Below are 56,505 nucleotides of genomic sequence, written 5' to 3'. Positions count from 1 at the left end.
ACGTTCCATGGCTTGTGCCACCGCTTTTTGCGCCTGCACCACCGCGACGCAGGCCTGCCCTCCTCCTTCCAAATCCTCGACAGCGGCGACCAGCTTTCCCTGATCAAACGCCTGCTCAAAAGCCTCAATATCGCAGAAGAAATCATCGCGCCGCGTTCGCTGCAAGGATTTATCAACGCGCAAAAAGAATCCGGTTTACGCGCTTCCGTCTTGAGCGCGCCCGATCCGCACACCCGCCGCATGATTGAGTGCTACGCCGAATACGACAAAATCTGCCAACGCGAAGGCGTGGTCGATTTTGCCGAACTCATGCTCCGCAGCTACGAAATGCTGCAAAACAACGAAATCCTGCGCCAACACTACCAAAACCGCTTCAACCATATTCTGGTCGACGAATTCCAAGACACCAACAAGCTGCAATACGCCTGGCTGAAACTGATTGCCGGCAACCACGCCGCCGTCTTTGCCGTCGGCGACGACGACCAAAGCATTTACCGATTCCGCGGCGCAAACGTCGGCAACATGACCGCGCTGATGGAAGAATTCCACATCGACGCGCCCGTCAAACTCGAACAAAACTACCGCTCCGTCGGCAACATCCTCGCCGCCGCCAACGCCGTTATCAAAAACAACGACGAACGCCTCGGCAAAAACCTGCGCACCGACGCCGAAGCAGGCGACAAAATCCGCTACTACTCCGCCTTTACCGACCTCGAAGAAGCCCAATTCATCGTGGATGAAACCAAAGCCCTCGAACGTGACGGCTGGGATTTGGACGAAATCGCCGTCCTCTACCGCAGCAACGCCCAATCGCGCGTTATCGAACAAAGCCTGTTCCGCAGCGGCATCCCCTACAAAATCTACGGCGGGCTGCGCTTTTACGAACGCCAAGAAATCAAACACGCCCTTGCCTATCTACGCCTCGCCGTCAATCCCGACGACGACAACGCCCTCTTGCGCGTGATTAACTTCCCACCGCGCGGCATCGGCGCACGCACCATCGAAAACCTTCAGACGGCCTCAAACGAACAAGGCATCACCCTCTGGCAGGCAGCCTGCAATGCCGGCGCAAAAGCCACCAAAATCGCCGCCTTCGTCCGCCTCATTGAAGCCCTGCGCAACCAAGTCGGACAAATGCCCCTGTCCGAAATCATCGTCGGCATCCTCAAAGACAGCGGCCTGACCGAACACTACAAAACCCAAAAAGGCGACAACCAAGACCGCCTCGACAACTTAGACGAACTTGTCAACGCCGCCATCGAGTTCAAACCCGAAGACAGCAACTTTGAAACCCTGCCAGAAAACATTTCAGACGACCCCGCCTTCCCCATCCTCGCTTTCTTGAGCAACGCCGCCCTCGAATCCGGCGAAAACCAAGCAGGCGCAGGCGAAAAAGCCGTCCAACTGATGACCGTCCACGCCTCCAAAGGCTTGGAATTCAACGCCGTCTTCCTCACCGGCATGGAAGAAGGCCGCTTCCCCAGTGAAATGAGCCTTGCCGAACGCGGCGGCCTCGAAGAAGAACGCCGCCTCATGTACGTCGCCATCACCCGCGCCCGCAAACGCCTCTACATCACCATGGCGCAACAACGCATGCTGCACGGACAAACCCAATTCGGCATCGTCTCCCGCTTCGTCGAAGAAATCCCGCCCGAAGTATTGCACTACCTATCCGTCAAAAAGACCGCCTACGACAGCTACGGCAGCCCGCGCCAAACCGCCACATTCAAAGACAAAATCATCGACGACTTCAAACAGCCGCAAACCTACGCAGGCTTCCGCATCGGCCAAAACGTCCGCCACGCCAAATTCGGCACCGGCGTCATCATCGATGCCGTGGACAAAGGCGAATCCGCCCGACTGACCATCAACTTCGGCAAACAAGGCGTGAAAGAGCTGGATACCAAGTTTGCGAAATTGGAAGAGATGTGAAAAGGAAGATGGCATAGGCCGTCTGAATCCGGTAACAGCAAATTTTGCCCAAACCTCCGCCGTCATTCTCGCGCAGGCGGGAATGACGGACGATAAAAGTCGGGTATAGATACCTAACCCCTGTTTATAGCTGAAATCAATAAGGAAGAACATTATGTCCCAAGTTTTTAAAGATTTTGATTTGTCCTCCGTATGGAAAACTAATAGTTGGGCAGATAAAAACTACAAAGAAGCCCCATTTACACCTGAAATTTTGGCTGCCGTAGAAAGTGAGCTAGGCTATAAATTGCCGCAAAGTTTTATTGAATTGATGGCAGTACAAAACGGCGGGATATTTGTTAAAAACTGCTTTCCGACCACGCAGAAAAATTCGTGGGCGAAAGATCATGTGCAAATTTGCGAGATGTCGGGAATCGGTTTTGAAAAAGAAGGGAGTTTGTGCGGCGCGATGGGGCAAAAACTTTGGCTGGAAGAATGGGAGTATCCGCCTATCGGCGTGTATTTGGCCACCGACCCGTCAGGAGGTCATGCCCTGTTTGCCTTGGACTATCGAGAGTGTGGAAAAGACGGCGAGCCGAAAGTGGTGCTTGTCGAACAAGAATGGGATTTTGAAATAATCGAACTTGCCCCCGATTTTGAAACCTTTATCCGCAGCTTGCGGCATGAAGATGAGTTTTTAGATAACTAATAAAAAGTAGGCCGTCTGAAAATTTTTCAGACGGCCTTTTAACATCTACCTACTAAGCCGAAAAAGCCTTATATGTCATTGAAACGATAATCAGCAAAACCGTTACGACCAAAACCTTACGAATAACTTCTCCGTTTGAATTAATAGCATGGAGGCTACCAAAATGGTTGCCCAACAAATTTGCCAAAATCATCGGGATTCCGATTAGGAACGCCATTTTCCCTGCTATCAAGAAGGCAACAAATGCCCCGATGTTAGAAGCAAAATTGAAAATCTTGGAAGTAGCCGAAGCCTGCAACAACGACAATTTGTTAATGACAAACAAAGCAATGATGAAAATACTACCTGTACCCGGGCCAAAAAAACCGTCATAAAAACCAACAATCAGACAAGTTAAAAATACGGCGATAACGGATTTTTTTATCTCGCCACGCTCGTCTTCTTTTTTCAGCAAAACACCTTTAAACAAAGTTGCCAGCAAGCCTATGGGCAAAAACGCAAGAATAATGTAATTGATGGTTTCCACCGGAAGAATCAAAATGACTTTTGCACCGACAAATGCCCCAATTAAAGCCGCAACAATGCCAACCGGCACAATATGCCATACGATCGAACTGCTCTTCATAAAATTTTTAATCGCAGCCACCGTACCGATGGTACTCACCAATTTTTCCTGTGCCAATGCGACCTGAGGCGGTAAACCTACCATCAAAAATGCGGGAATCAAAATCAGCCCTGCTCCGCCCGCAATAGCATCGACATAGCCCGCAATCAAAGACGCGGCAACCAGCAGGAAAAGGCCGATATAAAAATAATCGGCAATAATACTGCCGGGAATAAATAATTGTTCCATGGATTGTTTCCTCTTGATTAAATTTTTTGTTATTAAAAGTTATTAACTGCTCAATACATCGCCCTTCTTCGTCAAAACATATTGATAAACTTCTTCTACCGTAGCCTCGTCATAGCTTTTGCCAAAGCGTTTTTTGTAGCCCAGTTCGTATAGTTTCACATGATGCCCTTCCGGGATTTCGACGCCCACATTTTCCAAACACGATTTGGCGCAATGCAGATGACAGCCGTCAATAACCAACATCGGCCGTCCGGACTGCGCTTTGCGTACCAACGGCGCGACTTTGCCGCCCACGCCGGAAATGCACGACATTTCAAATTCTCCGGCATGGTCGAGCGCTACAGCAGTGTTGTTGGCCAGCTGCGCCACATCGGAACATCCGGAACAAGAATAAATTAAGGGAAGCTCATTGCGGTTAGGCATTTTCTATTTCCTTCGGTAGCGGTTTTTATCTTTATGTGTCCGCCCATGGTCAGTCTGTCGGGCGCATCATGCGCGGTATGTGGATATTCGGGTTACACCCGTTTTCTTTTTTCAGACGGCCTACGGCGTATCCATTTATATATTAAAAGGCATCATAACTCAATACGATTAGACATTCTAGAACAAAGCAGATGCGACCTTCTAAAAAAATAAAGGCCGTCTGAAAACAGATAACGCTGCTTTTTCAGACGGCCTTTTTATTTGAAGTTAATGATTAGGCTTTGTGTTCGCCATCATTCTCTTCTTTGGGCGGAACGGGGGCAAACCAGCCGACCAGAAGCAGCAGCAGGCCGACGATGATGAAGGAGACGATGCGCGCGATACCGCCGCTGTTGGAAAGCTCGATCAGGAAGAGTTTGACGACCACGATGCCCATTAGCGTCGCGCCTGTCATCCAGTAGGAACGCTGTTTGCGGCGGTTGCCGAGTACCATCAAGATGATGGCGGTTACTGCCCAAACGACGGAGAGGCTGGCTTGCAGGCCGAAGGATTGCAGCATGATGTCGAGACGCCAAGTGATGCCGTCGTAGAAATGCCATACGCGCATCACGCCCGCGCTGATCAGCATAAATGCCAAGGCGGCGACTGCGGTTGCCGTGGTACGGCGAAGGTCGGGCGGCAAGGCTTCAGGCAGAGATTTCAGGGCAAACCAAAGCATGCCGGCGCTGGCAAGTTCCACCGGATTGAGCACGGGAATATACGGCAACGGCGAAGGTTGGAACGGCGTGGAGAAGTTGGTCCACAGCATCCAACAGGCAGCGGCAAGGGCGCACAACGGCAAGGCGAAGTGCTGATAAATGGCTTGATGCCGTCTGAAAAATTCGCGGTGGCGCTGCGTATGGAAAACAATCCACATCGCCAAAGGCACAACCAGCCATGAGAGCTGCGACCAAACGCCGGAGAGAAGACCGCCGACATACAGCGCGGTCCAAAGCGTCCAAAGTACGCCGAGTATCGTGATATTGAGTTTGTGCAACCAAATCAGATCATGGCGCGGATAGTTGTTCAAAATAATGAAGTTCAACACGGTGGCGGCGACAAGTGGCAAGGCTGCGGCGGCTGTCCATGCGTGTTCGGTATGGTAGAAGACGAAATGCAGGGCAAACACGGGCAGGAATGCCAAGTTTGCCTGCAACAGCTCTTCCCATTTCAAACGTTTTGCAAACAGCAGCAGGCCGGCAAATATCGGCCACATCCACAACTCGATAAACAGGGTTTCCTCGCCTGTCCATTGCATATAGAGGGCGTAGCTGCCTGTCGCCAACGCAGTAAGCAGGATGATCCAGCCTGAAACCTGCGCAAAGTAAACCTCGTTTCCTTCCGGTTTTTCGCTTGCAACCGGTACGCGCGGATATTGCAACGCGTAGGCAGCCGCAAACAGCAAAGGCGTAGCGGCAATAAGGTACAGATGGCTCAGGAAGCCTTTGGATTCATAAATGATGCTGCTTTGCTGCAACAGGGCGAACAATACATTGCCCAAAGTAAATGTGATAAATACATTCGGCTCATGTTTGCGCCGGCAGAATGCCCACGCCGCTGCCAAAGCAGAGAGAGCGACAATGCTGCCTTGGTCGGCCAAGAAAAGCAAAGGCAAAATAGAGATGTACAGCAAGGCGACAGACAACACGGCCGTCTGAACGGATTTTTCCCATTGCGCCGAACCTTCGCGACGCGAAAAATACCACAGCAAGTAAATTACCGCTCCGACAAGCAACACCACAACCGTTGTAAACCACTGCCCTTCCAAAACGGTATCCGTGCCGAAGCCCTGATAATTGCCCAGCTGAATCAGTGCTGCCAAGAGATAAACCATCAGCGCACCCAAACGGATATGCGGACGCTGTTGGCGCAGACCGAAGAAATAAACCAGTGCGGATTCGGCACTCCACAGGATAACCGTATTGCTCGATTCAAAATAAAGCGGAACGGCAATCGTGAGGAACAATACCGCCAACGCAAAAAACGCCTGACGCAAAATATACAGCCCCTGCTGACGTTTCAGCAGCAGCGCGGCCAGTCCGTAAACAGCGGCAAAACCCAATGCGGAAAGCGCATCCGCGAATGGCCAATGCTCCACCATGCGGTATTGCAGGCCGAACGCCGCCGCCATCGTGCCAAACAATAAAGTATGGTCGAGGACATGCACGCGCAGGCCGTGTGTGTAAATACTGTTGCCAATCTCCTCTAAAGTCGCATTGTCGGCAATCGGCGTAACGCTGTCTTCGCTGTTTTCCGTCAGCTTACGGCGTGCGAACAGATACGCGATAAAGGTATAGAGCAGTCAGTGGTAAATCAGAAAAGGCTCGGTAGTGGAGAAATGTTGCGGCGTATAACTTCGCATGCCCCACAGCGCGGCAATGGCAAAAGTAGCAACAAAACCCGTCAGGTTCAGCGGGCGCCATGCCTTAAACCACGCAATTGCGGCCACACCGGCATTGAGCAGGGCAAGATAAGAGAATAGCACCAAATAATTGCCGCTGCCGTCTGAAGTCAGCAAAGGCGCGGCCATACCGCCGATTAAAGCAACCTGCGCCATAATCTGCGCGTTCTGCCTTACCGCCAGCCACGCCATCAGCACGACCATCGCCACCATCAACCCGAACACGACCGACACAGGCAACAGCGGATGCAGTTTTAATGCCGCCAACGCCGTCAAATACATCACCGCCACGCCGAAACCCTGCAACACCAAGCCATATTCACGCTTACGGCTTTGCAGCTTCCAGCCGCCGACCACCGCCGCCAAACCCGCGCCTGCCACAGTCAGATAACGCAGTTCGACAGGCACATGAACCCGCTCGGAGGCATAGCGCAAGAGGAACGCTAAGCCGAGGAACAGCACCACAATACCGGTTTTCAACAGCGGATTACCGCGCAAGAACCAAGCAACAATCGGATTGTCGGAAAACTTGTACCCTCCATCCTCCGCTTGATTTTTATGGATAACGAATTGACGCGATGGCGCTTCTTCGCTTTCAGACGGCATCGAAGCAACAACAACCTCTTCTTTAGGCAGCCCTGCTTGTTCAGCAACAACCGGAGCAACCGCCTCGACAACTTCTTCCACAACAGGCTCAGGCGAAGCAGCAGCCTTGGCAGAAACAGGATCAATAGGTATAGAAAAAGAAGGGGCAAACGCCTCTTCAATTTTCTGCTTAACAGGCGCAGCTTCCGCCTCAGGCTCAACCCGAACATGAAGCGGCTTAGAGGCCGTCTGAACATCGGCAACAGCCCGAGCCTCAAGCCCCTGCCCTACCTTCGCCTCATCACGGACAGTCTCATGCTCCAACACCGACAAACGCTGTTTCAGCAGCTCGATTTCCTGCTCCAGCTTTTGCATCCTGTCGCCTGCCGTAGCAGATTCAGCCAAACGCTCTTCTTGGCGTTGTTTGGCGATTGACCAAGCAACCAGCCAAAACAATGACCCAATAATCACGCCCGTGGCCATCTCATCAAGAAAATAGCCGATAATAATAGGAATAAGCAGGCCGAAAAACTGCATGAAACACCTGTTTGATAACAATAAGAATATGCCGATTGTAACACCAACAACATTGTTGATGAAAAAAAGAGACAAAAGGCCGAGAATAAAAGCATACGGCGAATAGAATATAGAGAATCGGCATAAAAAAGGCCGTCTGAAAATGTTTAAGGATTTTCAGACGGCCTCAGACATTAAGCATTACCATATTCGTGTTGATATACATACGTAGTTCCAGTTTAATAGTTTTAACTTTAAGGTAGCTGATATAAACGGGATTAAGAGGAAAAATCAGTAGGATTTATTGAAAACAATAAGACATTTATTAAAATTTATAAAGTAAATTATACACAGGTTATCAACAGGCTTCCTGAAAATTTTTTCCTAATTCCTAGGAAAAAAAATATTTCTGTTTTATAATTTGAAAAAATCAAGGAGTTTTTATCATGAAAAGTCAAGATATTCTGCTACTATTGAAAATATTTAGTCTCTCCTACTACGAAAAAATTGACCTTACAAACAAAAAAATGGTGAAATCGGAATTTCTTACTGAACAGCAGAAGAAGCAGTATTATTTAAATATTATTTATAAAAATAAGGAATCAAAATATAACAACTATTACTTGAATAAGTATTATGGTGAAATTGAAAATTTATATTCAAAAATAGATTTCAATAGTCTTTTCGATGAGAATAAATATTCACTTTTATCATTGGAAAAAAGTACAGGTATTAGCAAATCTCAAATTAGTCTTTCATTAAAAAGATGTATTGATTTAAAATTGCTACTGATTCGAGATAGAATACCCTATGTAAATACACAAGATCTCCTGAATGTTGTAATCCCTGCATTAAGATTTTTTTTCCCTATAAAAAAAATAGGTAATGTTAGAGGAATACCTATTTCATATTCATCACCTTTTTTGTATGAGAACATTATATCAGGCAAAAAACTTCCGATGGTGTGGGGAGATGCTAATGGTACAGTAGTAGGGGATGCTATTGAACCACTATATAAGACAGTCCCATATGCTGCGGTAAAAGACCCCCTGCTATATGAATTATTAGTGCTGGTAGATTCAATTAGGCTCAATGCACCTAGGGAAAAACAAGTAGCATTTGAGCAATTAAAAGATATTTTTATGGGAAAATGATGAATACGGCAAGTGAATTACATTTTGATATGCTGAAAAAAGTAGTATCGAAGTTAACACCTTCATTAAGAGAAAAAATTGTTTTTGTAGGAGGCTGTACAACTTGTTTATTTGTAGATGATGTAAGTCAAGAAGAAATTCGCAGTACAGAAGACGTAGACTTGATTATTTCTGTATTAACACATGGTGAATACAGACACTTCCAAGAAGAATTAAAAAGTTGCGGATTTAAAGAGCTTGGCTTAGAAGATGAGGAAGGACCAATATGCAGAATGAAATTAGAGAATATCTTAATAGATCTAATGCCAACAAACGCTATTTTAGGTTTTGAAAATAAATGGTATCCGATAGCTTTTGAAACGGCTGAAAATTATCCATTAGATGAATTTATAATTAAATTGATTCACCCAATTTATTTTTTAGCAACTAAATTTGAAGCATACAACAATCGAGGTAATAGAGACATTCTTGGAAGTAAAGATCTTGAGGATATCTTGATTGTGTTAGATGGGCGAAACCAAATTTACGAAGAACTTTTTAATTTTAAATCTATAGATAATAATGTTATAGAATTTATTCAAGAGCAACTTAAGATATTAAATAACGAAAATTTCTTTTTATATAAATTATATGACTATCCAAATGTTGAAGATAAGATTTGCAGAATATTGGAATTATAATGAAAGTAATTTGGAGAAGTTATCAAGGGAAAGATAGAAAATGTAATAGCGATTATGGCGTTTTTTGTAATTATTCTAATTGCTATGTATTTATAATTGGGGATGCAAAGGAGGAAATTGAATCTCAAAATTTTATTAAATATATTTTAGAGGTTATTGCGAAAGAATTATATTCAGAAAATCGAAATATTTTAAGCATATTGCAACATGCAAAGGAATCATATGTCAGAGAGGTAGGCATGCCAAACAAATTGCCAAATCAAATAGCATCTCTACACATATTGATTGTTAATAAGGAAAATTTCCAAACACAAAGTTTTAATCTTGGTGATTGTAGATTTGGCCATAAAATAAATAACGAATGGAAATGGTTAACGGAACCACATGTTATATCTGGATTGGAACACTATGTTACCCAATCATTTCGTACAAAGAAGTCAATTGGAGAAATTTGTAAACAAGAATTTATTTTAGACCAAAAGGAAAGTTATTGTTTGGGAAGCGATGGATATTGGAAAGAAAATATGAATCAGTCTGATGATCATAGTCAATTATTAATATTAGAACTAGATGTTGAAACACTAGAGACTAGTGATACAACAATAAATTTTAGTATATTTTGAATTATATCTTGAATGAAATGCCGTCTGAAATTTTCAGGCGGCATTTCATTCATATAAGCATCAATGCGCTTCTTCCCAATTCATACCCACGCCCACTTCTGCTACCAGCGGCACGTTCAACATCCCTTCGTCCACTTTCGCCATAATCTGCGGCAGTTTTTCTTTGACTAAATCCAGTTCGGCTTCGGGTACTTCCAATACCAATTCGTCATGCACCTGCATAATCAGTTTGCTTTGCAGGCAGTCCCATGGGGAGGCTTCGCACTCTGAATTCAACCAATGGAACACGTCTATCATGGCGCGTTTGATGAGGTCGGAGGCGGTGCCTTGCATGGGGGCGTTGATGGCGGCGCGTTCGGCTCCGGCGCGGGCGTTGGCGTTTTTGTTGCGGATGTCGGGCAGGTAGAGGCGGCGGCCGAACAGGGTTTCGACGAAGCCTTGCGCGGCGGCTTGTTCTTTGGTGCGTTGCATGTATTCGGCGACGCCGGGATAGCGGGCGAAGTAGCGGTCGATAAAGTTTTTGGCGGAGATGTTGTCGATACCCAATGATTTGGCAAGGCCGTATTGACCCATGCCGTAAATCAGGCCGAAGTTGATGGTTTTGGCGTAGCGACGTTGTTCGGGCGAGACGTTTTCGGGGGCGATGCCGAATACTTCGGCGGCGGTGCGGCGGTGTACGTCTTCGCCGTTTTGGAACGCGGCGATGAGGGTTTTGTCTCCGGAGAGGTGCGCCATGATGCGCAGCTCGATTTGGGAATAGTCGGCGGAAACGATGGCGCTGCCTTGCGGTGCGGTAAAGGCGCGGCGCACGCGGCGGCCTTCGGCGGTACGGATGGGGATGTTTTGCAGGTTGGGGTTGTTGCTGGCGAGACGGCCGGTAATGGCGACGGCTTGGGCGTAGGTGGTATGTACGCGGCCGTCTTTGGGCGAAATCATTTCGGGCAGTTTGTCGGTGTAGGTGGATTTGAGTTTCGCCAGGCTGCGGTTTTGCAGGATGATTTTGGGCAGGGGGTAGTCGGGCGCGAGCTGTTCGAGCACGGCTTCGTTGGTGGAAATGCCGCCTTTGGCGGTTTTTTTCAGGCCTTTGGTGGGGATGCCCATTTTGTCGAACAGGATTTCTTGCAGCTGTTTGGGCGAGTTGAGGTTGAACGGCTGGCCTGCGGCGGCGTAGGCTTCTTGTTCGAGCTTCATCAGCTCGGCGCCGAGTTCTGCGCTTTGGCGGGCGAGTTCGGCGCGGTCGATTTGCACGCCGTTGCGTTCCATTTCAAACAATACCTGCGCGACGGGCAGCTCCATTTTTTCATACATTTCAAGCTGTTTGTCGTCCATTTGCGCGCGCAGGTGTGCTTCGAGGCGCAGGGCGAAATCGGCGTCTTGGGCGGCGTATTCGGTCGCCTGCCCGATGGCGACATCGGCAAAACTGATTTGCTTCGCGCCTTTGCCGCACAGCGATTCGTAGGTAATGGTTTCCAAGCCGAGCCAGCGTTCGGACAATTCGTCCAAGCCGTGTCCGAGATGGCTCTCGATGATGTAGGAAGCAAGCATGGCGTCGCCGGCAATGCCGTTCAGGGCGATGCCGTAGTTGGCGAAAACGTGTTGGTCGTATTTGAGGTTTTGCCCGATTTTTTTCAGGGCAGGGTTTTCCAAATGCGGTTTCAGACGACCTAATACGTCTTGTAAATCAAGCTGTTCGGGCGTGGCGGTCAGGCTGTGGCCTACGGGGATGTAAACCGCTTCGCCTGCTTGAAACGCAATACTGATGCCGACCAGCGAGGCGTTCATCGCGTCTAGGGAGGTGGTTTCCGTATCGATGCCGATTGTGTCCGCTTGCGACAGTTTGTCTAACAAAGCGGCAAACTGCGCTTCGGTGGTAACGGCTTGATAATCCAGCTTTTCAGGCGCGGGGGCATGTTCTCTGATTTTTTCAGACGACGTTTCCATGTCCAACGCAGCCTGTTCGCCTATCGTATCGCTGCCGAACAAATCGCCGTCCGCCGCTTCGTGCATACGGCTTTCTGCTTCCTTCAGCCAAGTGCGGAAGCCCCAGCGTTTGAAATCGACCGCAAGCTGCGACCATTTCGGCGAAGTGCGGCGCAGGCTTTCGAGGCCGTCTGAAAGCTCCGGGTGCAAGTCCACATCGGTTTTAATCGTCACCAAATCATACGAAAGCGGCAGTTGGGGCAGCGCGGCTTGCAGGTTTTCGCCGACCTTGCCCTTGATTTCCGCAGCGTGTTCCATCACGCCAGCCAGCGAGCCGTAGGCTTCCAGCCACTTCACCGCCGTTTTTGGTCCACACTTCTCCACGCCCGGCACGTTGTCCACCTTGTCGCCCATCAGTGCGAGATAATCGCGGATTTGGTCGGGGCGCACACCGAATTTTTCCTTCACGCCTTCAATGTCCAGCGTTTCGCCGCTCATCGTGTTCACCAGCGTCACGCGCTCGTTCACCAACTGCGCCATATCCTTATCGCCGGTGGATACCACCACATTCCAACCTGCTTCGCCTGCCATCGCCGCCAGCGTGCCGATAACGTCGTCCGCTTCGACTTGCGGAATCACCAGTACCGGACAGCCCATCAACCGCACCAAATCCGGCAAGGCTTCCGCCTGCGGGCGCAAATCGTCCGGCATCGGCGGGCGCGTCGCCTTATAGTCGGGGAACATCTCGTGGCGAAAATTTTTGCCCTTAGCGTCAAACACCACCGCGCAATAGTCGTGCACATAATCTGCCCGCAACCGGCGCAGCATGTTCAACACGCCATACATCGCCCCCGTCGGCGCGCCGTCGGGCGCAGACAAATTCTGCCCCATGGCATGATAGGCGCGGTAAAGATAAGAAGAGCCGTCAACGAGAAGGAGTGTGGGTTTATTGGACATGGAGAACCTGCTGTGTGTATGAAAATAATGTACGGATTATAAAGGAAAAGGCCGTCTGAAAACCGAAAATAAGGTTTCAGACGGCCTTAAATATACGGTTTTAAGCATTGCGCCCCAGAATCCCATATTGGATATTTTTATTCAAATGAATACAAACCAAAACAAACGAATATGAAAGCAACGAACCGTATCTCAATCAGTATGCGCATTGCTCAAGAAGATGCTGATTTTATTGCTGAACGCAAAATGGAAGGTGCGAATACGCCATCTGAAAAAATCTGTGAATTGCTCAAGCCGACGTGCTTGGCGCATCCCGGATAAAGTTTAAAAATTTCCTCAAACATCGTCCTTTTCTCATTGTGTATGTTTTTTGGGCTTGGATGTTTATGAAAATCTGATTGCATTTCTTCATTATATAAAATAAGTCAAGTTTTCAGACGACCTTCTTTGTCAGAAAGGTCGTCTGAAAAGAAAAACGCCGCGAGGAGCTTATCCTTGCGGCGTGTGGCGGAACAAATCAATAGTCGATATGTTCGCTGATAATCTTCAGGTCAGGCCATGAAAAGATGATGTCGTATTCGTGTCCGTTTTTGAAGCCTTCAGCTTTCAGTACGGGACGGCCAATATGATCGTCGGCTTCAATTTCATGCACGATGTAACCGCGTTGTTCAAGTATCCGCATCACTTGTGCACGTTTTTGCTCGAAAGACGGATCGCTGTAAATTTTGTATTCGATGTAATCATCATCGTAATACTTGCCGTCGCGGTAACGGTAGTCGTCATAACGGTCATCATGACGATCATAACGCTGCTCGTAGCGGTCGGTGCGATCAGTACGATAGTTGTCATCATAGTTGTAAGAATTAGGGGCGGCACAAGCGGTCAGTGCGATACTGCCTAAGAGTAATGCTGATAAAAGTTTTTTCATATCGTATCCTTTCGGGACGTAGGGGTAAGTCAAATAAGGAATATTCGGAAGCTGATTATAAATCAACGCGTTCTTCGATAATGTTCAAATCGGGATAAGACATCACGATTTTGTATTCCAAGCTGCCTTTGTAGGCCTCAAATTCCAAAACAGGTCTTGCCCAATGTAGGTCCGTGTCAGAATCGTGGACTTCATAGCCTCTGTTATGCAGGATAGACAAAGCGCGGTCGTGGTATTGCGCGAACGCCGGATCTGTCTCCATACGGTATTGGGCGTAGTCTTCGTAAAGATCGAAACCTTCTGTTGCAAGAAAAATGGCGCAAACAACGGCGACTGGAAATAGTAATTTCTTCAAAAGCAGGTTGGACGGTTTTGTATATTGCGACTCAGAATGTTTCATTCCGTTCCCTTTGTGTCTGTTGTCGGTATAGACATTTAAACACGCAGGACTTAGGGAAAAATTAGGAGCGTTTTCAGACGGCCTTTCTTTACGGTACGCACAGATCATCTGAAAATAGGGGGATTTAATGATTTGTGCCATCTTGCTCGGCTTGATAACCGCAGTATTGCTTTACTTTGTAATATTTAAGGATTGGGACGAATTTATCGAATGAGTCGAATTCTATTGCACACCGGACATTTTCAATGCGTTGTGGGAGTAGTATTGGGAATCTGCCCAATGGAAAAAATCGAGACATCAAGATTTTGCAAGTCAATGGTCTGGGTGGCTTTGCCGGTGGTGCAAACGGTGCGGAAGATGTTTCAGCCGGCCAAGCCACACAAGCCAGCCTTGCAGACCAAATGGTCAACAGTGCCCTGCGTTACCGCAGCCAAGCTCCGTTGGTTGACGGTCTCTTGAAAGAGTTGGGACTAAATGGTGGCGACATCAACGGTCTGACCCAAGGACTGGATAAAACCATCGACCAATCATAAACGAATGCCGTAATAATGATTTAAAGGCCGTCTGAAACTTTTCAGACAGCCTTTTTTATATGCGAGCTCAGAAAAACGCTAATATTTTCAATACTGATAAATTCAATTCTATTGCAATTGCAATAAATTAGGAATCATCCAATCTATTTTTTTGAGGATAATAAAGATTGGGTGGGCTATTTTAAATGTGAATCACAAGGCTAACTACTTCAATGATGATCCACCAATAATTTAATCATAAAAACCTGTTCTACCGTTTCGATTTCAAACTTGCCATCTACTCATCTATCGACATTTCAATATCAAACCGCTTATCTTCAGGCAAATAAAAAAGCACAACATTTCGTTGTGCTTTTTCTTGATGAACCCACATTACTTGTTTTTTTGCGAACGAAGGTAGTCCAAAGTTTTCAGCTGGGCAATGGCTGCTGCCAATGCTTTGTGCGCTTCGGCCAGAGATTTATCATCTTTGGCTGCAGAAACACCTGCCTCGGCTGCTTTTTTAGCTGCTTCAGCACGCGCCTGATCCATTTCTGTACTGCGAACGGCAACGTCTGCCAATACGGTAATCTTATCAGGCTGTACTTCTAAAACGCCACCGGAAACGGCAACCAGCACTTCTTCAGCTTCACCCGGAACAGTCAAACGCAATGCGCCGGGGCGTACCAAACTCATAATCGGCTCGTGTCGTGGATAAATACCAAGCTCACCTTGAACGGTCGGAACCACCACAAAGCTGGCCTCGCCCGAATAGATGTTTTGCTCGCTACTAACCACTTCAACTTGCATGGTGCTCATGCCGGCCTCCTTAGTTTAAGGTTTTCGCTTTCTCAGCCGCTTCTTCGATGCCGCCTACCATATAGAACGCTTGTTCAGGCAGATGGTCGTATTCGCCGTTCAAGATGGCTTTAAAGCCGGCGATGGTGTCACGCAATGAAACGTATTTGCCTGGAGAACCGGTAAATACTTCGGCAACGTGGAACGGTTGAGACAGGAAGCGTTGAATTTTACGGGCACGCATCACAGTCAGTTTGTCTTCGTCAGACAATTCGTCCATACCCAGAATGGCGATAATGTCGCGCAATTCTTTGTATTTTTGCAGAGTAGACTGTACACCGCGCGCTACGTCGTAGTGCTCTTGACCCAATACCATCGGATCCAATTGGCGTGAAGTGGAGTCAAGCGGGTCAACTGCCGGGTAAATACCCAAAGATGCAATATCACGGCTCAATACGACGGTCGCGTCCAAGTGGGCGAAAGTTGTCGCTGGAGACGGGTCAGTCAAGTCATCCGCAGGTACATATACGGCTTGGATGGAAGTAATGGAACCGGTTTGGGTAGAGGTAATACGCTCTTGCAAACGACCCATTTCTTCGGCCAATGTCGGTTGGTAACCCACTGCAGAAGGCATACGGCCCAACAGTGCAGATACTTCGGTACCGGCCAGAGTGTAACGGTAGATGTTGTCAACGAAGAACAATACGTCGCGACCTTTACCGTTTTCGTCTTTTTCGTCACGGAAGTATTCAGCCATAGTCAAACCGGTCAAAGCAACGCGCAGACGGTTGCCTGGAGGTTCGTTCATTTGGCCATACACCATGGCTACTTTATCCAATACGTTGGAATCTTTCATCTCGTGGTAGAAGTCGTTACCTTCACGGGTACGTTCACCCACGCCTGCGAACACGGACAGACCGCTGTGCGCTTTGGCGATGTTGTTGATCAATTCCATCATGTTCACGGTTTTGCCCACACCGGCACCACCGAACAGACCTACTTTACCGCCCTTAGCAAACGGACACAGCAAGTCAATCACCTTAATACCGGTTTCCAACAATTCGGTAGTTGAAGACAACTCATCGAATTTTGGAGCAGTTTGGTGAATGGCACGGCTCTTGTCGGTATCGATCGGACCTGCTTCATCAACAGGTGTACCCAATACGTCGACAATACGACCCAATGTACCTTTACCTACCGGCACAGTGATTGGCGCACCAGTATTGCTTACAGACATGCCGCGTTTCAGGCCGTCTGAACTACCCATTGCAATAGTACGGACAACGCCATCACCCAGAAGCTGTTGAACTTCCAGAGTCAGACCGTTCTCGTCCAATTTCAGGGCATCGTAAACATGCGGGATAGCGTCGCGTGGAAATTCCACGTCAACCACCGCACCAATAACTTGTACGATTTTGCCTTGGCTCATTATCGTATCCTAATTTCCTGTTCAGGCTTCAGACGGCATTAAACTGCCGCTGCACCTGCTACAATTTCTGACAATTCTGTGGTAATCGCGGCTTGACGCGATTTGTTGTACACCAAGCGCAATTCTTTGATGGCATTGCCTGCGTTGTCGGTTGCGGCTTTCATCGCTACCATACGCGCAGCTTGTTCAGATGCCATGTTATCGCTCAATGCCTGATAAACCACAGACTCTAAATAGCGGCGAACCAAATATTCCAATACGGCGATAGGACTCGGCTCGTAGAGGTATTCCCAAGTAAATGAAGAATGACCTGTTCCGTCGTCAATAACGTTTTCACCGATAGGCAGCAAAACTTCCATACGCGGCTCTTGGCGCATTGTATTGACGAAACGTGAGTAAACCATATGGATACGGTCTAATTCATGCTTCTCATAACGTTGGAAGATTTCGGTCAGAGGGCCGAGCAGCAATTCCATTTTTGGGGTATCACCCAAATTGGTTGCACTGGCAATAACATTCAAACCGATACTTTGGCATGCAGCCAAACCTTTACTACCCAGGCACACGACTTCGACTTCGATGCCTTGTTCCTGATACTCTTGAACTTGCGCCAAAAACTTTTTCAGTACGTTTGCGTTCAAGCCGCCGCACAAACCTTTATCCGAGGTAATCAAAATGAAACCGGCACGACGCACTTCGCGGTGTGGCTCCAACAATTTGATACCATGATCGGTATTGGTCTGTGCAAGATGGCTCATCACTGTACGCACTTTTTCGGCGTACGGACGCGCTAAGCGCATCCGGTCTTGAGTCTTCCGCATTTTAGAGGTCGACACCATTTGCATCGCTTTAGTGATCTTTTGGGTATTTTGAACACTACGGATTTTGGTGAGAATCTCTTTTCCGACTGCCATTTCAGACTCCTTTCATCTCAATACTTATGCTTGGTAAGCGTAAGAAGATTTGAAAGATTTCATGGCTTCGGTCAATGCTTTTTCGCTTTCGTCAGACATTGCGCCTGATGCATTAATCGCTTCCAGAACCTCAGGATGTTGCGTACGTACGAAACTCAGGAATTCTGCTTCGAAAGCCAAGGCTTTGGATACCGGAACATCTGCGTAAGAACCGTTGTTGATCGCCCACAAAGTCAATGCCATTTCGGCAGTGTTCAATGTGCTGAATTGTTTTTGTTTCATCAATTCAGTAACCACTTCACCGTGTTGCAGCTGTTTTCGTGTTGCTTCGTCCAAATCGGAAGCAAATTGCGAGAACGCCGCCAATTCACGGTACTGTGCCAACGCCAAACGAATACCGCCACCCAGTTTTTTGATGACTTTGGTTTGTGCTGCACCACCTACGCGCGATACGGAAATACCGGCATTGATTGCAGGACGGATACCGGCGTTGAACAAGTCGGTTTCCAAGAAGATTTGGCCGTCTGTAATCGAAATTACGTTGGTTGGTACGAATGCTGATACGTCACCGGCTTGGGTTTCAATAATTGGCAACGCAGTCAGAGAACCGGTTTTGCCTTTTACTTCGCCATTGGTCAGTTTTTCAACTTCGTTTTCGCTGACGCGGGCCGCACGTTCCAACAGACGGGAGTGCAGGTAGAATACGTCGCCGGGATATGCTTCACGGCCAGGAGGACGGCGCAACAGCAGAGAAATTTGGCGGTATGCAACGGCTTGTTTAGACAAGTCATCGTATACGATCAACGCATCTTCACCACGGTCACGGAAGAATTCACCCATGGTACAACCGGAGTAAGGAGCGATATATTGCAGTGCAGCGGCTTCAGAAGCAGTTGCAGCAACCACGATGGTATGCTCCATCGCGCCATGCTCTTCCAATTTGCGTACTACGTTGGCAATAGAAGATGCTTTTTGACCGATAGCCACATAGATACAGATAACGCCTGTACCTTTTTGGTTAACGATGGCATCCAGTGCTACGGCAGTTTTACCGGTTTGACGGTCACCAATAATCAGCTCACGTTGGCCACGACCAACCGGAACCATAGAGTCAATGGCTTTCAGGCCGGTTTGCATTGGTTGGTCAACCGATTTACGCGCAATCACACCTGGTGCAATTTTTTCGATTGGAGCAGTCAATGTTGTGTTGATTGGACCTTTACCATCGATAGGACGACCCAATGCATCAACCACGCGGCCAACCAGTTCACGACCGATCGGCACTTCCAAAATACGGCCGGTACAGGTAACTGTATCGCCTTCTTTAATGTGTTCGTACTCACCCAACACTACGGCACCGACGGAGTCACGCTCCAAGTTCATGGCCAGACCGAAAGTGTTACCGGGGAATTCGAGCATCTCACCTTGCATCGCGTCTGACAAGCCATGAATGCGCACAATGCCGTCTGTAACAGAAACAACGGTACCACGGGTACGCACTTCTGTATTGACGGACAGATTTTCGATTTTGGCTTTAATCAAATCGCTAATTTCAGCAGGATTAAGCTGCATGAAAACTCTCCTAATTTGTCATAGTCGCATACAAAGCATTCAGTTTGCCTTGTACGGACAAATCCAAGACCTGATCACCCACTTCTACTTTGATGCCGCCGATTAATTCAGGGGCAACTTTAGCTACCACATCCAATTTGCTATTGAAGCGTTTTGTCAGGATATCGGTAACATCGGCCAGCTGCTGAGAACTGAGTTCATACGCGCTGTAAATTACTGCCGATTTCGTATTGTTGTGTATCAAGGTCAAATCTTGATATTGGGCATAAATTTCCGGCAATACCAGCAAACGCTTTTGCTCGGCCAAAACGGTAATGAAATTTGCCAATTCGACATTTTTGATACCGACAAGACCTTTGAGCGTTTCTGCTTTTTCGGAAGCTCCCGTTTCCGGTTGCTCGATGAGAGCAATAACTTTCTCATCTTGAACAACCGCTGCGAGTTCTTTCAGTTCGCCCAACCAAGACTCGATTTGGTTTTTTTCCTGAGCCAGACTAAATAATGCTTTCGCATAAGGTCTGGCAATCGTTGCGAACTCTGCCATAAGATTACAGCTCCTGTTTTAAGGTACTGAGCAAATCTGCATGTTTGGAAGCATCAACTTCTTTACGCAAGATAGATTCCGCACCTTTAACAGCCAGTGTAGCAACCTGTTCACGCAACACTTCGCGCGCACGGTTAACTTCTTGCTCCACATCAGCTTTTGCTTGGGCTGCAATGCGTGCTGCTTCATGAGAAGCTTGCTCTTTGGCTTCTTCTACAATTTTTGCAGCACGTTTTTCGGCGTTGGCAACCATTTCGGTTACCTGATTACGCCCTTCGGCCATAAGTTCTGCAACTTTTTTCTCTGCCTGCTCAAAATCGCTCTTACCGCGCTCGGCAGCAGCCAAGCCCTCGGCGATTTTTGCGGCACGCTCATCCAATGCTTTGGCAATCGGAGGCCATACGAATTTCATCGTAAACCAAACCAAGCCAAAGAAAACCAGGATTTGCGCAAATAAGGTTGCATTAATATTCACGTTACTTAACCTTCGTATCTGGGTTAATCAAACAGACCATAAGCCTGTATCTGAACGGATCACTCCGTCTTGATTACGCAGCACCAAACGGGTTAACGAAGGCGAACAACAGGGCAATAGCCACACCGATCAAGAAGGCCGCATCAATCAGACCAGCGATCAAGAACAGTTTGGTTTGCAGAGGACCGATCAGCTCAGGTTGACGAGCAGAAGATTCCAAGTATTTAGAACCAACCATTGCGATACCGATAGAGGCACCCAATGCACCCAAGGCAACGATCAAACCACATGCGATAGCAATCAAACCCATTTTTAAACTCCTTAAGATAGTAAAGGTTAAACTACAAAAACAAACTACGAAAAAACTACTTGATTAGTGTGCATCATGCGCTTGTCCGATATATACGAACGCCAACGCCATGAAAATAAATGCCTGCAAGGTGATAACCAAAATGTGGAAAATCGCCCAAGCCAAACCGGCAATCAGGTGGAATACAAATAAAATTGGATCCAAAGTTTCGATACTACCGGTTGACGCCCATGCGCCACCCAACAAAGCGATCAACAGGAACACCAGCTCACCGGCATACATATTACCAAACAACCGCATACCGTGGGATACGGTTTTGGACAAAAACTCTACCAAGTTCAGCAGGAAGTTGGCCGGAGCGAGTATCGGGCCAAAAGGTGCGCTGAACAATTCGTGAATCCAACCGCCAAAGCCTTTGATTTTGATATTGTAATAAATACATACCAACAATACGCCAATTGCCAAAGCCAAAGTTGTATTCAAGTCAGCAGTCGGTACAACGCGCAACAGTGCATGATGATTACCGGTAATGCCTTGCCATGCCATCGGCAGCAAATCAACCGGCAACATATCCATGGCGTTCATCAGGAAAATCCAGACAAACAGGGTCAAACCCAAAGGAGCAACGGCTTTACGCGATTGTTCGTTATGGATAATGCTCTTACACATGTTATCCACGAATTCGAACAGAATTTCAACAGCCGCCTGAAAACGACCGGGCACGCCAGCAGTTGCTTTTTGGGCACCGCGCCACAAAAGAAAGCTGCCGATTACGCCTAACAGAACAGCAAAAAAGATTGCATCAAGGTTAATGAACGAAAAATCAGCGATGTTTTTCAGTCCTTGACCCTGAGTAACATCCGACATACTGGTCAAGCTTTGCAAGTGGTGCTTGATGTAGTCGGCAGCGGTCATAGTTTCACCTGCCATAGTGTTTCACTCTCAACAATACTAAAAAAACCAAATGACTGACGCCAAGAAACGCCAATAAAAATGGGTAAAATACCAGTGATCGATGCCATATCGCAAAAACGACCGACATAGATACCAGCGACAGCACTACTTTTAAAACCTCTCCGCCGATAAACATCGAACTTTGCAGATCGGGATTTCGTCGGGAAAACTTTAAAAGTAAAACTGCAAACAGGGTAGGCAAAATGTACGAAAATCCTCCCGCCAAAGCAGAGAGGAAGCCGGGCAATCCGGAAAATAATGCACAAACAACTGAAATTATTAACAATACAATCACTTGCAATGGGACTATCTGATTCATTTTACTCCACACCCCAAAAACGCAAGGTAAATTAATATAATCAAGAAGTTTGTTAACGTCAAGCAATATGTTAATCTTTGTGAACCTTTCACAGATAAATGATTAACACATATAAAACAAATCTTTGCAGAAACGGAGTTTAACACAAATTACATGTTGCTACACAGATTTTACAGAAGATTTTGATTTGTATTGTAAACATCTGTACGATCAGTCCTTTTCTCAAAAATTCAGGCCGTCTGAAAAACTTTTTTCAGACGGCCTGTTTATAAAACCGTTAAAACTCTTGATTAATGCCTAACTGTTTCAGCAGGTATTCAAATGTTTCCGGCGTATCAAAATGCAGTACAATTTTGCCTTTTTTCTGATTGCTGGTTTTGACTTCGGCATTGACACCCAAACGCTCGGTCAGGGCATCATTAATACGGCGGATATCCGGGCTGATGGTTTTGGCTGCTTCAGGCTTGGCTTTTTGATGTGCCAACTGGCTGCGGCGTTCTACTTCGCGTACCGACCAGCCGTTTTTGACGGCTTTTTGCGCCAACTCCAATTGGTCAACCACATGCAAGGTCAGCAACGCGCGGGCATGACCCATTTCCAGACGGCGTTGGTAAAGCATTTCCTGAACCGGCTCAGGCAGGCTCAACAGGCGCAGGCTGTTGGAGATGGCACTACGGCTTTTACCGACGGCTTTTGCGATGGTTTCGTGAGTCAGGCCGAATTCGTCGGCAAGGCGTTTCAAACCTTGCGCTTCTTCAATCGGATTGAGATTTTCACGTTGCAGGTTTTCAATCAAACCCATGGCCAACGCGGTTTCGTCGCTGATAGTTTTGATGACGACGGGAATTTCGGTCAAACCGGCCAACTGAGAAGCGCGCCAACGGCGTTCGCCGGCAATCAATTCATATTGAGACAGACCACGTTCGCGTACGATAACCGGCTGGATAATGCCTTGCGCTTTAATGGAGTCAGCCAGTTCCTGCAAGGCTTCGTCATCCATTTGCACACGCGCCTGATAGCGGCCGGGCTGAATATCGGCGATGGCAACCGTTGTCAGGCGGTCGCTACTGCTGCTGTCCACTGCATTGGAAATCAGCGAATCCAAACCGCGTCCCAATCCACCTTTTGCTTTTGCCATATTGTTTTCCCTTTCAGACGGCCTCATTGTTGAAATGACGTATTCTATCGGATATTGCCGCTTGACGACAATTTGAATCACTATGATTTGGCTATTGCCATTTATTTACGGAGCGAAACCGCAAACACGCCCCTTAAAGCATTACTCAAGCGGATTTCTTCCGCGTTTTCCAACATTGCGCGCGTGATGTGGGTTTCCTTGATTGTATCCACACCTAAATATAGCTGCGGCTGCTTCAATACCGCTTGGCGCATTACTCCGTTCAAAATATCCAAATCCAAAGACGGCGTGAGCCATTGTCCTTGATATTTGACAAACACATTGCTTCTTCCACCCTCTAACAACAGACCGTCTGAATTGAAAAACAGGCTGTCAAATGCACCCTGCCCTTCTGCCGTTTTCCATGCTTGGTCAAAAATTTCACGGCGCGTGGTTTTGAAGCGGCGCAGATAATCGCGTTGACTTAATGTGTGCTCACTCAAGATGACGTATTGCTGCCCATCCAATTCAGAAACAGCCGCATGGCTCAATGCAAGGCCGTCTGAAAACAAAGCGGCTTTAACTCTAAATAACCCACTTGGCAACGCATCTATATAGTGTTGAATTTGCTCTGCCGCATTTTGAGGCCAAAGCAGGTTGAGCGCTTGTGCCGAAATTTTCAGACGGCCTAAATGCAAATCGAGCAAACGGCATTGTTTGTCTTGCACGCGCATGGTTTCAAAAATACTGAAATCAGGCCGCAAGTCATTGAGAAAACGCGCCTTCCAACCGCACTCACGATATTCGGCTTCAGGATCGCTATCAATCACAATCCCCGAACCCACACCATAAACACCTTGATAAAGGCCGTCTGAAACCGGCTTCAGGGATAATGTGCGAATCACGACATTGAACACACCTTCAAACCCCAAACCCGTATCGCACGGATGCAAAAAGCCGATGCTGCCTGTGTATAAACCACGCGGTTCGGATTCAAGAGACTCAATAATCTGCATACTCATGCGTTTGGGCGCACCAGTAATACTGCCGCACGGGAAGGCTGCACGGAAAATATCAGAAACCGAAACATCAGGCAGCGCCTGCGCCTCGATGGCACTGGTCATCTGCCAAACACTGCCGAAACGGGAAACTTTAAACGGTTCAGGCACACGTACTTTGCCCGTTTGCGCGATTTTGCCGAGGTCGTTGCGCAACAAATCGACAATCATCACGTTTTCGGCACGGTTTTTCGGGTCGTTTCGCAATTCAACGGCGCGGCGTTCATCTTTCCCATCGTGAAGAATCGGCGCAGTACCTTTCATCGGCTCGGTTGTGATCAGGCCGTCTGAATAGATTTTGAGGAAAAGTTCGGGAGAAAAACACAAAGTCCACGCATCCTGCCCTGCCCCGTCGGGCAGACAAGACAACACGGCATATGGCACAGGCTGACGCAAACGGCGGTAAAGCTGAATCGGATTGCCGTAAGTTTGCAGGTGCAGGCGTGCGGTGTAATTGATTTGATAAGTATCGCCGCGGCGGATGGCTTCGTGGATTTGACGGATATGCTCGAGATAATCGGCTTCGGATACAGAGAATCGGGGAGTGGAGATGCCTGCCTCAAGGCCGTCTGAATGATTAGCCAGCCAGCTTTCGGTATCGATTTCTGCATAATCAGCAAACCAGTGCAAACGCAAATTGCCACTGCGCGCGGATGAAATATCCATCAGTGGCAATCCGAATTCGTAGTCTGCAAACAACACTGCATGCAGGCCTTTTTTCCAACCTGCCTGCAAAACATCTTCCAACGACGCCAGTTCGTTATGATGAAAAAGGCAGCTTTCCACATGATTTTGATAGAGTTTTGCACGACCGCTTACCGCATCGTCGAACAGGGCGAAATAAGGCATGATGTATTATACAAATAGGCTGATTATACGCTGTTTTTACAAAAATTATCAAACAAGCCGAAAAAAATCGCTTATGTGTAATTTTATGTAGGCTAACACAGCATAAAGAGGTAAAATCAAGTCATACCAAACCATATCATTTAAAACTTAATCGATAAGGAGACTTTATGGCAGACCACCAATTAGAACCGTTCGAGAATGTTGAACTGGGCGAGAAACAAGACCAGCTGCAAGTATTCGAAAAGGCTGTTTTGGAACACGAAGGACGCGGCACTGACGAAGATTCCAGCAGCGCACCGCTTCCTGCCAACTACCCGTACAAACAACGTATGCGCCGCTCTGTTTACGAAAAAGAAAAACAGAAGCTGCAAATCGAATTGTTGAAAGTACAAAGCTGGGTTAAAGATTCCGGTCAGCGTATCGTCAGCCTGTTTGAAGGCCGCGACGCAGCCGGTAAAGGCGGTACCATCAAACGCTTCATGGAACACCTGAATCCACGTGGCGCGCGCGTGGTTGCTTTGGAAAAACCAACCACTACCGAACGCGGCCAATGGTATTTCCAACGCTACATCCAAAACCTGCCGACCGCAGGCGAAATGGTATTCTTCGACCGCTCATGGTACAACCGTGCCGGCGTAGAACGCGTAATGGGCTTCTGCGAACCTAACGAATACCTGCTCTTCATGCGTCAAACCCCTGAATTGGAACGTATGCTGGTTGCCAGCGGCATCCATCTGTTCAAATTCTGGTTCTCCGTATCTCGTGAAGAACAACTCCGCCGCTTCATCTCCCGCCGCGACGACCCCCTGAAACACTGGAAACTGTCCCCTGTGGATATCCAGTCGCTCGACCGCTGGGACGACTACACCGAAGCCAAAAACGCCATGTTCTTCCACACCCACACCGGCGACGCGCCTTGGGTCATCATCCGTTCCGATGACAAAAAACGTGCACGTTTGAACTGTATCCGCTACTTCCTGCATCAGCTGGACTATCCGGGCAAAGACGTGAAAGCCATCGGCAAAGTGGACGAGAAAATCGTTTTGGTTCCCGATACACGTTACAAAGACAAAACTGTCGATCTCGGACACGATTAATTTGTAACATTACCAAAGGCCGTCTGAAATTTCATCTTTCAGACGGCCTTTTCTTAATCCTCGCGATTCCAGTACGTTTTTTGTGCGAATACCAATTTATTGTCAGTGAATTTCAAACTGTCCAAATTCAATGCCCAAACATCGCTTTTCATCACTCGAGCAGCAGGATGCGCTTTGTAATACAAAGACTGCGCCGCTTTCAAATCCGCTTCATCCTCAATCAAAGCGGCAGTCGCCGCAAACTGAATGCCGCTGATTTTTGCGATGCTGTCAGGTTGTCCGGCAATGGTACCGGCTACTTTGGCAGAACGACTCATCATTCCGCCATGCTTCGTTTTCAAAGATGTCAGCACAATCAATCGGGCATTCACCTCATCAAACACATAAAAACAGCAAGCTGCCCAAACTTCGCCCTCTTCCGCAGCAGCAATACTGACGACATGATGATTGCTCAAAAACTTCACTATATTGACAGGAATCGTTTGCATGGTTTTTATCTTCCTTCGCAGTAGACGAAATTATGCTCAGGCCGTCTGAAACATCAGCCCTGCCAGCGCGGCACATCGTTTTGAATGATGCCGAACAAGTCCAAAGCATGAGAGACGCTGTGTGTAATCATATCTTCGATGGATTCAGGCTTCTGATATAAAGCCGGAACGGGAGGAAACACGATACCGCCCATCTCTGTCACGCGGCGCATATTTTCAATGTGCGCCAAGTTTAACGGCGCTTCACGCACCATCAACACCAGCCTGCGCCGCTCTTTCAACGTTACATCCGCCGCACGGCTGAGCAAATTATCGGCAAACCCGTGAGCAACCGAAGCCAAAGTTTTCATTGAACACGGCGCAATCAACATTCCGTCCGTCAAAAACGAACCGCTGGCAATGCTTGCCCCGACATTACGGATGGAATGCACGACATCTGCCAAAGCATAAACGTCTTCTTTGGTGTAATCCGTTTCCAAAGTACGGGTCATTTCCGCCCCTTGTGAAACCACCAAATGCGTTTCTACCTGATGCTCACGCAAAAGCTGCAAAGCCTTCACGCCATACTGAAAACCGCTGGCACCGCTGATGCCGACAACCAAACGCTTCATTGTATTTCCCTGTCTCGGCCTAAAGATAAATGAAAGGCAGATTCTCAAGACGAAAAAATAACCGCTAAAAAGCGGTTAGATTTTCTAATGTGGTGCCGACAGCGAGATTTGAACTCGCACAGCCTACGGCCACTACCCCCTCAAGATAGCGTGTCTACCAATTCCACCATGTCGGCATAAATCAAATTGTCTTACTGCTGCTGAGGATTCGGAGCAACAGGAGTTGTATTGTTTTGTGCAGGCGTTGCAGGCTTAGGAGCTTGCTGGGTCTGCTTTACATCGCTGAAGTCTAAACCGTGCTTACTGGAGTGGGTGTGAATATACACCATCGCCATGCAGGTCGCAAAGAAAAATGTTGCGGCAATGGCAGTTGAGCGGCTGAGGAAGTTGGCATTACCGGCAGAACCGAATACGCCTTGCGCGCTACCGCTGCCGGAACCGAACGTTGCGCCGGCATCCGCGCCTTTACCGTGTTGCAACAATACTAACACGATTACGGCTAAAGCGGAAATAATATTAATGATCCAGATAAGGGTTTTAAAGGCTTCCATATGTTTTCTACGAGGCTTGTGCTGCGTTGATGATGGCGGTAAAGGAGTCATATGATAATGACGCGCCACCAACCAATGCGCCGTCTACATGAGGTACTGCGAAGATGTCGGCTGCGTTATCCGCTTTCACACTTCCGCCGTAAAGAACGCGGATTTTAACATCGCTTCCGCACAAAGACAAGATTTCTTTGTAGATAAATGCGTGCATGTCGGCAATTTGTTCGACAGTGGCGACTTTGCCTGTACCGATCGCCCAAACCGGCTCGTAGGCAACGGCAATGTTTTTGGTGTTCAAACCTTGCAGGATGGAAAGCTGGTGGGCAATGACTTCGTGTTCTTTGCCGGCTTCGCGTTCTTCCAGGCTTTCGCCGACGCACAACAATGGAATCAGGCCGACGTTGAGGACGTTTTCCATTTTGCGGCGTTGAATTTCGTTTTTCTCGCCGAAATAAAGGCTGCGCTCGGAGTGGCCGATAAGGACGATGTCCGTACCGATGTCGGCAAGCATTTCGGCGGACACTTCGCCGGTGTACGCGCCGTTATTCGGGAAACGGCTCACGTCTTGCGCACAGGTCAAGATGCGGTTGTTCAAAACAATCTGCATGGCGTTGTGCAGTTGCAACAGATAAACGGTTGGAGCGGCCAGGCCGATTAATACGCGTTCTGCGGTTGGCATGACACGGAAGCGGTGCATAAGCGCATTGTTGTTTTGGAGTCGGCCGTTCATTTTCCAGTTGCCGATAACCCATTTTTGATCCCACATTCCGATTTGGTGATACATCTTTATTGCTCCGTGTGTTGGTTGTTGCTTGCCGTAGCGTCGTGTAATGTGAAAGTTTAGTGGATATATGTGCGCTTGGCAATTATTAACAAGCCTCCGGGGCCGTCTGAAAGATGGCACACTCTCCGACAAGGATTTATAATGTATGCTTCGATAAAATTAAGAATTGAACGGAGCACAAATATGGACTTTGAAAAAGCGCGTTTCAATATGGTTGAACAGCAGATTCGTCCGTGGGATGTCTTGGACTTCGACATTTTGGATGCTTTGGAGGAGATCGAGCGCGAACATTTTGTCGGCGAGGCTTTTCAAGGTTTGGCCTATGCGGATATGGAGCTGCCGCTGGCCAACGGCCATAAGATGTTGGAACCCAAAGTCGTTGCCCGCCTGGCTCAAGGTTTGAAACTGAAAAAAGACGAAACTGTCTTAGAAATCGGTACAGGCTCAGGCTATGCAACCGCCCTGCTGTCCAAACTGGCCGGCAAAGTCGTCACTGACGACATCGACACCGAGCAGCAGCAACGCGCCAAAAAAATTTTGGACGAATTGGGCTTTGCCAACGTCGATTATGTGCAAAACAACGGCCTGACCGAAGCATCTCAAGGCGCTCCTTTTGATGCGATTTATGTGGGCGGCGCAGTAGACAGCGTACCTGAAATTCTGAAAGAGCAACTGAAAGACGGTGGCCGTATGGTGGTCATTGTCGGTCGCAAACCGGTACAACACGCGCTTTTGCTGACGCGCAACGGCAATGAGTTTTCCGAAAAGGTATTGTTCGACACCGTCGTAGCACACTTGGAAGACAAATCGGCCAATCCGTTCGGCAATTTCGATTTTTAAACAACAGGCCGTCTGAAAGTTCAGACGGCCTCATACTTTTATACCCTACCCTATGACCGACATCATCCAACTCTCGCCCACCGAATTGAAACAATGGCAGGACGAAGGTCGCGCATTTCATCTGCTCGACGTCCGCACCGATGAAGAACGCGCCATCTGCACCCTGCCCGCCGCCATTCATATCCCGATGAACCTCATCCCCCTGCGTCAAAACGAGCTGCCCGACGACGATTTACCCATCGTCGTTTACTGCCACCACGGCATCCGCAGCCTGCACACGGCAATGTATTTGGAAGACGTCGGATTTGAAAACCTTTACAACCTGCAAGGCGGTATTGATGCTTGGGCAATGCAGGTGGACAGCAAAATGATGCGGTATTGAATCGGTTTTATCAATAAAAGGCCGTCTGAAGCAGGATTTCAGACGGCCTTTACGATTATTTCACAAACCGTGCATCTGCCATAAACGGCCGTGTAGCGGCTGGTTTGGCGGAATAGAAGCGGGAGAAAGTGCTGTCGATTTTGGTCTGTATCGGCTTACCATCCAATGTTGCCGATGCTTCCAATTTCACACCACCGCCACTGGTTTCACCCAATTTCATATTTGGCAACGTCAGTTTGGCAATATTGAGTTTCGCATTTTCCACTTTGGTATCGGGAGACATCAGCTGTTTGCCGACCGGACGGATTTTTTCACCCTCATCATGAGGCGCAGCACCACCGTTATCGTCAACCACGCCGATATTAATCAATCGGGCAGCTGCCAAATCCATCTTGCCGTTTTTAACCGGAATACCAACAAACAGTTTTACGCCGCGATGAATGAACGTATTGTCCCGCCACTGAGTTTGGCCCTCTTTCGGCGGTTTGGTTTCTGCCGCCACCGAATAAGTACGGCCCATAATCATCAATTTATAACCTGGAATTTTTTTCGAACCGAATCCATCAGTAATGTCTTCGACCAGTTGCGGCGCAGTCAGGGTTTCATTTGCCAAAATACGGGCTGAAGTTTCTGCCAAATGGGCAGGCTTGCCGTCTATGGTCAATGCCTGTTCATGGCCGAAATCAGACGCAAATGCAGGCACGGCGGCCAGTGCAGCGGCCAATGCTAGAATACGGATAGTTTTCATTGCAGACTCCTGATAAAAATGTAATTGGGTTGATTACCCGATAAAATCCGGGCAATATTGATAGGAGTCTATATTTTTATATAAATGATACAGATTATCAAGAATATTTGTATTTCAAAATAAAAAAAGCCGTCTGAAATCCAGTTTCAGACGGCCTTTTCAATCTACTTAAAACCTTCTATCAGTCTTTGAAGCGTTTGAATACCAATGTGCCGTTGGTACCGCCAAAGCCGAAGGAATTGGAGATGGCAACGTCGATTTTCGCATCGCGTGCTTCGTTGGCGCAGTAGTCCAAATCGCAACCGGCTTCAACGTCTTGTTCAAAGATGTTGATGGTCGGTGGAGATTTTTGCTCGTGTACTGCCAACACGCTGTACAACGCTTCCACGCCGCCGGCCGCGCCGAGCAAGTGGCCGGTCATAGATTTGGTGGAGTTAACAATGACTTTGCGCGCATGATCGCCCAAAGCGCGTTTGAGGGCTTTGGTTTCGTTGGCATCGCCCAGCGGAGTGGACGTACCGTGTGCGTTGACGTAATCCACGTCTTCAGGATTCAGGCCGGCATCTTTCAGCGCACGGGTAACGGCCAATGCAGGGCCTTCTTCGTTAGGCGCGGTAATGTGGTAGGCATCGGAGCTCATACCGAAGCCGACGATTTCGGCATAAATTTTCGCACCGCGTTTTTTCGCATGTTCCAATTCTTCCAACACTAGCACGCCAGCGCCTTCGCCGATAACGAAACCGTCACGGCCTTTGTCCCACGGACGGGAAGCGGTAGCAGGGTCATCGTTTCGGGTGGAAAGTGCCTTCATGGCAGCAAAACCGCCAACGCCCAAAGTGCTGATCGCACCTTCTGCACCACCGGCAATCATCACATCTGCGTCGCCGTATTTAATCAGTCGTGCAGAGTCACCGATGGAGTGTGCACCGGTCGTACAGGCAGAAACCATACCGTAGCTCGGGCCGCGGTAGCCTTTGAGAATGGTGACGTGGCCGGAAATCAGGTTAATCAGCGAACCGGGAATAAAGAAAGGATTGATTTTGCGCGCGCCGCCTTCGATAACGGCTTTACCGGTCGCTTCGATGCTCGGCAGGCCGCCGATACCGGAACCGATGTTGACACCGACGCGGTCTTTGTCGAGGGTTTCCAAATCATTCAAGCCTGAATCGTTGATAGCTTGCAGGGCGGCGGCGATACCGTAGTGGATGAACACATCCATGCGGCGCGCTTCTTTCGCGCTGATGTATTGGCCGATGTCGAAATCGCGCACTTCGCCGGCGATTTGGCTGTTGATGTCGGATGCGTCAAAGCGGGTAATCCGTCCGATGCCGCTTTTGCCTGCGAGCAGATTGCTCCATGCGGTGGCGACGTCGTTGCCAACCGGTGATACTTGGCCAAGACCTGTGATGACTACTCTTCTCTGACTCATGATAATCTCGCTGTTGGTTGTCGGGATTTTCGCGGCAGCCTTGCTCTTTTTCTTCGTGAAAACAGGCAAAACTCATGCCGTCTGAAATTTCAGGGGTTTAATAATAAGGTAAAAGCCCCTATTGCGATGGCGCAGCAGAGGCTGGATGTTTGGTGCGACCGATTAGCCTTGGTGGGCGTTGATGTAGTCGATAGCCAATTGTACGGTAGTGATTTTTTCAGCGTCTTCGTCAGGGATTTCGCAGCCGAAAGCTTCTTCCAAAGCCATCACCAGTTCTACGGTGTCCAGAGAGTCAGCACCCAAATCGTCTTGGAAAGAAGATTCGTTTTTCACTTCGGCTTCGTTTACGCCCAGTTGTTCAGCAACAATTTTTTTAACTTGTTGTTCGATGTTTGACATGTCAGTCGTTCCTTTTCGCCTTGCGGCAGGTTGTTTAAGGGAAATAATTCGTCGGTATTGTACCGAATTCGGATAGAGTTTTCCATCTAATCCTGCATTTTAGCACAGATTATTCTGGAAAAACCTGTTGTTGCGCATATTAGCATATGCTGATTTTAACCTACAAGCGGGAATTTGTTTTTCCTTGGTATCAATAAGTTAATAAGCGGAAAGGTCGTCTGAAAACTGATTTCCCCGTTTTCAGACGACCTTTTATTCAATCAAGGCAGATTTGGGATAACCCAAGTAGCGTGGGCTTTGCCCACGAAATCCACCATCCAACAACTAAATCCGACAACAGTCACATAGACTTTCATTTTGGCATTCATCTCGTGGGTAAAGCCCACGTTACGGCTTGCTGTAACGGCAACTTTTCCCTTCCTTCATCTAACGGAGGAAGTTTGTGGACGTATGCTAATATATTATATACTGTGGGAAGTGTGCCTGTCAGATTTAGCCGTAATGGCAAGGCATTATTTCATTACTCAAAAATTCTTTATGAATTAGATGTTAAAACTTTAGGATATGCACATGCAAGATCAGGGAAAAAGTAAAAATCAGGAAATACAAGAAAAGCAGGAACAAGAAGACAGTGGCTCCATTACCAGGCTGCAAGATGTGTTCAATCTTACGCATGACCAAGCTCATCCCGATAAGATCGATGCCACCATCCGCGCCAATACTCGGGTGACCGGAACCAATATGTGGGTATTGATGTTTGCCATTGCTGTGTCGAGTATCGGTCTGAATGTAAACAGCACGGCGGTAGTGATCGGCGCGATGTTGATTTCGCCGTTGATGGGGCCGATTGTAGGTATGGGTTACGGTTTAGCGGTAGGGGATACTGCGCTGATCCGTCAAGCCGTGCGCAATATTATTATATTCGTCGTCATCAGCTTGATTACCGCTACGTTGTATTTCCTGTTAACCCCGCTTAAAGAGGCGCAAAGCGAGATTTTGGCGCGTACTCAGCCGACCCTTTGGGATGTGTTGATTGCCTTCTTCGGCGGTAGTGCGGGTATTGTGGCGCTGACCCGAAAAGAGGGAGGCAATGCCATACCGGGTGTGGCGATTGCTACCGCATTGATGCCACCCCTGTGTACTGCGGGCTACGGACTGGCACATGGCAACTGGCACTACTTTCTCGGTGCTTCATATCTTTTTGCCATCAACTGCGTATTCATCGCTTTTGCGACCTTGTTGTTTTCCAAGCTGCTCAAGCTGCCGCGCAGGGGGTTGGTAAAGGAATCCAAACGCCGGTTGCACAGCATCATTATTACTGCCGTCGTACTTGCTGTCATGATTCCGAGCGGCTATATGGCATCAGGACTGGTGCGTCAGGAAATCTTCAACACCAGAGCCAATGCCGCCATTGCCACTACGAAGCAACAGGAAGGTTTTTTCGTGCTGCGTAAGATGTTGAACTATAGAGAAAATAAAGTCGATCTGATTGTCAATGGAACGGGCAATGCCGAGAAAATTTCCGCCTTGCTGGTGAAAAGCCTTGAAGCGTCAGGTGTGAAAGCGCCGAAGGTCAACGTGGTCTATGCGGGAGGGAACAATGCCAAAATCGAAGAATTGCTGGCAAGCCAAAACAACTCGGTTCAGCAGCAAAATGAGCTGAAAGAGCAACAGGCCTATATCGATACCGTACTGGCAGGCAAAGCCTCCGATATCGACGATGCAGCGGTACTTAAGGAATTAAAAGCCCAATATCCGGAAGCGGAAAAAATCGTTGTCGGACGCGGCTTGGCTTGGGATAAAGCGCAAACAACGCCTGTTTCCGAACAGTCTGAAAGCCAAAAAAACGCAGAACCGAAGACAGATACATATGACGATATCGTCGTTGTCTCTCTCGAATTGGAGCAGCCACTACCTGCCAAAGATTACGAGCGGATACAGGCGTGGTTACGCCAGCGTTATGAGGGTAAGGTAGTGCGCATATTGCAAACGCACAAGTCTCAGACAGATAAATCGTCTCAGACAGATAAATCGTCTTAGACAGATAAATCGTCTAACGAATAATCGCCTTCAGGCTTTATCCATTTCCGAGAAATCATTGATTGTCCTAGTACACCAAATCCGCCTCAAACACGCCTCTCAAGGCGTTGGAGAGGCGGATTTTTTCTGCGCGTTCGAGCATGTCGCGGGTGATGTGTGTTTCGATGATGGTGTCCGCGCCCAAGTAAGTTTGCAGCTGCTGCAACACGGCTTGGCGCATGATGCCGTTGAGGATATCCAAATCCAGAGACGGGGTGAGACGGGTGTTTTTGTGCATGTTCATGTTTCAGTATTCTCCTGGAAATACTGTAAACAACGCTACTAGTTTCTACAGCATCGAGTTGATAACGTTCGCCCACACCGGCAAGGTTTTCTGCGCCAAGGACGAGTTTGAGTTTCTCAAAGTCGATTTGGTCTTCGCAAAAGACTTCGGAAAAGATTTGTTTGAGTTTTAATATATTGTTTTGTTTGAAATTATTTTCTAAATCGTGTATAATTTTTCGGTTCGGTTGCCATAATTGCGTCTTCCATCAATGATCACTTACAAAGTGTCCATTTTATCGGGATATGTTGAAAGTTAAAAGAAAAGAAGGCCGTCTGAAAAACTTTAATATTCGTTTTTCAGACGGCCTTCTTTTCACTTGCCGAAACAAGAGTATTTTGTTTCTCAAATTTACAAAACGGTCAGTCCTGTTGCTTGCTTCTACCCCAAAAACTCTTTCAAAAACAGCAATACGCAGGCAAGTTCGTCGGCGGATTCGCGTTGCGTGCCGTTGCCGGTATGGCCGCCGCCGTCTGGAGCGTAGAGCCAAGATTGCGGCGAGGTTTCACGTAGTTTGGCATAGAACTTGAGCGCGTGGGCGGGATGGACGCGGTCGTCGCTGAGGCTGGTGGTAATGAGCGCAGGCGGATAATCGATGCCGTCTGAAAGATTGTGATACGGAGACAATTCGCCCAGCCAGCGTTTGCAGACTTCGTATTTCTGCGGATTGCCGTATTCGTCCGTCCAACTTGAACCGGCGGACAGCAGCGGATAACGGATCATGTCGGTCAGCGGTACTTCGCACACCAGCGCGCCGATGCTTTGCGGTTCGCGCACGAAGGCGGCGGCGGTAATCAGGCCGCCGTTGCTGCCGCCCTGCAAACCGATGTGTTTGGGCGAACTCATGCCGCGTTCGGACAAATCGCGCACGACTGCCAATAAATCATCAACGCTTTTGTGTTTGCTGATTCCCTGCGCCGCCTGATGCCAGCGCGGGCCAAATTCGCCGCCGCCGCGGATGTTTGCCAACACAAAGGCATTGCCCTCTTCCAGCCAATATTTGCCAACGCTACCCAGATAATGCGGCAATTCGGGAATGCCGAAACCACCATAGGCATAAACCAAAGTCGGCGTGTCGGGCGTGGCGTTTTTGCCGACGTGGAAATAAGGAATGCGCTCGCCGTCGGCCGAAGTCGTCCAAAACTGCTGTACGTTAATGCCGTCTGAATCAAACTGCTGCGGCTGACGGCGCATGACGGTCAGTTCCATCACGTTCAAATCCAGCGCAAACAGCGTCAGCGGCGTGGTGAAATCGCTGGCGGCAAGGTAAACCACGTCGCCGCCCCACGGCTGGTCGGTTATTTCCAACGCACCCGAAGGCAGGCGCGGCAGTTCGACTTCCTGCCATTTGCCGTCGGTAAAGCGCCATGCTTTCAGACGGCCTTGTACGTTCTCCAGCAGGCTCGCCACGACAAAACGCTTGGTCGTTTCCACGCTTTCCAATGCCTGCGTTTCATCGGGCGCAAACAAAAGCTGCGCCGCGCCTAATTCGCCGCGGTTTAATTTTACTGCCACCAATGCGCCGCTCGGATAGCTTTGGTTCGCGCGGTTCCAGTCCTTGCGCAGCGTCAGCAAAAGATGTCCCGCCAGATAGCCGACTACGTCGCAATCGTTGGGCAGGTTTAACGGTTTCGCCTCGCCTTCGGCTGAGACCTGCAAATAGGTTTTGGTGTAAAAACCGTCCGACGCTTCAATCAAATCAATCGGCGAACCCTGCGGATCGAGATAACGCCACGCGTTCACCATCATGCCGTCTTCGGCAATTTGATACACCGGCAGGCTTTCCTCGAAACTCTTACCACGCTCCACCAGCCACACTTCGCGCGGATAACCCGATTCGGTCAACTGGCGTTCGTCCCAAGCCGGACACACCCATACGCTGTTTTCATCGCGCCACGACACATGGTTTTTACCTGCCGGAAAGTGAAAACCGCCTTCTACCAACTCCCCTGCTTCCAAATCCACTTCCAGCGTGTACGCCGTATCGCCGCCCGATTTGCTCAGTGTTAACAACGCGCGGTTGGGCTTTTCCACCAAGTGCGACACGCCGCCCAAATACACATCGTCGCCGAGCAACTCGTCGAAATCCGCCACCGAAAACAGGATTTTCCACTCAGGATAGCCAGAACGGTAAGTCGCCGCCGTACATACGCGGTACACACCCTTCGGATATTCTGCGTCCTGATGGAAATGGTACATCCGCGCGCGGTGTTCCTGACAAAACGGAATCTGCCGCGTGTCCTGCAACTGCGCCAAAATGCCGTCGGACAATGCGCGCGCTTTGTCGTTTTCTAAAAAACGCGCACGCGTTTCGGCATGCGCCGCGGCGGCAAAATCTTGCGTTTCGGGAGATTCGAGGTTTTCAAAATGGAGATAGGAATCGGGGTAAGATTTCATAGGAAAAGGCCGTCTGAAAGATTGGGAAACGGAATTATAACGGCAAAATCAAAAAAGGCCGTCTGAAACCTGCATTTCAGACGGCCTAAGACATTATTCAATTTAACGTCCGTATATTTTCCACAAACCTTCCTGCAAACCAAACGCAGGCTCGCCGTCTTGCGGCTGGGTGCGGACGTAGCTGCCGTCAGGCTGCATCAGCCAAGCCTGGGTATTGTCTTCCAAGGCCATTTCCAAACCTTCGCAGATCACGCGTTCTTTGAGTTCGGGCGTGGTAATCGGCGTGGCGACTTCAATGCGGCGGAAAAAGTTGCGACCCATCCAGTCGGCGCTGGAGATAAAGGTATCGTCTGCACCATTGTTATGGAAGCAATACACGCGCGAGTGTTCGAGTTGGCGGCCGATAATGGAGCGGACACGGATGTTTTCGGACAAGCCTTTTACACCCGGGCGCAAAGTACACATACCGCGCACAATCAGGTCGATTTGCACGCCTGCCGCGCTGGCCTGATACAGCGCATCAATTACGCTCGGCTCGATGAGGGAATTCATCTTGGCGGTAATCCGCGCCGGTTTGCCTGCTTTGGCGTGTTCGGTTTCCTGCTTGATGCGGTCGATGACCATTTTGTGCAGGGTAAACGGGCTTTGATAGAGCTTGTTCAGACGGCCCGGCTTGCCCAAGCCTGTGATTTCCATAAACAAAGTATTCACATCGGCAGTGATTTGTTCGTCGGCGGTGATGATACCGAAGTCGGTGTAAATGCGCGATGTGCCTTGGTGGTAGTTGCCGGTACCGAGGTGTGCATAACGCTTGAGCACGCCGTCTTCGCGGCGGATAACCAAAGCCATTTTGGCATGGACTTTGTAGCCGAATACGCCGTACACGACGTGCGCGCCCGCCTCTTCCAGCTGCTTCGCCCAGTTGACGTTATTGGCTTCGTCAAAACGCGCCATCAGTTCGACCACGACGGTAACCTGTTTGCCAGCCAGCGCGGCCTTCATCAATGCGCGCACAAGCTCGGAATTGCTGCCGGTACGGTAGATGGTCATTTTGACGGCCAACACATCCGGATCGGCAGCGGCTTCGCGTATCATTTGGACAACCGGATCGAAAGACTGATACGGGTGGTGCAGCAAGATCGGCGACTGTTTGACCAGTTTGAATACGGAGCCGTTTTTGCGTAAGGCTTTCAGACGGCCTGCGTTGCGCGGCGGAAACTTCAAATCCGGCCTGTCCACCAAATCCGGGACGGCATTGAGGCGCACCAAATTAACCGGACCTTTGACCTGATACAGCTCGGCAGAAGTCAGCTTGAACTGGGCAAGCAGGAAGTCGTGAATATGCGCCGGACAAGTGTCCGCCACTTCCAAGCGCACGCCATCGCCGTATTCGCGGTCGTGCAACTCGTTTTGAATCGCGGCACGCAGGTTTTTCAAATCTTCTTCATCAACCGTCAAATCGCTGTCGCGCGTAAGGCGGAACTGATGACAGTCTTTAACCTTCATGCCGGGAAAGAGTTTGCCGACATGGGCGTGCAAAATCGAAGACAAGAACACAAAACCTGCATCGCCGCCGCAAATTTCAGACGGCATGGGGACGACGCGCGGCAAAATGCGCGGAGCCTGCACAATCGCCATACCAGACGGCCGGCCGAACGCATCCGTGCCTTCGAGTTCGACGGCGAAATTAAGCGATTTATTTAACGGGCGAGGAAACGGGTGTGACGGATCGAGGCCGATGGGGGTGAGAATGGGCAAAAGCTCGTTGTCGAAATAGTTTTCAATCCATTTCTTTTGCGTGGCCGTCCAATTGCGGCGGCGGTAAAAATGGATGCCTGCACGGTCAAGTTCGGGCTGAAGCACATTATTAAACAAATCATATTGCTCGCGGATCAGCGCCTGCGCCTCTTTTGCCACCGCCTCAATGGTTTCGGCTGCGGTTTTGTCGTTGTCGAGCAGTTGATGCGGACGCAGTTTGTTTTCGCGTTTCAACCACGCCATGCGGACTTCAAAAAATTCGTCCAAATTGGAAGACACGATGCACAAAAAACGCAAACGCTCCAACAAAGGAACTTTCGTATCCTGCGCCTGAGCCAGTACACGGCGGTTAAACGCCAACAGGCTGAGTTCTCGGCAGAGAATGCGGTTTTGCTCGGGCATGGTTTACTCCTGAAACATCAGTCATTAACACCATCAAGTATAACGTTTTGCCGCCGTTCCGTCAGGTTTCAGACGGCCCCGGCAGACAACCTCATCCCTATTTGAGGCAAGACAAAGGGTTATCCGTTGTTTTCTATGCCGAAACAGCGGTTTTTGCTATAATGCGCAGTTTAATGCAACCGCAATACCACTGCTAAAGGATAAGAAAATGGGCTTTTTGCAAGGCAAAAAAATTCTGATTACCGGCATGATCTCCGAGCGTTCCATCGCTTACGGCATCGCCAAAGCCTGCCGCGAACAAGGCGCGGAATTGGCATTTACTTATGTTGTCGACAAACTGGAAGAGCGCGTCCGTAAAATGGCTGCCGAACTCGGCTCCGAACTCGTGTTCCGCTGCGACGTTGCCAGCGACGACGAAATCAACCAAGTTTTCGTTGACTTGGGCAAACACTGGGACGGCTTGGACGGCTTGGTTCACTCCATCGGCTTCGCCCCTAAAGAAGCTTTGAGCGGCGACTTCCTCGACAGCATCAGCCGCGAAGCGTTCAACACCGCTCACGAAATCTCCGCATACAGCCTGCCTGCACTGGCAAAAGCCGCCCGTCCGATGATGCAGGGCCGCAACGCCGCAATCGTTGCCCTGAGCTACTTGGGCGCCGTTCGTGCCATTCCTAACTACAACGTTATGGGCATGGCCAAAGCCAGCCTCGAAGCCGGCATCCGCTTCACTGCCGCTTGCCTGGGCAAAGAAGGCATCCGCTGCAACGGCATCTCCGCAGGCCCGATCAAAACCCTGGCTGCTTCCGGCATCGCCGATTTCAGCAAACTCTTGGGCCACGTCGCTTCCCACAACCCATTGGGCCGCAACGTTACCACTGAAGAAGTTGGCAACACAGCCGCCTTCCTCTTGTCCGACCTCGCTTCTGGCATCACCGGCGAGATTACCTACGTTGACGGCGGTTACAGCATCAACGCACTGAACGACGAAGAGAACTAAACAGTTTTCGCGCAAAACGCACTTTCATCATGAAAGTGCGTTTTTTATGGCCATTACATTATGGTTTGAATGACGGCATAACTAATAAGGCCGTCTGAAATTCAAATACAAGCTTGAAACATACTCTTAGTAGGACTTGACGTGCTATGCATATAACATTACAACGTTATCATTTCATCTCATTTAAAAGGCAAGATAGAGCATTGATTCTAAAGATAACATTCATGTTATCTGATACTTAGCCGCTGATAAAAAGTGGTGTAAAAAAGTAACAGAAAAATTTCAGACGGCCTGTTTTTCATACAGAAGGCATAGAAGCAGGACATTTTTGGCATAAAATACAAAATTTAACATTAATGAATTTTTCTTAACCGATAAAGCGTTAATATGCCTGCCGATTTATTGAATCACATCTGATTTTGACTCAAACACATACAGGAGATTAATTATGTCAATCGCTTCAGAATTTAAAGAATTTATTATGCGTGGCAACGTGATCGACCTCGCAGTCGGTATGGTTGTCGGTACAGCATTCAGCAGCATCGTCAAATCATTAGTTGACGATGTAATCATGCCTCCTATCGGTCTGTTGATCGGCGGCGTTGATTTCTCCAACCTGTTCATCACGCTGAAAGACGGCGCACAAGCCGCTCCTGAAGCTGGTTACGCCAACCTGGCGGCTGCTCAAGCAGCCGGTGCCGTTACCCTGAACATCGGTCTGTTCATCAACACTGTAATCAGCTTCCTGATCATCGCCGCTGCCATCTTCTGCGTGGTTAAAGCCATCAACTCTGTGAAAAAAGCCGAAGCTCCTGCTGAAGAAGCACCAGCAGAGCCTAGCGAAGAAGTTCTGTTGTTGCGCGAAATCCGTGACTCTCTGAACAAAAACTAATCACAATACCTAAACATACACACACAAACCAAGGCCGTCTGAAACCATTTCAGACGGCTTTTCTCATACCATTTTTCCTTAAGCCCTTCCTATTGAAAAAACCATGCCTTCCCTTTCTCAGCAATCTATCCTGCTTTTTCAACCATGAAGCAACGCTCATGGTAAACACAAAGAAAATAAGAGCAGCATAACTCCTTGCCAATAAAAAAGCCCGATGCGTTCAACATCGGGCTTTTAACTGGAAAACCAATCTTAATCTTTGCGTGTTTCCACCAAAATCATTTCGACTGCTACGTCTTCCACTTCTACTTTAGGCACATCCGAACGGCGTGTTTTAGCAACCGGTTCAGGTTGTGGCTGTGCGGCAAAAGCGGCAACGGCTTGCGGATCAGTTTCAACGAAGATCAAATCGCCCAAGCTCTCAGGCACAACGATTGCAACAGGCGCTGCTTCGGCTACGGTTTCAGTTTGTGTGGCAACAGTTTCGGCTGGTGCTTCAACCGGTGTAACAGTAGCCGTTGCATTCGGAGACAATACCGCAGAAATGGCTTCTTTGACGTTGCTGACCGCAGATGCAAGCAGGGCTTGTTCGGCATCAGCGCCTTCAGTTTGCGCTACGGCAGGCTCGTCTTCGCTTTCAATCGCAAATACGAATGGCTCTGCGCTGGTCACTTCAGGCTCGGATACTACAATCACCAGCGGCTCGGCTTGATCGCTTTCAGAAGACAATGTCGCATTTGCAGCTTCAACCGTTTCATTCAAACCCAAAACATGCGCTACGGCAAAGAGGACTTTGTCGGCGGTATCGGTAATGTTCAGGTATTGCTCGATTTTTGCTGAAGACGGGATATTGCGTTTTTTGCTGTTGGAACGGCGGTCGTTGCGATTGTTGCGCTGACGGTTGTTGCGTTCACGTCCTTGACGGCCGTTGTTTTTCACACCCTCTTCGCTGCGGGCATTGTCGTCCGTTTCAACTTGCGCCTGTTCGCCATCGGCTTGAACGTTCACGTCCTCAACACGGTTTTCCGCAGATTGATTACGGTTGCGCTCGTTGCGACTGTTGTTGCGGCGGCGTTTATTGCCGTTTTGTTCCGCTTGGTTTTCAGACGGCATCTCAGCCAGTGCAGCCACTTCTTGAACATTTACGTCTTCAACCACTTCCTCAACACGGTTGCGCTCGTTGTTGCGCTCGTTGTTGCGATCATCTCGGCGGTTGTTACGGTTGCGGTTGCGGCGGGTGTCTTTACGCTCGTCGTTGCGGCTTTCGTTTGATTTGTTTTCTTCAAACTTGCTGTCGACAGCTTCGGCATTCACTTCGCGCACTTCGACTTTGCTGCCGTCGTTTTTGTTGTTGCGGCGTGGATTTTGACGGCGGCTGTTTGAACGGCGGTTGCTGTTTTGGCTGCGGTTGGTTGTAGTGCGTTTTTCGGCAGGCTCTTGAGCAACTGCGGCAGGTGCAGGCTCACCGCCGAAAATGCGTTTCAACCAAGCTTTGAAGCTGTCCCACCAAGAGGCTTTTTTCTCAGGGGCAACAGTCGGTGCAGGCTGGGTATGGCGCACGCCTTTGACAGCTGGCTCAGGACGGGAAGCTTTGGCTTTTTCGCTGCCGAAAGGTTTGGCGGATTCGTCTTCTTCCGGCTCGGCGACGCGTTTGTAGCTCGGTTCGCCATCTTCTTCTACGTCATCAATGCGGATGCGGTTGATTTCGTAGTGCGGATTTTCCAAGTGGATATTTGGAATCAGGACGACGTTCACATCCAAACGCTCTTCCATCGCAAACAGCTCGGCGCGTTTTTCGTTCAACAGGAAGGTAGCAACATCGACAGGCACTTGTGCGTGTACTTCACCGGTGTTGTCTTTCATTGCTTCTTCTTGAATGATGCGCAAAACGTGCAGGGCGGTGGATTCGATGCCGCGGATGACGCCGGTACCGGCACAGCGCGGACACGCAACATGGCTGCTTTCGCCCAAAGCCGGTTTCAAACGTTGACGGCTCAATTCCAAAAGGCCGAAACGCGAAAGTTTGCCCATTTGCACGCGGGCGCGGTCTTTTTTGAGCGCGTCGCGCAGGACGTTTTCAACATCGCGCTGGTGCTTGGGGTTTTCCATGTCGATGAAATCGATGACGACCAAACCGCCCAAGTCGCGCAGGCGCATTTGGCGGGCAACCTCTTCGGCGGCTTCCATATTGGTTTTGAACGCGGTGTCTTCGATGTCCGAGCCGCGTGTGGCGCGCGCAGAGTTGACGTCGATGGAAACCAGGGCTTCGGTGTGATCGATCACAATCGCGCCACCGGAAGGCAGGCTGACGCTGCGTGAGAACGCGCTTTCGATTTGGTGTTCAATTTGGAAGCGGGAGAACAGCGGCGTGTGGTCTTGATAGAGTTTCAGACGGCCTACATTGCTCGGCATGACATAGCTCATGAACTCGGCAACTTGGTCGTAAACTTCTTGATTGTCCACCAGAATTTCGCCGATGTCGGGACGGAAATAGTCGCGAATCGCACGAATCAGCAGCGAGCTTTCCATAAAGAGCAGGTAAGGGTCATGATGCGCTTTGCCTGCTTCTTCAATGGCTTGCCAGAGTTGCTTGAGGTAGTTCAAATCCCATTCCAACTCTTCCGCGCTGCGGCCGATGCCGGCAGTACGGGCAATGATGCTCATGCCGTTTGGAATATCGAGTTCGGCCATGGCGGCTTTCAACTCTTGACGCTCTTCGCCTTCGATACGGCGGGATACGCCGCCGCCGCGCGGGTTGTTCGGCATCAATACCAAATAGCGGCCGGCCAGGCTGATGAAGGTGGTCAGCGCCGCGCCTTTGTTGCCGCGTTCGTCTTTTTCGACTTGGACGATAACTTCCATGCCTTCTTTGAGCACGTCCTGAATACGCGCCCTGCCGCCTTCGTAGTCGCGGAAATATGAACGCGATACTTCCTTAAACGGCAAAAAGCCGTGGCGGTCGGTTCCGTAATCGACGAAACACGCTTCCAGCGACGGCTCGATGCGGGTAATGATACCTTTGTAGATATTGCCTTTACGCTGTTCTTTACCCAGCGTTTCGATGTCCAAGTCCAAAAGGTTTTGGCCATCGACAATAGCAACGCGCAACTCTTCGGCCTGCGTTGCGTTGAATAACATTCTTTTCATAGTCACCTCGTGAACAGCGGCCGTTTGATTTGTGAATATCTTTTTCAGACGGCCTGTCTGTCCGGTTGGCACTCTTCAAAGGCGAGATGGGAAAATCCCCGTGTAACCAGTATTTGATTTGAAATCCGCAAGGTTGCATGCTTGAGCTCAAGCCATGTGCGGACGGATTCGGATAAAGAAGGAAATAAAGAACAATGCGGCGGAAAGGTTGATGGTTCCGCTGCCGTCCGAACGCTGATGCTTCGGACAAAATTAAGGCAGCCTACATCTTCTTATTATCGTAGCGCCGGTAATTTCGGACGGTGCTGCGCGGACTGCGTCTTACGCCCGGCCGGACGGCAGGTTCAATTCAAACTTAATTACGGGATTGCGTTTGCCGGCTTTGAACAAACACAAGGAAATGCTTTGCGGAGTGCGTTTTTAATATAAAATCTCGTTTTAACAATAAATCCGTTTCAGACGGCATGCGATGGCAGGTTCAAGTCCCGAAACGGACGTTTGGGATTATAGAGAAAATGCACGCAATACGCAAAGATTCAGTCAGCCTGATTGCCGTTGCCGAACACGAGGAAGGCCAACGCCTTGATAACTATCTGATAAAAATCCTCAAAGGCGTCCCGAAAAGCCATATCCACCGCATTATCCGCGCCGGCGAAGTGCGGCTGAACAAAAAACGCTGCAAACCCGACAACCGCATTCAGGCAGGCGATACCGTCCGCATTCCGCCGATACGCATCGCCGAAAAACAAAGGCCGTCTGAAAGCCAGGCCGCGCCTGCGCGCGAATTTGACATCGTTTATGAAGACGATGCGCTTTTGGTCATCAACAAACCGTCCGGCGTTGCCGTCCACGGCGGCAGCGGCGTGAGTTTCGGCGTCATCGAACAAATCCGCCGCGCCCGTCCCGAAGCGCGTTATCTCGAACTCGTCCACCGCCTCGACAAAGACACCAGCGGCCTTTTGATGATTGCCAAAAAACGCAGCGCCTTGGTGAAACTGCACGAAGCCATCCGCAACGACCATCCGAAAAAAATCTATCTCGCGCTGGGTGTCGGCAGGCTGCCGAACGACCGCGTCCACGTCAAGCTCCCCCTGTTCAAATACACCGGCGCACAAGGCGAAAAAATGGTGCGCGTCAGCGAAGACGGCCAATCCGCCCACACCATCTTCCGCGTGTTAAACCGTTTTTCAGACGGCCTTTTGCACCAAGTCGGCCTATCCGACCTGACCTTTGTCGAAGCCACACTGAAAACCGGCCGTACCCACCAAATCCGCGTCCACCTGCAATCTCAAGACTGCCCCATTGCCGGCGACGAACGCTACGGCGACTATCAAGCCAACAAACGCCTGCAGAAACTCGGTTTGAAAAGAATGTTCCTGCACGCCTCCGAGCTGCACCTTGCCCATCCGCTGACCGGCGAAAAACTGATCCTGAAAGCCCCCCTGCCGCAAGAATTGGCGCAATTTGTTTTAATGTTGGAAAATCAGGAAAAGGCCGTCTGAAAGGAAACCCATGAAACCCAAACTCATTATTTTCGACTGGGACGGCACACTTGCCGACACCACCAACCCCATCATCCACACCTTTCAGCAAAGCTTTGCCGATTGCGGCCTACCCGTTCCCGAAGTCGACCAAATCCGTCCGCTCATCGGATACAGCCTGTCCGGCATCATTCGCCGCCTTGCCCACAACGTCAGCGAACACGTTCAGGAGACCCTGATTGAGACCTATGCCGCGCACTACCTCAATCCCAACAACCGCAACATGACCCTGTTCCCCGAAGCCCTGCCCTGCCTGCAACGCCTGAAGCAACAAGGATATTGGCTTGCCGTCGCCACCGGCAAAGGCCGAAGCGGCTTAGACAAAGCCATCGCACAAACCGACACCCAAGCCTTTTGGCTGGAAACCGCCTGCACCAGCGAATATCCGTCCAAACCTGCGCCCGATATGGTACTCGCCCTCTGCGACCGACTGGGTGTTGAACCGGAAGAGGCCGTCGTCGTCGGCGACACCACCCACGACCTAGAAATGGCCGCCAACGCCAAAATCCGCGCCATCGCCGTCACCACCGGCGCACACACTGCCAAACAGCTTTCCTCCATGCCCCATGTTGCCATGCTCAACAGCTTGGCCGAATTGCCTGATGTATTGGAAACCTTATAAGCATAAAAGGTTATGCAACATCTATATTAAAGGCCGTCTGAAACCTACTTTCAGACGGCCTTTAATTTGTTTTATCGATCTGAGCGCACCCTGACAAATGTTGCAAATTTCGGCGTTCCCTTTTGCGTAAAACCACGATAACGGTAAGTAATCAGCGCACCGATTTTCGGCGGATGGTCGCGGTCTTTATCCTTAAAACCGCTGCCGATACGAAACTCGCCATATTGGTTTTTGCATCCTACCGCACCCAAACGCCCGACATTGCGCCCTTTGCCCTCATAATGACGCGTTACCGTACATTCATCATCATATTCACTTTTCAGCTTCAACAGCTGCCCATTTCTACCGCTTGCATAACGGGCTTCAGGTTGACGCAGCATCACCCCTTCCCCACCCAGCGCTTCAACTTGTTTCAAAAAATCCAAAGCATGCTGTTTGTCGCGCACCTTGACTTGCGGAATAACCGTAAACCGTGCCGACGGGTGTGATTTCAGCCATTTCGAAGCCGTTTCCAGACGCTGATACAGATTACCCTGCGCCTGTGGCACATCAAAAACATGCAAGCGGATGCCGTCCCAAGTTCCCGAGGCAGAACGCACCGTCGCGGAAATTTGCTCAAACCGCCCTCGTCCGCTGTACAACTCACCATCCATCGGAAACGGCGGAAAACCTGCTGTAAAACCTTTGGGCGGTGTAAACGCATAACCCTGACGACTGACCAGCTGCCTGCCGTCCCAATACGCGCGTACGCCATCCAACTTTTCACTCATGGCCCAACCGGCAATATCTTGATTTTTATATTCCTGCGCCAACAACAAATCTGCACCAAACGCCGCAGAGATGAAAGAAGCCGCAAAAATCGGTATCATGGTTCGCATTACATTATTCATAAGACACTTTTCCAGACTTGCTTTTTATTATATGTGCATAATAACAAAAGACCGTCTGAAACGTAAACAACATTAAATAAGCCTTTCCCAGGAACACCCATGGCACTCCAATTTGAAATCAACGCCGTTACCCCTTTCCGTCAAAACTGCACGCTGATTTGGGATGACGAAACCAAAGAAGCCGTTTTGACCGATGTCGGCGGCGACGTACCCTATTTATTGCAACAAGTCCAAAACAAAGGCCTCAAGCTGACCGCCATTTGGCTGACCCACGGCCATCTTGACCACGCAGGCGGCGTGGTTGAGCTTTTGAAAACCTGCGACGTACCCGTTCTCGGCCCGCACAAAGACGACGAATTCCTGCTCCAAGCCCTTCCGCAAACGACGGCGCAATACGGCTTCCCTGTTTCTCCGTCATTCACGCCGACATGCTGGCTGGAAGAAGGGGAAACGCTCAAGGTCGGCAATCACAGCTTCCAAGTCCTCCACATTCCCGGCCACACTCCCGGCCAAGTCGTTTTTTACAACGCCGAAAATGAACTTTTAGTCGCAGGCGATGTTTTATTTTATGAGACTGTCGGTCGCACAGATTTTCCACGCGGCAATCATGATGATCTCATAAACAATATCTGCGCTAAACTATTAACCCTGCCCGAAACCACGCAAGTTATAGCCGGACACGGCCGTATGACCAGTATCGGGCATGAGAAAAGGTACAATCCGTTTCTGGTTCGCTAATATGAATTTTGTATAAAGCCAACATTTTGGCATACTCAGATTATGCGTATAAAAGAAAACTGGCATACAATTTGCAGGGATAACACCCGAAAGATTAAGTACCTAATCTCCGGCAAATGCCAAAAAGAACTAAAGCACAAAGATAACAAGGTATTACGCAATACAACCTGATTTATCGAAAACCGGACATCTCTAAACCCCAAGCCTTACTCGAAGTGAAATTGTTACAAAGTGACAATAAATGTCAGTCAGGCCGTCTGAACGGCTCTGCCGATTCAGGCGAATACAACGGAGATGAGGCGCAATGCCCTGCCGGAATGTGCCGATGTTCTGTTTGTCAAACCGTCGGGTACATCTTTAAGAAGCACAACATTATTTGGGTAAACCGGCAAACTCGCTGCCGGCACTAACAGGCCGTCTGAAAAGTTCGGCCGGTAAAATCAATAAAAGGATTATCAAATGAAAAAAATCGCAAAAGTAGGTTTCGTCCTGCTGGCTACCGGCCTGCTGGCCGCCTGTGCTACTAAGAGCAAAATCACTCCTGAAGGCACTACAGACGAGCCACGCTTCCCTAAACCTTACTCCCTGACCTTCAACAAAGACCGCGGTACATTCCCGACTTTTGACGAGCTGGATCAAATGCGTCCTGGTCTAACCAAAGACGACATCTACAAAATCCTCGGCCGTCCTCACTACGACGAAGGCATGGTTGGCGTGCGTGAATGGGACTACCTGTTCCACTTCTACACCCCAGGCGTAGGCGTTGACCCTGAAAACACTTCTGGCGTTGAAGGCATCACTACTTGCCAATACAAAGTGATCTACGACAAAGACAAATTTGCACGCAGCTTCTTCTGGAATCCAGTATTCCCTAAAGATGCCGTATGTCCTCCTCCAGCACCTACACCTAAACAAGAGCCTCAAGTGATCATCCGCGAGATCATTAAAGAAGCTCCTAACCGCATCCGTCAATAAGGACAAATTTGAAACGGATCCTATTGGGTATAGCCTTGGCAGCAGGTCTGAATTCTTTGGCCGCTGCCGATGCTGTCAGCGACTATATCCAGCGTAAAAAAGTTGTGGTCAATACAGCTAAGGCGGAGCTTTGCTTTGCCGACGACGGTCAGTGCCATCCGGTACTGATTGGCAAGACCACGCCGAAAGGCAAATTCAATATGACGCCGATGATGACCAGCAAACCGGGTTACGGTGGCGAGGTTATCGGCTTCAAAGAAGAAAATGACTTTCTGTTTGCGTTACACAGGGTATGGACGCTCAAGCCACAGGAAAGACGCATGGAACGCATCGTCTCCCCTCATGTGGCCGACCGCATCATAACCAATGGTTGTATCAACGTACAGAATAATGTGTACGAAAAACTGCGTCAGTATTTCATTTTAGAAGTCATCTGATGTAGGCTTTAGTTTGAATAAAGGCCGTCTGAAAATTTTTCAGACGGCCTTTTCTTTTTATTCGTAAAACCTTTATGACTGGCTATACTGATACAGTCTTGATGGCACGGCAACTTCGTTGAGGCTGCTGATTCAGAAAAAGAAAACTCTATCAACCTAACGCGTAAATCTAAAAGAAAGTCCGCCTAAAAGTTCAGGCAGCCTTTATTGTTTACAAACAAAGAATATGTTAACCTCTTGTTATCGAATAGACTTAATCATTCGTAATATTATTTAACAACACAAAAAGGACTCTATCTTATGAACCGTCGTCAATTTATCGGCAGCGCCGCTGCTGTCTCTCTCACCGCCGCCGCTTCTTTTGCCCGTGCTCACGACCATGCAGGTCATGCACACCACGCCGGTCATGCTGGTCACGCGCATTCTGCACCGCGCGCCTACGAAGCTGCGCGCAAAGCGGCCGCACATTGCGTTGAAGCCGGTCAAATCTGCCTGACTCACTGCATCACTCTGTTGAGCTCCGGTGATACTTCCATGAAAGACTGCGCAACCGGCGTTAACCAAATGTTGGCACTGTGCGGCACCTTGCAAAACCTCGCTGCCCAAAATTCACGCCTGACCCCATCTTTGGCAAAAGTGTGCATCGAAGCCTGCAAACAATGTGCTGCCGCCTGCAAAGAACACGCCGGCCACCACGCTGAATGCAAAGCCTGCTACGAATCTTGCTTGGCTTGCATTAAAGAATGCGAAAAAATTGCCGCTTAAGCACTATTGAAAAAAGGCCGTCTGAAATTCAGACGGCCTTTTATTTTGCTATTTTGTTTACGCTATTCGGCTGCAAGCTCTTGCTCATCCAGCAGTTTTTTCCGAACAATCGCAGGGTTGCCCGCAGCCACGCAATAAGGCGGCACATCTTTGGTAACCACCGAACCTGCACCAATTACCGCGCCTTTACCGATGGTAACGCCGCCCATGATAATCGCACGCCGGCCAATCCAAACATCATCTTCAATCACAATCGGGCTGATATCTGTATAACCTTCGAAGCGGCGGGTTTCAGGGTTGAATTTGTGGTTGGTCGAATAAAACAGGCATTCCGGCCCCATCATCACGTTCTTGCCGAGGGTCAAACCGCGGCAGATTTCGCAATTTACGCCGATACCCGAATTGTCGCCGACTACCGTATCCGGAAAGACGTATCCGCCTTTTTCAATATTGACGTTTTTACCGATGTTTGGAGAAATACACGCAGCCAAAGCAACACGGAATTTTTGCGCAATTCTGCCGAATGGTTTGCAATAAGACGGGGGCAACACTCCTCCCAAAACACGCAAAATGCACGTCAATATCTTTTTCCACATTGATTCCGTCTCCTGTTCGTACAAGCGTAAATATTATTCAGACTATTATTCTTCTTAAAGTTTCACATCTAGAGGAGGTTTTACATCCTCTTTTCAGTTAGATTACAATCTGATCGCATAATATTTGGTTCGATATTCTATTCTAAACTGTTCTCTTCTGTTGCGAAACTACCCTGCATACAAAATATCCTCTTGACGAAACAGCCAAAAATAGCGAAAATTCCACGCTTAACTGAAGTACAGGCAAAACCCCTGTGCCCGCTTAATCGAAAGGAAATCAAATGAAACAAGGTATTCACCCGAACTACCACGAAATCAACGTTACCTGCTCTTGCGGCAACAAATTCGTGACCAAATCTGCAATGGAAAAAGACAGCTTCAACGTTGAGGTTTGCTCTCTGTGCCACCCTTTCTACACCGGTACTCAAAAAATCGTCGACACTACCGGTCGTGTGGACAAATTCAACAACAAATTCGGCAACCTGTTCAAACGCTAATTGCCGCTTTGTCAAAAAGACTGCTTCGTGCAGTCTTTTTTGCATTCAGGCCGTCTGAAATATTTCTGTCAGACGGCCTGAGCTTTTTGTCGTCAACCGAATACCATATCATTCCAAACACCCGATAAAAACGAGCCGTAAGCATTGTTTTACAAAGCCCTCCAGTCCGGCATATCGCGCAAACCCGTCAAACCCTGTACCATTGCTATTCAAATCAACCGTTTTTTGACCTTCCATGCTGACTTACACACCGCCCGATCCGCGCCGCCCCCAAAAAACCCATGAAAAACCATGGCTTCTGCTGCTGATGGCCTTTGCCTGGCTGTGGCCGGGCGTGTTCTCGCATGACTTGTGGAACCCTGCCGAACCCTCCCTCTTTACCGCCTCCGAATCCATGAAAAACGGCGGCAGCCTGTTAATTGCACAAATCTTCGGCCAACCCGATTTCACCATCTCCCCTGCTTTTTTATGGGCGGCAACCGCATTCCAAACCCTGTTTTCACCTTGGGCAGCCGATGCCTATGATGCCGCGCGTTTTGCCGGCGTGGTATTCACCGCCATCGGACTGACCGCCTGCGGTTTTGCCGGTTTCAACTTTCTCGGCAGACACCATGGCCGCAGTGTTGTCTTAATCCTTATCGGCAGCATCGGTTTACTGCCCATCGCCCACTTCCTCAATCCCATGTCGGCCGTCTTTGCTGCATTTGGATTGATTCTGTGCGGCTTCTCACTGGCACGCCGCCGCGTCATTATTGCCATTTTGCTGTTGTGCGGCGGCTGGGTTTTACTCTCCCTCTCCTCAGGCTATCTGCTGACCGCAGCCATGATTTTTTTGGCACTTGCCCTGTCGTTCCATTCCACTTGGCAAAGCAAACGCTATCTGCTGACTCTGATTGGCACCATCGTCGTTTCCCTGCCCCTGCTGATTCTGTATCCGCTGGTTTTATCCAGAACCCATCCCGAATGGTTTGATATTTGGTTCAACCATTATTCCTTAGGCGTATTCGGCGGTTTCCATCAGATTCAGACGGCCTTCAACCTGCCCTATTATCTGAAAAACCTGCTGTGGTTTGCCCTGCCTGCTTGGCCGCTGGCGGCATGGACGCTCAGCCGCACGCGTATCCACGATAAAAACTGGGGCATTCTGAGCCTGTCGTGGCTGATTATCATGACAGCCCTACTCGCCATCAATCCGCAACGCCTGCAAGACAACCTCGTTTGGCTGTTGCCGCCACTCGCCCTACTCGGCGCGGCACAACTGGACGGCCTGCGTCGCGGTGCAGTGGCATTTATCAACTGGTTCGGCATCATGGCATTCGGTTTCATTGCCGTCTTCCTGTGGCTGGGCTTCTTCGCCATGAACTACGGCTGGCCCGCCAAACTAGCCGAACGCGCCGCCTATTTTAGCCCGTATTACATCCCCGACATCGACCCGATTCCGATGGCCGTCGCCCTGCTGTTTACCCCGTTATGGCTTTGGGCGATTACGCGTAAAAACATCCGTGGCCGCCAAGCCGTAACCAACTGGGCAGCCGGCGTTACCTTGGCCTGGGCTTTGCTGATGACCCTGTTTTTACCGTGGCTCAACGCCGCCAAAAGCCATGCGCCGGTCGTACACCAAATGGAAGCCGCGCTTTCTTCCGAATTGAAACAGAAACTTTCAGACGGCCTCGAATGTATCAACATCGACAGCCAAGACCAGCGCACACGCATCGCGTGGACACAATACAGCCATATTAAAACCACGACCGACGACCCGTCCTGCCGCTACCGCCTCATCCGCCAAGCCGCCAACATCGGCGCACCTTCGGGTTGGCAAACCTTGTGGCAAGGCGCAAGACCGCGTAACAAAGCCGAGACTTTCCTATTACTGGAAAAAACTGCGGCACAATAAATCCGTGACACTAGCCATAAAGCTGAATATTCCTGCTACATTCAAATAAAAGGCCGTCTGAAAGAACTTTTATCCTTTCAGACGGCCTTTGACTTACTTTAACGCCGCTTCCCGTACAATGGCCCTTTTCCCTTATCTGCCTAAAAACATGAAACCCAACCGCCTTTTGCCCCTCGTCCTCTTATTAACCGCCCTCTCCGCCCATGCCAAAGATTTCATTATCTACGACCGCATGGACTATGTCGGCAAACCCGACCTTACTGCCGACAAACTCTCCAAAGTGTTCTTGGTTTACGAAAGCGAGCTGGTCAAACCCGATCCGACGGGCAAACGCAAACACGGCGTACTCAACGAAGCGCGTATCCGTGAATTGGCCAAACAATCGCGCCGCGAAGGCTACCGCACCATTTCCACCGACATCGAAAGCTGGTTTGCCGAAAAAGACGGCCAACTGCTGACCCCCGACGAATTAAGAACCGACTTTGCGCGGATGTACCAAATCTTCAGAGAAGAAAACCCGCGCGCCTTCATCAGCAACTACGGCATGCCTTCCGAACACCTGCACGGCATCCGCCACTACCGCCCCAACGTTGACAACGAAGCCATCTTGGCCAAATGGCGGCAAGTCAGCAAACGCCGCGTGCCCACCGCCGCCATCAGCGACTATGCCAATCCTGTGTTCTACATCACTTCCCCCGATTTGGTGCAATGGGAAAAAGACGTGAAAACCGCCGTTGACGACATTCATCAACGCTTTCCCAACAAAAAAATCATCGGCTACATCTGGCCGCAATATTATTCGGCCACCAACAGCCCTTATTTCAAGCAGTTCATCGACCCCGTCCGCTGGCGCAAAATGCTCGAAATCAGCAAAAAATACACCGACGGCGTGATTATCTGGTCGGACAAGCGCGATGAAAACAACCAAATCGTGCGCTGGAACGATCCGCGTATTCAAGCCACGATGAAAGCGACTCAAGCCTTCATCCATGCCAATGCCAAAGAAATCAAGGTAGAAGGTTTGCAGAAATATTAAAAACAAGGCGGGCATATTTGCCCGCCTCTTTATAATATGCAGTTAATTCCTAATAGTATTCATAAAGCTGTTAGGCATACTGGTCAAAAATCGTTAAAGAAAGGTCAGTAAAAATGAGAAAACTATCAATATTATCAGATGAGGGATTGGTTCCAATAAGAACAATTCAACAATTTGCTGAAGATATAGGGGTCGTTTTTCCTGTTTCATATGTATCACTTCTTAGTAAACATGACTATTTATACCCTAAAGAAAATATTTTCAATTTTGTCAATCAATACGGTGAAAATGATGAAAGGGACATTTCATTTTTAGGGTATAAGCAAAATTTAGGCTATGAAGATATTTATAGCTATTCATGTATTGATAATGAATATGGGTATGCAAAAAAAGTGATTGCTTTTGGGATTTCAGCTAATGGCGATTATATCTGTTTTGATTATAGAAAATGCAATGAAAATCCATGTATCATTCTGATGTATCATGATGATTTTTATGAAGATGAGAATGGAGATACAAAAATGGTAACTAGCCATATTGCAGATAGTTTTGATGCCTTTTTGGATATGCTATATGAACTTTCAGATTAAGTGTGTAGGTTGAGTTGAAAACCCAACTAAATTAAAAAGATCGTCTGAAATCAGCGGCCTTAAAGAAGGACGAACAGACAGCTCTTAAAATTTATTCCGTCATAAAAGAGCAAGTCAAGCATGAATGTAGTTCCAAAGGAAGAATTACCGAATGTCATCAAAATGTAGGACGCATCACCGAATTTATCCAAGATAAACACTTTGACAGTCGGTTTAAGGACTTGAAAAACGAATCCATAGGCTATCTAAACCGACATCCCGATTGGGTGCCCGACTACCTAAAGGCCGAATATGAAAAGCTGGATGCGGAAGACAAAAGCATCCTACATCGCTACGTCAAACCCGGAGCTGAAATCGTTTCGGGCAGTTTGGGGGTTGTGCTTTCCAGTGTAACTGGAGGCGGATCTTGTGCCGAGACTTTCGGCTTAGGCTGTGCCGCCGCTTTGGTTGGTGTAACGTCTTCCTACGATCATGTCATTACTGGGACGAAAAACTTCGGAAAAAAAGCCAGCGAGCAACGACCGACGATTACAGTCCAGACCTTGAAGCAGTTGGGGTTGTCGGAGCAAGCTGCGGAATATGTTCAGTTTTCTATAGATTTGTTCAGTGTGGGTAAATCAGGAGCCGGTATGCCTAAGGCTAAGCCTGTGTCTGATGCAAAACCGAGATGGGAGGTTGATAGGAAGCTTAATAAATTGACAACTCGTGAGCAGGTGGAGAAAAATGTTCAGGAAATAAGAAACGGAAATAAAAACAGCAACTTTAACCAACATGCTCAAATAAAAAAAGAAATTAAGAAATTAAGCAGAGGTCCATCTGGGCTAATCGGAAAAGAATTTGAAGATTGGTTAGTTAAATTTCATGGAGGAAATGGAAGCTTTAAAATGGGAGTGAGAGAGTTTGACGGTGCTATTACAATCAATCGTTGGTATGAAGCCAAATCTGGTAATTTCTGGAGAGATCACACTTCTACACCTCAAAAATTCGAAAGATTTAAATCAGATATGGGTGATAGACTGAAAATTGCAACAAAAAATGGAGCAACATATGAATTACATTCAAATACACCAATCCCCAAACATGTTAAAGAATTTTTGAACAAAAAAGGTATTAAATATTTTGAATATTAAAAGTTATAGGAGATTTAAAAATGTCAAGAAGTGTAAATTTAGATATTGATTTATCCATGAATAATAAAAAATTTTCTCGTTATGAAATACTAGAATGCTTATTGTATGGAGGTTGGAGTTTTCTAGATGATGGAAATTTTGTTTACTTACCACTTGGCGATAAAGACTATGATTGGAATTCAGCTTCTATGTCAGAAAAAGAAATTTTAAATTTTTTAAGAATAAAAAGCAATTTAGATGAAGTAATCGGATTTTCAATAACATGGGCTGACACCAATATTGGTGGACAAGTTTTATTTTTCCCTAATTTTGAATTCTCATTTAGCATCACCATTAATATTAAAAATTTTGGTAAAGACATAGTTGATGTTAACTGGTATTTGATTAAATTATTACCTATTTTTGATAAGAATGGTATTTTATATAATTCTATTAGATATCAGGAATATAGATAAATCATAAATTAGTAAGCCGTAGCCCATATGAAATCTAAACTCAACAAGTAGGATGTGCATGGAACGCACGCATACGGTTCTCAAGGTTTGAGCTAAGAGGCCGTCTGA

The 56,505-nt window shown here is 48.7% G+C and carries 54 protein-coding genes, 1 tRNA gene and 3 pseudogenes (1 of these 58 running past the window's edge); 26 read left to right on the top strand and 32 right to left on the bottom strand.

Going from position 1 to position 56,505, the window contains the following annotated elements; all coding sequences use genetic code 11:
- A protein-coding gene (gene uvrD / locus HMPREF2606_RS03305) for a DNA helicase II (protein ID WP_070843305.1) crosses the window boundary here: on the top strand, positions 1 to 1,932 show its 3' portion. The gene continues 276 nt to the left of window position 1, outside the view; 1,932 of the gene's 2,208 nt are visible here — the last part of the coding sequence; the start codon falls outside the window, past its left edge; it ends in the stop codon at positions 1,930 to 1,932.
- Positions 1,933 to 2,086: 154 nt separating this feature from the next.
- Positions 2,087 to 2,620 (top strand): SMI1/KNR4 family protein, encoded by a 534-nt coding sequence (locus HMPREF2606_RS03300; protein WP_070712077.1) that lies wholly within the window; start codon positions 2,087 to 2,089, stop codon positions 2,618 to 2,620.
- A gap of 52 nt (positions 2,621 to 2,672) precedes the next feature.
- Here the strand turns inward: HMPREF2606_RS03300 and HMPREF2606_RS03295 are convergent, their stop codons facing one another.
- The 3 genes and pseudogenes from HMPREF2606_RS03295 to HMPREF2606_RS03285 all read right to left on the bottom strand — a co-directional run bounded on the left by HMPREF2606_RS03295 (position 2,673) and on the right by HMPREF2606_RS03285 (position 7,458).
- Positions 2,673 to 3,473 (bottom strand): sulfite exporter TauE/SafE family protein, encoded by an 801-nt coding sequence (locus HMPREF2606_RS03295; protein ID WP_070712076.1) that lies wholly within the window; start codon positions 3,471 to 3,473, stop codon positions 2,673 to 2,675.
- Between the two features lie 42 nt (positions 3,474 to 3,515).
- Positions 3,516 to 3,896: a putative zinc-binding protein gene (locus HMPREF2606_RS03290; protein WP_003748129.1), complete on the bottom strand. Its 381-nt coding sequence runs from the start codon at positions 3,894 to 3,896 to the stop codon at positions 3,516 to 3,518.
- A gap of 274 nt (positions 3,897 to 4,170) precedes the next feature.
- A pseudogene (locus HMPREF2606_RS03285) lies at positions 4,171 to 7,458 on the bottom strand (DUF2339 domain-containing protein).
- 425 nt (positions 7,459 to 7,883) lie between these two features.
- Here HMPREF2606_RS03285 and HMPREF2606_RS03280 point away from each other — a divergent pair.
- From HMPREF2606_RS03280 to HMPREF2606_RS03270, 3 genes are read left to right on the top strand one after another with little or no spacing between them, the layout of a single operon-like run.
- A complete protein-coding gene (locus tag HMPREF2606_RS03280; RefSeq protein WP_070583874.1) occupies positions 7,884 to 8,591 on the top strand; it encodes a hypothetical protein in 708 nt (235 codons plus the stop codon).
- Entirely contained in the window at positions 8,588 to 9,271 is a 684-nt protein-coding gene (locus tag HMPREF2606_RS03275; RefSeq protein WP_070583873.1) for a nucleotidyl transferase AbiEii/AbiGii toxin family protein, read from the top strand. Before HMPREF2606_RS03280 ends, HMPREF2606_RS03275 begins: the two co-directional genes overlap by 4 nt.
- Positions 9,271 to 9,894, top strand: coding sequence for a hypothetical protein (locus tag HMPREF2606_RS03270; RefSeq protein WP_070583872.1), 624 nt, complete (start codon positions 9,271 to 9,273; stop codon positions 9,892 to 9,894). The genes HMPREF2606_RS03275 and HMPREF2606_RS03270 overlap by 1 nt, the downstream gene beginning before the upstream one ends.
- Positions 9,895 to 9,954: 60 nt before the next feature.
- Here HMPREF2606_RS03270 and polA read toward each other — a convergent pair whose 3' ends face one another.
- Positions 9,955 to 12,771 carry a DNA polymerase I gene (gene polA, locus HMPREF2606_RS03265; RefSeq protein WP_070712075.1) on the bottom strand — a complete coding sequence of 939 codons (2,817 nt, stop codon included), beginning with the start codon at positions 12,769 to 12,771 and terminating at the stop codon, positions 9,955 to 9,957.
- A 171-nt stretch (positions 12,772 to 12,942) separates the two neighbouring features.
- Here polA and HMPREF2606_RS11040 point away from each other — a divergent pair, with 171 nt between their 5' ends.
- Positions 12,943 to 13,092 (top strand): hypothetical protein, encoded by a 150-nt coding sequence (locus HMPREF2606_RS11040; RefSeq protein ID WP_168165898.1) that lies wholly within the window; start codon positions 12,943 to 12,945, stop codon positions 13,090 to 13,092.
- A 196-nt stretch (positions 13,093 to 13,288) separates the two neighbouring features.
- Here HMPREF2606_RS11040 and HMPREF2606_RS03260 read toward each other — a convergent pair whose 3' ends face one another.
- Positions 13,289 to 13,699, bottom strand: coding sequence for a PepSY domain-containing protein (locus HMPREF2606_RS03260; RefSeq protein WP_070583870.1), 411 nt, complete (start codon positions 13,697 to 13,699; stop codon positions 13,289 to 13,291).
- A gap of 55 nt (positions 13,700 to 13,754) precedes the next feature.
- Positions 13,755 to 14,099 carry a hypothetical protein gene (locus HMPREF2606_RS03255; RefSeq protein ID WP_070712074.1) on the bottom strand — a complete coding sequence of 115 codons (345 nt, stop codon included), beginning with the start codon at positions 14,097 to 14,099 and terminating at the stop codon, positions 13,755 to 13,757.
- 293 nt (positions 14,100 to 14,392) lie between these two features.
- Between HMPREF2606_RS03255 and HMPREF2606_RS03250 the strand changes: the two are divergent.
- Positions 14,393 to 14,632: pseudogene (locus tag HMPREF2606_RS03250) on the top strand (flotillin domain-containing protein); the annotation flags it as partial.
- A gap of 372 nt (positions 14,633 to 15,004) precedes the next feature.
- On the opposite strand, the gene HMPREF2606_RS03245 reads toward HMPREF2606_RS03250, so the two are convergent.
- The 11 genes from HMPREF2606_RS03245 to HMPREF2606_RS03200 all read right to left on the bottom strand — a co-directional run bounded on the left by HMPREF2606_RS03245 (position 15,005) and on the right by HMPREF2606_RS03200 (position 24,950).
- Positions 15,005 to 15,430 (bottom strand): F0F1 ATP synthase subunit epsilon, encoded by a 426-nt coding sequence (locus HMPREF2606_RS03245; RefSeq protein WP_049331696.1) that lies wholly within the window; start codon positions 15,428 to 15,430, stop codon positions 15,005 to 15,007.
- Positions 15,431 to 15,440: 10 nt separating this feature from the next.
- The gene (gene atpD, locus HMPREF2606_RS03240) at positions 15,441 to 16,838 is read right to left on the bottom strand and encodes a F0F1 ATP synthase subunit beta (protein ID WP_003683789.1); all 1,398 of its coding nucleotides are present in this window, start codon (positions 16,836 to 16,838) and stop codon (positions 15,441 to 15,443) included.
- Positions 16,839 to 16,876: 38 nt separating this feature from the next.
- On the bottom strand, positions 16,877 to 17,752 hold the full coding sequence (atpG, locus tag HMPREF2606_RS03235; protein WP_070712072.1) for a F0F1 ATP synthase subunit gamma: 876 nt from the start codon (positions 17,750 to 17,752) through the stop codon (positions 16,877 to 16,879).
- Positions 17,753 to 17,776: 24 nt separating this feature from the next.
- Positions 17,777 to 19,324 carry a F0F1 ATP synthase subunit alpha gene (atpA, locus tag HMPREF2606_RS03230; protein ID WP_049331699.1) on the bottom strand — a complete coding sequence of 516 codons (1,548 nt, stop codon included), beginning with the start codon at positions 19,322 to 19,324 and terminating at the stop codon, positions 17,777 to 17,779.
- A 10-nt stretch (positions 19,325 to 19,334) separates the two neighbouring features.
- Positions 19,335 to 19,868: a F0F1 ATP synthase subunit delta gene (locus tag HMPREF2606_RS03225; protein ID WP_049328782.1), complete on the bottom strand. Its 534-nt coding sequence runs from the start codon at positions 19,866 to 19,868 to the stop codon at positions 19,335 to 19,337.
- Positions 19,869 to 19,872: 4 nt separating this feature from the next.
- A complete protein-coding gene (locus tag HMPREF2606_RS03220; protein ID WP_004464459.1) occupies positions 19,873 to 20,343 on the bottom strand; it encodes a F0F1 ATP synthase subunit B in 471 nt (156 codons plus the stop codon).
- A 73-nt stretch (positions 20,344 to 20,416) separates the two neighbouring features.
- Positions 20,417 to 20,653, bottom strand: a complete 237-nt coding sequence (atpE, locus tag HMPREF2606_RS03215) for a F0F1 ATP synthase subunit C (protein WP_003676106.1) — start codon at positions 20,651 to 20,653, stop codon at positions 20,417 to 20,419.
- A 63-nt stretch (positions 20,654 to 20,716) separates the two neighbouring features.
- On the bottom strand, positions 20,717 to 21,583 hold the full coding sequence (gene atpB / locus HMPREF2606_RS03210) for a F0F1 ATP synthase subunit A (RefSeq protein ID WP_070583867.1): 867 nt from the start codon (positions 21,581 to 21,583) through the stop codon (positions 20,717 to 20,719).
- Positions 21,573 to 21,926 (bottom strand): ATP synthase subunit I, encoded by a 354-nt coding sequence (locus tag HMPREF2606_RS10630; protein WP_083297179.1) that lies wholly within the window; start codon positions 21,924 to 21,926, stop codon positions 21,573 to 21,575. The genes atpB and HMPREF2606_RS10630 overlap by 11 nt, the downstream gene beginning before the upstream one ends.
- A gap of 277 nt (positions 21,927 to 22,203) precedes the next feature.
- Positions 22,204 to 23,064 (bottom strand): ParB/RepB/Spo0J family partition protein, encoded by an 861-nt coding sequence (locus HMPREF2606_RS03205; RefSeq protein ID WP_070459768.1) that lies wholly within the window; start codon positions 23,062 to 23,064, stop codon positions 22,204 to 22,206.
- A 101-nt stretch (positions 23,065 to 23,165) separates the two neighbouring features.
- Positions 23,166 to 24,950: a bifunctional chorismate-binding protein/class IV aminotransferase gene (locus tag HMPREF2606_RS03200; protein WP_070843304.1), complete on the bottom strand. Its 1,785-nt coding sequence runs from the start codon at positions 24,948 to 24,950 to the stop codon at positions 23,166 to 23,168.
- Between the two features lie 167 nt (positions 24,951 to 25,117).
- Here HMPREF2606_RS03200 and ppk2 point away from each other — a divergent pair, with 167 nt between their 5' ends.
- Positions 25,118 to 26,047, top strand: coding sequence for a polyphosphate kinase 2 (gene ppk2, locus HMPREF2606_RS03195; RefSeq protein WP_070583865.1), 930 nt, complete (start codon positions 25,118 to 25,120; stop codon positions 26,045 to 26,047).
- A 53-nt stretch (positions 26,048 to 26,100) separates the two neighbouring features.
- On the opposite strand, the gene HMPREF2606_RS03190 is transcribed toward ppk2, so the two are convergent.
- The 5 genes from HMPREF2606_RS03190 to tpiA all read right to left on the bottom strand — a co-directional run bounded on the left by HMPREF2606_RS03190 (position 26,101) and on the right by tpiA (position 28,478).
- The gene (locus tag HMPREF2606_RS03190; RefSeq protein WP_070843303.1) at positions 26,101 to 26,535 is read right to left on the bottom strand and encodes a PNPOx family protein; all 435 of its coding nucleotides are present in this window, start codon (positions 26,533 to 26,535) and stop codon (positions 26,101 to 26,103) included.
- A 53-nt stretch (positions 26,536 to 26,588) separates the two neighbouring features.
- Complete coding sequence (locus HMPREF2606_RS03185; protein ID WP_070843302.1) at positions 26,589 to 27,146, bottom strand: UbiX family flavin prenyltransferase; 558 nt, start codon at positions 27,144 to 27,146, stop codon at positions 26,589 to 26,591.
- A gap of 90 nt (positions 27,147 to 27,236) precedes the next feature.
- Positions 27,237 to 27,322 (bottom strand) — tRNA-Leu (locus HMPREF2606_RS03180).
- Positions 27,323 to 27,337: 15 nt separating this feature from the next.
- Positions 27,338 to 27,697 (bottom strand): preprotein translocase subunit SecG, encoded by a 360-nt coding sequence (gene secG, locus HMPREF2606_RS03175; RefSeq protein ID WP_003683944.1) that lies wholly within the window; start codon positions 27,695 to 27,697, stop codon positions 27,338 to 27,340.
- 7 nt (positions 27,698 to 27,704) lie between these two features.
- A complete protein-coding gene (tpiA, locus tag HMPREF2606_RS03170) occupies positions 27,705 to 28,478 on the bottom strand; it encodes a triose-phosphate isomerase (protein WP_004519014.1) in 774 nt (257 codons plus the stop codon).
- A 183-nt stretch (positions 28,479 to 28,661) separates the two neighbouring features.
- Here tpiA and HMPREF2606_RS03165 point away from each other — a divergent pair, with 183 nt between their 5' ends.
- Complete coding sequence (locus HMPREF2606_RS03165) at positions 28,662 to 29,318, top strand: protein-L-isoaspartate O-methyltransferase family protein (RefSeq protein ID WP_070843301.1); 657 nt, start codon at positions 28,662 to 28,664, stop codon at positions 29,316 to 29,318.
- Positions 29,319 to 29,370: 52 nt separating this feature from the next.
- Positions 29,371 to 29,700 carry a rhodanese-like domain-containing protein gene (locus HMPREF2606_RS03160; protein WP_070843300.1) on the top strand — a complete coding sequence of 110 codons (330 nt, stop codon included), beginning with the start codon at positions 29,371 to 29,373 and terminating at the stop codon, positions 29,698 to 29,700.
- A 55-nt stretch (positions 29,701 to 29,755) separates the two neighbouring features.
- Here the strand turns inward: HMPREF2606_RS03160 and HMPREF2606_RS03155 are convergent, their stop codons facing one another.
- The 4 genes from HMPREF2606_RS03155 to HMPREF2606_RS11240 all read right to left on the bottom strand — a co-directional run bounded on the left by HMPREF2606_RS03155 (position 29,756) and on the right by HMPREF2606_RS11240 (position 32,662).
- Positions 29,756 to 30,448, bottom strand: a complete 693-nt coding sequence (locus HMPREF2606_RS03155; protein WP_070843299.1) for a hypothetical protein — start codon at positions 30,446 to 30,448, stop codon at positions 29,756 to 29,758.
- Positions 30,449 to 30,629: 181 nt separating this feature from the next.
- Positions 30,630 to 31,877, bottom strand: a complete 1,248-nt coding sequence (gene fabF / locus HMPREF2606_RS03150; protein WP_070843351.1) for a beta-ketoacyl-ACP synthase II — start codon at positions 31,875 to 31,877, stop codon at positions 30,630 to 30,632.
- Positions 31,878 to 32,039: 162 nt separating this feature from the next.
- Positions 32,040 to 32,276, bottom strand: a complete 237-nt coding sequence (gene acpP, locus HMPREF2606_RS03145; RefSeq protein WP_003679644.1) for an acyl carrier protein — start codon at positions 32,274 to 32,276, stop codon at positions 32,040 to 32,042.
- A 260-nt stretch (positions 32,277 to 32,536) separates the two neighbouring features.
- Complete coding sequence (locus HMPREF2606_RS11240) at positions 32,537 to 32,662, bottom strand: hypothetical protein (protein WP_265511057.1); 126 nt, start codon at positions 32,660 to 32,662, stop codon at positions 32,537 to 32,539.
- Positions 32,663 to 32,846: 184 nt separating this feature from the next.
- Here HMPREF2606_RS11240 and HMPREF2606_RS03140 point away from each other — a divergent pair, with 184 nt between their 5' ends.
- Positions 32,847 to 34,316, top strand: coding sequence for a DUF389 domain-containing protein (locus HMPREF2606_RS03140; protein WP_070843298.1), 1,470 nt, complete (start codon positions 32,847 to 32,849; stop codon positions 34,314 to 34,316).
- Positions 34,317 to 34,383: 67 nt separating this feature from the next.
- Here HMPREF2606_RS03140 and HMPREF2606_RS03135 read toward each other — a convergent pair whose 3' ends face one another.
- A complete protein-coding gene (locus HMPREF2606_RS03135; protein WP_207798647.1) occupies positions 34,384 to 34,599 on the bottom strand; it encodes an aminotransferase class IV in 216 nt (71 codons plus the stop codon).
- On the opposite strand from HMPREF2606_RS03135, the gene HMPREF2606_RS03130 reads away from it, so the two are divergent.
- Entirely contained in the window at positions 34,598 to 34,771 is a 174-nt protein-coding gene (locus HMPREF2606_RS03130) for a DNA topoisomerase (RefSeq protein WP_079454256.1), read from the top strand. The genes HMPREF2606_RS03135 and HMPREF2606_RS03130 overlap by 2 nt on opposite strands.
- A gap of 248 nt (positions 34,772 to 35,019) precedes the next feature.
- Here the strand turns inward: HMPREF2606_RS03130 and HMPREF2606_RS03125 are convergent, their stop codons facing one another.
- Together HMPREF2606_RS03125 and ppk1 are read right to left on the bottom strand one after the other, a co-directional pair.
- Positions 35,020 to 37,035, bottom strand: a complete 2,016-nt coding sequence (locus tag HMPREF2606_RS03125; protein ID WP_070843297.1) for a prolyl oligopeptidase family serine peptidase — start codon at positions 37,033 to 37,035, stop codon at positions 35,020 to 35,022.
- 102 nt (positions 37,036 to 37,137) lie between these two features.
- Positions 37,138 to 39,195 (bottom strand): polyphosphate kinase 1, encoded by a 2,058-nt coding sequence (gene ppk1, locus HMPREF2606_RS03120; RefSeq protein WP_070843296.1) that lies wholly within the window; start codon positions 39,193 to 39,195, stop codon positions 37,138 to 37,140.
- 208 nt (positions 39,196 to 39,403) lie between these two features.
- On the opposite strand from ppk1, the gene fabI reads away from it, so the two are divergent.
- Together fabI and mscL are read left to right on the top strand one after the other, a co-directional pair.
- Entirely contained in the window at positions 39,404 to 40,192 is a 789-nt protein-coding gene (gene fabI / locus HMPREF2606_RS03115) for an enoyl-ACP reductase FabI (protein WP_003679651.1), read from the top strand.
- Between the two features lie 448 nt (positions 40,193 to 40,640).
- The gene (gene mscL / locus HMPREF2606_RS03110; protein ID WP_070712060.1) at positions 40,641 to 41,084 is read left to right on the top strand and encodes a large conductance mechanosensitive channel protein MscL; all 444 of its coding nucleotides are present in this window, start codon (positions 40,641 to 40,643) and stop codon (positions 41,082 to 41,084) included.
- Positions 41,085 to 41,336: 252 nt separating this feature from the next.
- Here the strand turns inward: mscL and HMPREF2606_RS03105 are convergent, their stop codons facing one another.
- Positions 41,337 to 44,231, bottom strand: coding sequence for an Rne/Rng family ribonuclease (locus HMPREF2606_RS03105; protein ID WP_070712059.1), 2,895 nt, complete (start codon positions 44,229 to 44,231; stop codon positions 41,337 to 41,339).
- A gap of 515 nt (positions 44,232 to 44,746) precedes the next feature.
- On the opposite strand from HMPREF2606_RS03105, the gene HMPREF2606_RS03100 reads away from it, so the two are divergent.
- Positions 44,747 to 45,733, top strand: coding sequence for an RluA family pseudouridine synthase (locus tag HMPREF2606_RS03100; RefSeq protein ID WP_070583980.1), 987 nt, complete (start codon positions 44,747 to 44,749; stop codon positions 45,731 to 45,733).
- A gap of 10 nt (positions 45,734 to 45,743) precedes the next feature.
- Entirely contained in the window at positions 45,744 to 46,394 is a 651-nt protein-coding gene (locus HMPREF2606_RS03095; RefSeq protein ID WP_070583982.1) for an HAD-IA family hydrolase, read from the top strand.
- Between the two features lie 71 nt (positions 46,395 to 46,465).
- Here the strand turns inward: HMPREF2606_RS03095 and HMPREF2606_RS03090 are convergent, their stop codons facing one another.
- Complete coding sequence (locus tag HMPREF2606_RS03090; protein ID WP_070461150.1) at positions 46,466 to 47,272, bottom strand: DNA ligase; 807 nt, start codon at positions 47,270 to 47,272, stop codon at positions 46,466 to 46,468.
- Between the two features lie 111 nt (positions 47,273 to 47,383).
- Between HMPREF2606_RS03090 and HMPREF2606_RS03085 the strand changes: the two genes are divergently transcribed.
- From HMPREF2606_RS03085 to HMPREF2606_RS03070, 4 genes are all read left to right on the top strand, one after another.
- Positions 47,384 to 48,022, top strand: a complete 639-nt coding sequence (locus HMPREF2606_RS03085) for an MBL fold metallo-hydrolase (protein WP_070583984.1) — start codon at positions 47,384 to 47,386, stop codon at positions 48,020 to 48,022.
- A 459-nt stretch (positions 48,023 to 48,481) separates the two neighbouring features.
- A complete protein-coding gene (locus HMPREF2606_RS03080) occupies positions 48,482 to 48,997 on the top strand; it encodes an outer membrane protein assembly factor BamE (RefSeq protein ID WP_070461158.1) in 516 nt (171 codons plus the stop codon).
- Positions 48,998 to 49,005: 8 nt separating this feature from the next.
- Entirely contained in the window at positions 49,006 to 49,434 is a 429-nt protein-coding gene (locus tag HMPREF2606_RS03075; protein WP_049329449.1) for a hypothetical protein, read from the top strand.
- 300 nt (positions 49,435 to 49,734) lie between these two features.
- Positions 49,735 to 50,199, top strand: a complete 465-nt coding sequence (locus HMPREF2606_RS03070) for a four-helix bundle copper-binding protein (RefSeq protein ID WP_070583986.1) — start codon at positions 49,735 to 49,737, stop codon at positions 50,197 to 50,199.
- Positions 50,200 to 50,261: 62 nt separating this feature from the next.
- Here HMPREF2606_RS03070 and HMPREF2606_RS03065 read toward each other — a convergent pair whose 3' ends face one another.
- Complete coding sequence (locus HMPREF2606_RS03065; RefSeq protein WP_070583988.1) at positions 50,262 to 50,795, bottom strand: acyltransferase; 534 nt, start codon at positions 50,793 to 50,795, stop codon at positions 50,262 to 50,264.
- Between the two features lie 281 nt (positions 50,796 to 51,076).
- Here HMPREF2606_RS03065 and rpmE point away from each other — a divergent pair, with 281 nt between their 5' ends.
- The 6 genes and pseudogenes from rpmE (at position 51,077) to HMPREF2606_RS03035 (ending at position 56,397) form a co-directional block, all read left to right on the top strand.
- A complete protein-coding gene (gene rpmE / locus HMPREF2606_RS03060; RefSeq protein ID WP_003681847.1) occupies positions 51,077 to 51,292 on the top strand; it encodes a 50S ribosomal protein L31 in 216 nt (71 codons plus the stop codon).
- A gap of 235 nt (positions 51,293 to 51,527) precedes the next feature.
- Positions 51,528 to 53,186 carry an ArnT family glycosyltransferase gene (locus HMPREF2606_RS03055; protein ID WP_070712058.1) on the top strand — a complete coding sequence of 553 codons (1,659 nt, stop codon included), beginning with the start codon at positions 51,528 to 51,530 and terminating at the stop codon, positions 53,184 to 53,186.
- A 148-nt stretch (positions 53,187 to 53,334) separates the two neighbouring features.
- Entirely contained in the window at positions 53,335 to 54,222 is an 888-nt protein-coding gene (locus HMPREF2606_RS03050; protein WP_225905452.1) for a hypothetical protein, read from the top strand.
- A gap of 113 nt (positions 54,223 to 54,335) precedes the next feature.
- Entirely contained in the window at positions 54,336 to 54,812 is a 477-nt protein-coding gene (locus HMPREF2606_RS03045) for an SMI1/KNR4 family protein (RefSeq protein ID WP_070712056.1), read from the top strand.
- A 617-nt stretch (positions 54,813 to 55,429) separates the two neighbouring features.
- Positions 55,430 to 55,615 (top strand): annotated as a pseudogene (locus tag HMPREF2606_RS11105) (septum formation inhibitor Maf); the annotation flags it as partial.
- A gap of 347 nt (positions 55,616 to 55,962) precedes the next feature.
- Positions 55,963 to 56,397, top strand: a complete 435-nt coding sequence (locus tag HMPREF2606_RS03035) for a hypothetical protein (RefSeq protein WP_283122336.1) — start codon at positions 55,963 to 55,965, stop codon at positions 56,395 to 56,397.
- The last annotated feature ends 108 nt before the right edge of the window (positions 56,398 to 56,505 follow it).

The sequence above is a fragment of the Neisseria sp. HMSC070H10 genome (assembly GCF_001837635.1).
Taxonomy (GTDB): Bacteria; Pseudomonadota; Gammaproteobacteria; order Burkholderiales; family Neisseriaceae; genus Neisseria; species Neisseria subflava_A.
This window is presented reverse-complemented; position numbering and strand designations above follow the sequence as displayed.

Excerpts from the sequence above, each read along its gene's own strand:
- HMPREF2606_RS03090 (WP_070461150.1), bottom strand. The coding sequence starts at position 47,272 with ATGCGAACCATGATACCGATTTTTGCGGCTTCTTTCATCTCTGCGGCG.
- HMPREF2606_RS03035 (WP_283122336.1), top strand. The coding sequence starts at position 55,963 with ATGTCAAGAAGTGTAAATTTAGATATTGATTTATCCATGAATAATAAA.
- HMPREF2606_RS03295 (WP_070712076.1), bottom strand. The coding sequence starts at position 3,473 with ATGGAACAATTATTTATTCCCGGCAGTATTATTGCCGATTATTTTTAT.
- HMPREF2606_RS03260 (WP_070583870.1), bottom strand. The coding sequence starts at position 13,699 with ATGAAAAAACTTTTATCAGCATTACTCTTAGGCAGTATCGCACTGACC.
- rpmE (WP_003681847.1), top strand. The coding sequence starts at position 51,077 with ATGAAACAAGGTATTCACCCGAACTACCACGAAATCAACGTTACCTGC.
- acpP (WP_003679644.1), bottom strand. The coding sequence starts at position 32,276 with ATGTCAAACATCGAACAACAAGTTAAAAAAATTGTTGCTGAACAACTG.
- HMPREF2606_RS03290 (WP_003748129.1), bottom strand. The coding sequence starts at position 3,896 with ATGCCTAACCGCAATGAGCTTCCCTTAATTTATTCTTGTTCCGGATGT.
- HMPREF2606_RS03045 (WP_070712056.1), top strand. The coding sequence starts at position 54,336 with ATGAGAAAACTATCAATATTATCAGATGAGGGATTGGTTCCAATAAGA.
- fabF (WP_070843351.1), bottom strand. The coding sequence starts at position 31,877 with ATGAGTCAGAGAAGAGTAGTCATCACAGGTCTTGGCCAAGTATCACCG.
- HMPREF2606_RS03280 (WP_070583874.1), top strand. The coding sequence starts at position 7,884 with ATGAAAAGTCAAGATATTCTGCTACTATTGAAAATATTTAGTCTCTCC.
- secG (WP_003683944.1), bottom strand. The coding sequence starts at position 27,697 with ATGGAAGCCTTTAAAACCCTTATCTGGATCATTAATATTATTTCCGCT.
- HMPREF2606_RS03085 (WP_070583984.1), top strand. The coding sequence starts at position 47,384 with ATGGCACTCCAATTTGAAATCAACGCCGTTACCCCTTTCCGTCAAAAC.
- HMPREF2606_RS11040 (WP_168165898.1), top strand. The coding sequence starts at position 12,943 with ATGAAAGCAACGAACCGTATCTCAATCAGTATGCGCATTGCTCAAGAA.
- HMPREF2606_RS03080 (WP_070461158.1), top strand. The coding sequence starts at position 48,482 with ATGAAAAAAATCGCAAAAGTAGGTTTCGTCCTGCTGGCTACCGGCCTG.
- HMPREF2606_RS03300 (WP_070712077.1), top strand. The coding sequence starts at position 2,087 with ATGTCCCAAGTTTTTAAAGATTTTGATTTGTCCTCCGTATGGAAAACT.
- HMPREF2606_RS03095 (WP_070583982.1), top strand. The coding sequence starts at position 45,744 with ATGAAACCCAAACTCATTATTTTCGACTGGGACGGCACACTTGCCGAC.
- HMPREF2606_RS03205 (WP_070459768.1), bottom strand. The coding sequence starts at position 23,064 with ATGGCAAAAGCAAAAGGTGGATTGGGACGCGGTTTGGATTCGCTGATT.
- polA (WP_070712075.1), bottom strand. The coding sequence starts at position 12,771 with ATGTCCAATAAACCCACACTCCTTCTCGTTGACGGCTCTTCTTATCTT.
- HMPREF2606_RS03125 (WP_070843297.1), bottom strand. The coding sequence starts at position 37,035 with ATGAAATCTTACCCCGATTCCTATCTCCATTTTGAAAACCTCGAATCT.
- atpE (WP_003676106.1), bottom strand. The coding sequence starts at position 20,653 with ATGGGTTTGATTGCTATCGCATGTGGTTTGATCGTTGCCTTGGGTGCA.
- atpG (WP_070712072.1), bottom strand. The coding sequence starts at position 17,752 with ATGGCAGTCGGAAAAGAGATTCTCACCAAAATCCGTAGTGTTCAAAAT.
- atpA (WP_049331699.1), bottom strand. The coding sequence starts at position 19,324 with ATGCAGCTTAATCCTGCTGAAATTAGCGATTTGATTAAAGCCAAAATC.
- HMPREF2606_RS03165 (WP_070843301.1), top strand. The coding sequence starts at position 28,662 with ATGGACTTTGAAAAAGCGCGTTTCAATATGGTTGAACAGCAGATTCGT.
- HMPREF2606_RS03225 (WP_049328782.1), bottom strand. The coding sequence starts at position 19,868 with ATGGCAGAGTTCGCAACGATTGCCAGACCTTATGCGAAAGCATTATTT.
- atpB (WP_070583867.1), bottom strand. The coding sequence starts at position 21,583 with ATGGCAGGTGAAACTATGACCGCTGCCGACTACATCAAGCACCACTTG.
- mscL (WP_070712060.1), top strand. The coding sequence starts at position 40,641 with ATGTCAATCGCTTCAGAATTTAAAGAATTTATTATGCGTGGCAACGTG.
- HMPREF2606_RS03160 (WP_070843300.1), top strand. The coding sequence starts at position 29,371 with ATGACCGACATCATCCAACTCTCGCCCACCGAATTGAAACAATGGCAG.
- HMPREF2606_RS03050 (WP_225905452.1), top strand. The coding sequence starts at position 53,335 with ATGAAACCCAACCGCCTTTTGCCCCTCGTCCTCTTATTAACCGCCCTC.
- HMPREF2606_RS03185 (WP_070843302.1), bottom strand. The coding sequence starts at position 27,146 with ATGAAGCGTTTGGTTGTCGGCATCAGCGGTGCCAGCGGTTTTCAGTAT.
- HMPREF2606_RS03255 (WP_070712074.1), bottom strand. The coding sequence starts at position 14,099 with ATGAAACATTCTGAGTCGCAATATACAAAACCGTCCAACCTGCTTTTG.
- HMPREF2606_RS03140 (WP_070843298.1), top strand. The coding sequence starts at position 32,847 with ATGCAAGATCAGGGAAAAAGTAAAAATCAGGAAATACAAGAAAAGCAG.
- HMPREF2606_RS03275 (WP_070583873.1), top strand. The coding sequence starts at position 8,588 with ATGATGAATACGGCAAGTGAATTACATTTTGATATGCTGAAAAAAGTA.
- HMPREF2606_RS03055 (WP_070712058.1), top strand. The coding sequence starts at position 51,528 with ATGCTGACTTACACACCGCCCGATCCGCGCCGCCCCCAAAAAACCCAT.
- HMPREF2606_RS03135 (WP_207798647.1), bottom strand. The coding sequence starts at position 34,599 with ATGAACATGCACAAAAACACCCGTCTCACCCCGTCTCTGGATTTGGAT.
- HMPREF2606_RS03100 (WP_070583980.1), top strand. The coding sequence starts at position 44,747 with ATGCACGCAATACGCAAAGATTCAGTCAGCCTGATTGCCGTTGCCGAA.
- HMPREF2606_RS03070 (WP_070583986.1), top strand. The coding sequence starts at position 49,735 with ATGAACCGTCGTCAATTTATCGGCAGCGCCGCTGCTGTCTCTCTCACC.
- ppk1 (WP_070843296.1), bottom strand. The coding sequence starts at position 39,195 with ATGCCCGAGCAAAACCGCATTCTCTGCCGAGAACTCAGCCTGTTGGCG.
- HMPREF2606_RS10630 (WP_083297179.1), bottom strand. The coding sequence starts at position 21,926 with ATGAATCAGATAGTCCCATTGCAAGTGATTGTATTGTTAATAATTTCA.
- atpD (WP_003683789.1), bottom strand. The coding sequence starts at position 16,838 with ATGAGCCAAGGCAAAATCGTACAAGTTATTGGTGCGGTGGTTGACGTG.
- tpiA (WP_004519014.1), bottom strand. The coding sequence starts at position 28,478 with ATGTATCACCAAATCGGAATGTGGGATCAAAAATGGGTTATCGGCAAC.
- fabI (WP_003679651.1), top strand. The coding sequence starts at position 39,404 with ATGGGCTTTTTGCAAGGCAAAAAAATTCTGATTACCGGCATGATCTCC.
- HMPREF2606_RS03155 (WP_070843299.1), bottom strand. The coding sequence starts at position 30,448 with ATGAAAACTATCCGTATTCTAGCATTGGCCGCTGCACTGGCCGCCGTG.
- HMPREF2606_RS03190 (WP_070843303.1), bottom strand. The coding sequence starts at position 26,535 with ATGCAAACGATTCCTGTCAATATAGTGAAGTTTTTGAGCAATCATCAT.
- HMPREF2606_RS03065 (WP_070583988.1), bottom strand. The coding sequence starts at position 50,795 with ATGTGGAAAAAGATATTGACGTGCATTTTGCGTGTTTTGGGAGGAGTG.
- ppk2 (WP_070583865.1), top strand. The coding sequence starts at position 25,118 with ATGGCAGACCACCAATTAGAACCGTTCGAGAATGTTGAACTGGGCGAG.
- HMPREF2606_RS03130 (WP_079454256.1), top strand. The coding sequence starts at position 34,598 with ATGTTTCAGTATTCTCCTGGAAATACTGTAAACAACGCTACTAGTTTC.
- HMPREF2606_RS03270 (WP_070583872.1), top strand. The coding sequence starts at position 9,271 with ATGAAAGTAATTTGGAGAAGTTATCAAGGGAAAGATAGAAAATGTAAT.
- HMPREF2606_RS03200 (WP_070843304.1), bottom strand. The coding sequence starts at position 24,950 with ATGCCTTATTTCGCCCTGTTCGACGATGCGGTAAGCGGTCGTGCAAAA.
- HMPREF2606_RS03105 (WP_070712059.1), bottom strand. The coding sequence starts at position 44,231 with ATGAAAAGAATGTTATTCAACGCAACGCAGGCCGAAGAGTTGCGCGTT.
- HMPREF2606_RS03245 (WP_049331696.1), bottom strand. The coding sequence starts at position 15,430 with ATGAGCACCATGCAAGTTGAAGTGGTTAGTAGCGAGCAAAACATCTAT.